This window comes from Vibrio sp. 2033 (genome assembly GCF_033339735.1).
The window spans coordinates 57,672-115,342 of sequence record NZ_JAWOVC010000005.1 but is presented as its reverse complement, the minus strand read 5'-3'; the positions used below and the strand labels follow the sequence as shown (position 1 = coordinate 115,342).

53 protein-coding genes, 1 tRNA gene and 1 pseudogene (2 of these 55 cut by a window edge) are annotated in these 57,671 nt (G+C 45.0%); 24 read left to right on the top strand and 31 right to left on the bottom strand.

Annotation, left to right across the window (positions count from 1 at the left end; all coding sequences use genetic code 11):
• Positions 1-78, top strand: a tRNA-Ser gene (locus tag R7P74_RS09435); it begins 13 nt to the left of the window's first position.
• A gap of 194 nt (positions 79-272) precedes the next feature.
• Here the strand turns inward: R7P74_RS09435 and R7P74_RS09430 are convergent.
• Positions 273-1,196, bottom strand: a complete 924-nt coding sequence (locus R7P74_RS09430) for a histone deacetylase family protein (protein ID WP_225473376.1) — start codon at positions 1,194-1,196, stop codon at positions 273-275.
• Between the two features lie 271 nt (positions 1,197-1,467).
• Between R7P74_RS09430 and R7P74_RS09425 the strand changes: the two genes are divergently transcribed.
• Both R7P74_RS09425 and R7P74_RS09420 read left to right on the top strand, forming a co-directional pair.
• Positions 1,468-2,157, top strand: a complete 690-nt coding sequence (locus R7P74_RS09425; RefSeq protein ID WP_017635826.1) for an SDR family oxidoreductase — start codon at positions 1,468-1,470, stop codon at positions 2,155-2,157.
• A gap of 183 nt (positions 2,158-2,340) precedes the next feature.
• Positions 2,341-2,547, top strand: a complete 207-nt coding sequence (locus tag R7P74_RS09420) for a hypothetical protein (RefSeq protein WP_005380717.1) — start codon at positions 2,341-2,343, stop codon at positions 2,545-2,547.
• 47 nt (positions 2,548-2,594) lie between these two features.
• Here R7P74_RS09420 and R7P74_RS09415 read toward each other — a convergent pair.
• Both R7P74_RS09415 and R7P74_RS09410 read right to left on the bottom strand, forming a co-directional pair.
• Positions 2,595-4,559: pseudogene (locus R7P74_RS09415) on the bottom strand (DNA topoisomerase III); the annotation flags it as partial.
• A gap of 103 nt (positions 4,560-4,662) precedes the next feature.
• The gene (locus tag R7P74_RS09410) at positions 4,663-5,211 is read right to left on the bottom strand and encodes an NAD(P)H nitroreductase (protein WP_225473377.1); all 549 of its coding nucleotides are present in this window, start codon (positions 5,209-5,211) and stop codon (positions 4,663-4,665) included.
• A gap of 173 nt (positions 5,212-5,384) precedes the next feature.
• On the opposite strand from R7P74_RS09410, the gene R7P74_RS09405 reads away from it, so the two are divergent.
• A complete protein-coding gene (locus R7P74_RS09405; protein WP_025767195.1) occupies positions 5,385-6,701 on the top strand; it encodes an MFS transporter in 1,317 nt (438 codons plus the stop codon).
• Between the two features lie 59 nt (positions 6,702-6,760).
• Here the strand turns inward: R7P74_RS09405 and R7P74_RS09400 are convergent, their stop codons facing one another.
• The gene (locus R7P74_RS09400) at positions 6,761-8,773 is read right to left on the bottom strand and encodes an NADPH-dependent 2,4-dienoyl-CoA reductase (RefSeq protein WP_005380708.1); all 2,013 of its coding nucleotides are present in this window, start codon (positions 8,771-8,773) and stop codon (positions 6,761-6,763) included.
• Between the two features lie 224 nt (positions 8,774-8,997).
• Between R7P74_RS09400 and sppA the strand changes: the two genes are divergently transcribed.
• Positions 8,998-10,848 (top strand): signal peptide peptidase SppA, encoded by a 1,851-nt coding sequence (gene sppA / locus R7P74_RS09395; protein WP_225473379.1) that lies wholly within the window; start codon positions 8,998-9,000, stop codon positions 10,846-10,848.
• 164 nt (positions 10,849-11,012) lie between these two features.
• Complete coding sequence (gene ansA / locus R7P74_RS09390) at positions 11,013-12,026, top strand: asparaginase (RefSeq protein ID WP_017635822.1); 1,014 nt, start codon at positions 11,013-11,015, stop codon at positions 12,024-12,026.
• Between the two features lie 95 nt (positions 12,027-12,121).
• Here the strand turns inward: ansA and R7P74_RS09385 are convergent, their stop codons facing one another.
• Positions 12,122-12,406 carry a YeaC family protein gene (locus R7P74_RS09385; RefSeq protein WP_005380700.1) on the bottom strand — a complete coding sequence of 95 codons (285 nt, stop codon included), beginning with the start codon at positions 12,404-12,406 and terminating at the stop codon, positions 12,122-12,124.
• A gap of 101 nt (positions 12,407-12,507) precedes the next feature.
• Here R7P74_RS09385 and R7P74_RS09380 point away from each other — a divergent pair, with 101 nt between their 5' ends.
• Positions 12,508-13,329: a DUF2989 domain-containing protein gene (locus tag R7P74_RS09380; RefSeq protein ID WP_005384926.1), complete on the top strand. Its 822-nt coding sequence runs from the start codon at positions 12,508-12,510 to the stop codon at positions 13,327-13,329.
• Positions 13,330-13,446: 117 nt separating this feature from the next.
• Here R7P74_RS09380 and msrB read toward each other — a convergent pair whose 3' ends face one another.
• Entirely contained in the window at positions 13,447-13,854 is a 408-nt protein-coding gene (gene msrB / locus R7P74_RS09375; protein WP_005380698.1) for a peptide-methionine (R)-S-oxide reductase MsrB, read from the bottom strand.
• A 337-nt stretch (positions 13,855-14,191) separates the two neighbouring features.
• On the opposite strand from msrB, the gene gap reads away from it, so the two are divergent.
• From gap to R7P74_RS09325, 10 genes are all read left to right on the top strand, one after another.
• Entirely contained in the window at positions 14,192-15,187 is a 996-nt protein-coding gene (gap, locus tag R7P74_RS09370; RefSeq protein WP_005380697.1) for a type I glyceraldehyde-3-phosphate dehydrogenase, read from the top strand.
• Positions 15,188-15,342: 155 nt separating this feature from the next.
• Positions 15,343-16,227, top strand: coding sequence for a D-hexose-6-phosphate mutarotase (locus tag R7P74_RS09365; RefSeq protein ID WP_033907352.1), 885 nt, complete (start codon positions 15,343-15,345; stop codon positions 16,225-16,227).
• Between the two features lie 198 nt (positions 16,228-16,425).
• A complete protein-coding gene (locus tag R7P74_RS09360) occupies positions 16,426-18,462 on the top strand; it encodes a methyl-accepting chemotaxis protein (protein ID WP_225473380.1) in 2,037 nt (678 codons plus the stop codon).
• 96 nt (positions 18,463-18,558) lie between these two features.
• On the top strand, positions 18,559-19,386 hold the full coding sequence (gene rlmA / locus R7P74_RS09355) for a 23S rRNA (guanine(745)-N(1))-methyltransferase (RefSeq protein ID WP_005380691.1): 828 nt from the start codon (positions 18,559-18,561) through the stop codon (positions 19,384-19,386).
• Between the two features lie 98 nt (positions 19,387-19,484).
• Entirely contained in the window at positions 19,485-20,432 is a 948-nt protein-coding gene (locus R7P74_RS09350; protein ID WP_213871948.1) for a ChaN family lipoprotein, read from the top strand.
• Positions 20,433-20,683: 251 nt separating this feature from the next.
• Positions 20,684-21,043 (top strand): hypothetical protein, encoded by a 360-nt coding sequence (locus R7P74_RS09345; protein WP_005380688.1) that lies wholly within the window; start codon positions 20,684-20,686, stop codon positions 21,041-21,043.
• Positions 21,044-21,441: 398 nt separating this feature from the next.
• On the top strand, positions 21,442-23,019 hold the full coding sequence (locus tag R7P74_RS09340) for an alkaline phosphatase (protein WP_005380687.1): 1,578 nt from the start codon (positions 21,442-21,444) through the stop codon (positions 23,017-23,019).
• Positions 23,020-23,155: 136 nt separating this feature from the next.
• On the top strand, positions 23,156-23,455 hold the full coding sequence (locus R7P74_RS09335) for a ribbon-helix-helix domain-containing protein (RefSeq protein WP_005384938.1): 300 nt from the start codon (positions 23,156-23,158) through the stop codon (positions 23,453-23,455).
• Positions 23,456-23,595: 140 nt separating this feature from the next.
• Complete coding sequence (locus R7P74_RS09330; RefSeq protein WP_005380685.1) at positions 23,596-23,991, top strand: VOC family protein; 396 nt, start codon at positions 23,596-23,598, stop codon at positions 23,989-23,991.
• Positions 23,992-24,008: 17 nt separating this feature from the next.
• Entirely contained in the window at positions 24,009-24,293 is a 285-nt protein-coding gene (locus tag R7P74_RS09325) for a putative quinol monooxygenase (protein ID WP_005384942.1), read from the top strand.
• Between the two features lie 69 nt (positions 24,294-24,362).
• On the opposite strand, the gene R7P74_RS09320 is transcribed toward R7P74_RS09325, so the two are convergent.
• Both R7P74_RS09320 and R7P74_RS09315 read right to left on the bottom strand, forming a co-directional pair.
• Positions 24,363-26,042 (bottom strand): mechanosensitive ion channel family protein, encoded by a 1,680-nt coding sequence (locus R7P74_RS09320; RefSeq protein ID WP_005380681.1) that lies wholly within the window; start codon positions 26,040-26,042, stop codon positions 24,363-24,365.
• 191 nt (positions 26,043-26,233) lie between these two features.
• Positions 26,234-26,674, bottom strand: a complete 441-nt coding sequence (locus R7P74_RS09315) for a YcgN family cysteine cluster protein (RefSeq protein WP_005384948.1) — start codon at positions 26,672-26,674, stop codon at positions 26,234-26,236.
• A 188-nt stretch (positions 26,675-26,862) separates the two neighbouring features.
• On the opposite strand from R7P74_RS09315, the gene R7P74_RS09310 reads away from it, so the two are divergent.
• The 3 genes from R7P74_RS09310 to aqpZ all read left to right on the top strand — a co-directional run bounded on the left by R7P74_RS09310 (position 26,863) and on the right by aqpZ (position 28,427).
• Positions 26,863-27,111 carry a GlsB/YeaQ/YmgE family stress response membrane protein gene (locus R7P74_RS09310; protein WP_005380625.1) on the top strand — a complete coding sequence of 83 codons (249 nt, stop codon included), beginning with the start codon at positions 26,863-26,865 and terminating at the stop codon, positions 27,109-27,111.
• 138 nt (positions 27,112-27,249) lie between these two features.
• Positions 27,250-27,498, top strand: a complete 249-nt coding sequence (locus R7P74_RS09305; RefSeq protein WP_017820793.1) for a YkgJ family cysteine cluster protein — start codon at positions 27,250-27,252, stop codon at positions 27,496-27,498.
• A gap of 230 nt (positions 27,499-27,728) precedes the next feature.
• Positions 27,729-28,427: an aquaporin Z gene (gene aqpZ / locus R7P74_RS09300; protein WP_238855503.1), complete on the top strand. Its 699-nt coding sequence runs from the start codon at positions 27,729-27,731 to the stop codon at positions 28,425-28,427.
• 51 nt (positions 28,428-28,478) lie between these two features.
• Here aqpZ and recR read toward each other — a convergent pair whose 3' ends face one another.
• From recR to R7P74_RS09265, 7 genes are all read right to left on the bottom strand, one after another.
• Positions 28,479-29,078, bottom strand: a complete 600-nt coding sequence (gene recR / locus R7P74_RS09295) for a recombination mediator RecR (RefSeq protein ID WP_005380619.1) — start codon at positions 29,076-29,078, stop codon at positions 28,479-28,481.
• A gap of 30 nt (positions 29,079-29,108) precedes the next feature.
• A complete protein-coding gene (locus R7P74_RS09290; RefSeq protein ID WP_005380618.1) occupies positions 29,109-29,438 on the bottom strand; it encodes a YbaB/EbfC family nucleoid-associated protein in 330 nt (109 codons plus the stop codon).
• An 82-nt stretch (positions 29,439-29,520) separates the two neighbouring features.
• A complete protein-coding gene (dnaX, locus tag R7P74_RS09285; RefSeq protein ID WP_213987472.1) occupies positions 29,521-31,626 on the bottom strand; it encodes a DNA polymerase III subunit gamma/tau in 2,106 nt (701 codons plus the stop codon).
• 8 nt (positions 31,627-31,634) lie between these two features.
• Entirely contained in the window at positions 31,635-32,180 is a 546-nt protein-coding gene (apt, locus tag R7P74_RS09280) for an adenine phosphoribosyltransferase (RefSeq protein ID WP_005380615.1), read from the bottom strand.
• 162 nt (positions 32,181-32,342) lie between these two features.
• The gene (locus R7P74_RS09275) at positions 32,343-32,783 is read right to left on the bottom strand and encodes a YbaN family protein (RefSeq protein WP_044129468.1); all 441 of its coding nucleotides are present in this window, start codon (positions 32,781-32,783) and stop codon (positions 32,343-32,345) included.
• Positions 32,764-32,895: a hypothetical protein gene (locus R7P74_RS09270; protein WP_005380608.1), complete on the bottom strand. Its 132-nt coding sequence runs from the start codon at positions 32,893-32,895 to the stop codon at positions 32,764-32,766. The genes R7P74_RS09275 and R7P74_RS09270 overlap by 20 nt, the downstream gene beginning before the upstream one ends.
• 223 nt (positions 32,896-33,118) lie before the next feature.
• Positions 33,119-34,225, bottom strand: coding sequence for a response regulator (locus tag R7P74_RS09265; protein WP_005380606.1), 1,107 nt, complete (start codon positions 34,223-34,225; stop codon positions 33,119-33,121).
• Positions 34,226-34,514: 289 nt separating this feature from the next.
• On the opposite strand from R7P74_RS09265, the gene R7P74_RS09260 reads away from it, so the two are divergent.
• Positions 34,515-35,390 carry a LysR family transcriptional regulator gene (locus R7P74_RS09260; protein WP_005384959.1) on the top strand — a complete coding sequence of 292 codons (876 nt, stop codon included), beginning with the start codon at positions 34,515-34,517 and terminating at the stop codon, positions 35,388-35,390.
• Positions 35,391-35,456: 66 nt separating this feature from the next.
• Here the strand turns inward: R7P74_RS09260 and purF are convergent, their stop codons facing one another.
• From purF to fabB, 10 genes are all read right to left on the bottom strand, one after another.
• Positions 35,457-36,971, bottom strand: a complete 1,515-nt coding sequence (gene purF, locus R7P74_RS09255; RefSeq protein ID WP_005380592.1) for an amidophosphoribosyltransferase — start codon at positions 36,969-36,971, stop codon at positions 35,457-35,459.
• A 36-nt stretch (positions 36,972-37,007) separates the two neighbouring features.
• Complete coding sequence (locus R7P74_RS09250) at positions 37,008-37,499, bottom strand: CvpA family protein (protein WP_005380590.1); 492 nt, start codon at positions 37,497-37,499, stop codon at positions 37,008-37,010.
• Positions 37,500-37,560: 61 nt separating this feature from the next.
• Positions 37,561-38,154 (bottom strand): SPOR domain-containing protein, encoded by a 594-nt coding sequence (locus R7P74_RS09245; protein WP_042522511.1) that lies wholly within the window; start codon positions 38,152-38,154, stop codon positions 37,561-37,563.
• A 14-nt stretch (positions 38,155-38,168) separates the two neighbouring features.
• Positions 38,169-39,431 carry a bifunctional tetrahydrofolate synthase/dihydrofolate synthase gene (gene folC / locus R7P74_RS09240; protein WP_005380586.1) on the bottom strand — a complete coding sequence of 421 codons (1,263 nt, stop codon included), beginning with the start codon at positions 39,429-39,431 and terminating at the stop codon, positions 38,169-38,171.
• A gap of 46 nt (positions 39,432-39,477) precedes the next feature.
• Positions 39,478-40,404: an acetyl-CoA carboxylase, carboxyltransferase subunit beta gene (accD, locus tag R7P74_RS09235; RefSeq protein WP_005380583.1), complete on the bottom strand. Its 927-nt coding sequence runs from the start codon at positions 40,402-40,404 to the stop codon at positions 39,478-39,480.
• Positions 40,405-40,601: 197 nt separating this feature from the next.
• Entirely contained in the window at positions 40,602-41,396 is a 795-nt protein-coding gene (gene truA, locus R7P74_RS09230; RefSeq protein WP_005380566.1) for a tRNA pseudouridine(38-40) synthase TruA, read from the bottom strand.
• Between the two features lie 142 nt (positions 41,397-41,538).
• Positions 41,539-45,978, bottom strand: coding sequence for a FimV/HubP family polar landmark protein (locus R7P74_RS09225; RefSeq protein ID WP_262634231.1), 4,440 nt, complete (start codon positions 45,976-45,978; stop codon positions 41,539-41,541).
• Positions 45,979-46,175: 197 nt separating this feature from the next.
• Complete coding sequence (locus R7P74_RS09220) at positions 46,176-47,189, bottom strand: aspartate-semialdehyde dehydrogenase (protein WP_005380562.1); 1,014 nt, start codon at positions 47,187-47,189, stop codon at positions 46,176-46,178.
• On the bottom strand, positions 47,186-48,319 hold the full coding sequence (locus tag R7P74_RS09215; protein WP_262634230.1) for a 4-phosphoerythronate dehydrogenase: 1,134 nt from the start codon (positions 48,317-48,319) through the stop codon (positions 47,186-47,188). The genes R7P74_RS09220 and R7P74_RS09215 overlap by 4 nt, the downstream gene beginning before the upstream one ends.
• Positions 48,320-48,659: 340 nt before the next feature.
• Positions 48,660-49,871 (bottom strand): beta-ketoacyl-ACP synthase I, encoded by a 1,212-nt coding sequence (fabB, locus tag R7P74_RS09210; RefSeq protein WP_005389435.1) that lies wholly within the window; start codon positions 49,869-49,871, stop codon positions 48,660-48,662.
• 128 nt (positions 49,872-49,999) lie between these two features.
• On the opposite strand from fabB, the gene mnmC reads away from it, so the two are divergent.
• A complete protein-coding gene (gene mnmC / locus R7P74_RS09205; RefSeq protein WP_262662841.1) occupies positions 50,000-52,018 on the top strand; it encodes a bifunctional tRNA (5-methylaminomethyl-2-thiouridine)(34)-methyltransferase MnmD/FAD-dependent 5-carboxymethylaminomethyl-2-thiouridine(34) oxidoreductase MnmC in 2,019 nt (672 codons plus the stop codon).
• 76 nt (positions 52,019-52,094) lie between these two features.
• Here the strand turns inward: mnmC and R7P74_RS09200 are convergent, their stop codons facing one another.
• From R7P74_RS09200 to R7P74_RS09190, 3 genes are all read right to left on the bottom strand, one after another.
• Positions 52,095-52,619 (bottom strand): NADPH-dependent FMN reductase, encoded by a 525-nt coding sequence (locus tag R7P74_RS09200; protein ID WP_053349557.1) that lies wholly within the window; start codon positions 52,617-52,619, stop codon positions 52,095-52,097.
• A gap of 146 nt (positions 52,620-52,765) precedes the next feature.
• Positions 52,766-53,029 carry a YfcL family protein gene (locus R7P74_RS09195; RefSeq protein ID WP_005380548.1) on the bottom strand — a complete coding sequence of 88 codons (264 nt, stop codon included), beginning with the start codon at positions 53,027-53,029 and terminating at the stop codon, positions 52,766-52,768.
• 25 nt (positions 53,030-53,054) lie between these two features.
• Positions 53,055-53,585, bottom strand: a complete 531-nt coding sequence (locus R7P74_RS09190; RefSeq protein WP_005380546.1) for an elongation factor P hydroxylase — start codon at positions 53,583-53,585, stop codon at positions 53,055-53,057.
• 332 nt (positions 53,586-53,917) lie between these two features.
• Here R7P74_RS09190 and R7P74_RS09185 point away from each other — a divergent pair, with 332 nt between their 5' ends.
• Complete coding sequence (locus R7P74_RS09185; RefSeq protein ID WP_005380544.1) at positions 53,918-54,541, top strand: trimeric intracellular cation channel family protein; 624 nt, start codon at positions 53,918-53,920, stop codon at positions 54,539-54,541.
• A gap of 223 nt (positions 54,542-54,764) precedes the next feature.
• On the opposite strand, the gene aroC is transcribed toward R7P74_RS09185, so the two are convergent.
• Together aroC and prmB are read right to left on the bottom strand one after the other, a co-directional pair.
• Positions 54,765-55,850 carry a chorismate synthase gene (aroC, locus tag R7P74_RS09180; protein WP_033907375.1) on the bottom strand — a complete coding sequence of 362 codons (1,086 nt, stop codon included), beginning with the start codon at positions 55,848-55,850 and terminating at the stop codon, positions 54,765-54,767.
• A 180-nt stretch (positions 55,851-56,030) separates the two neighbouring features.
• A complete protein-coding gene (prmB, locus tag R7P74_RS09175; RefSeq protein ID WP_005380541.1) occupies positions 56,031-56,963 on the bottom strand; it encodes a 50S ribosomal protein L3 N(5)-glutamine methyltransferase in 933 nt (310 codons plus the stop codon).
• A gap of 62 nt (positions 56,964-57,025) precedes the next feature.
• Between prmB and smrB the strand changes: the two genes are divergently transcribed.
• Positions 57,026-57,556, top strand: a complete 531-nt coding sequence (smrB, locus tag R7P74_RS09170) for an endonuclease SmrB (protein ID WP_005380539.1) — start codon at positions 57,026-57,028, stop codon at positions 57,554-57,556.
• 96 nt (positions 57,557-57,652) lie between these two features.
• Here smrB and sixA read toward each other — a convergent pair whose 3' ends face one another.
• Positions 57,653-57,671: the 3' end of a phosphohistidine phosphatase SixA gene (gene sixA, locus R7P74_RS09165; RefSeq protein ID WP_005380537.1), read on the bottom strand. It continues 446 nt past the right edge of the window; 19 of the gene's 465 nt are visible here — the last part of the coding sequence; its start codon lies off the right edge, out of view; it ends in the stop codon at positions 57,653-57,655.

The following is a 57,671-nucleotide window of genomic DNA, read 5'->3' as shown; positions in this document are numbered from 1 at the left end:
AGTGGTTGAAAGCACCGGTCTTGAAAACCGGCATACGTTAATAGCGTATCTAGGGTTCAAATCCCTATCTCTCCGCCACTTTTAGAAAAAGCCCGCTAAGAAATTAGCGGGCTTTTTCGCATCTCCAGACTTAAAAAGATTTGTACAAATCACTTACCACTTCTTGAACGCAACTAAGCACTCCGCCACACTCCGAAAGAACCCACAAAAAATTAATGCCCTTTTCGTTCGTTCCAGTGTTGAATCAATTTGATATTTACATCTAGTTGTATCTACTCATCAATAAAGACTTCTTTAGCGGCATTGATAAGCTGCAAATGGATTGGGACGAGGTCAGCATGATTCGTTCGATATCCACCTCCAACGACAGCTGCGACAGGGATACCTCGAGATTTCACTGTTTGCATTAAAAATCTATCACGTTCTAAAATCCCTTGAGTCGACACATCAAAATATCCAAGCTCATCGTCTTGATGTATATCGACACCAGCATCGTAGATAACTAAATCAGGGCGATGAAGATTAAGTGCCATATCGACCACTTCTTTAAACGCCATTAAAAAATCCTCATCACCTGTTCCTCGCACCAAAGGCACATCGAGGTCAGACTGAGGCTTCCTCGCTGGGAAGTTTTTATCACAGTGGAAAGAAAGCGTGATGATATCTGGCTCATCGTCACATAAAGTTGCTGTTCCATCCCCATGATGAACATCACTGTCAATGATCAATACTTTATCGACATGCTCAACTTCGAGTGCTTGCCTAGCCGCGATCACTAAGTCATTAAATAAACAAAAACCACTGCCAAACCCTTTGTGTGCGTGATGATACCCACCACTCAAATGAATGGCCACACCGTACTCAAGTGCCTTTTTTGCGGTCAGAGCCGTGCCCGCTGCTGAAGTTAGCGTTCTGGTAATGAGAGACTCACTCCAAGGAAAACCTATTCGGCGCATCTTCGCAGCTGGCATGTTTCCACTAACAAGTAGCTCGACGTATTCCTCGTCATGAACACGTTTTACTTCCCCAACAGTTAATGCTTCGGGCTGGAAAAACTGCGCGTGCTCTTTCCAGTTATCTTTCTCTATATGCACCAATACCGATTCATAGAGGTACTGGTATTTCATAATTGGGTAACGATGCCCCTCTGGCAACTCAAGTTGAGAATAAATCGGGTGGTAGATAAATGGCAGCATGAGAAATTCTTAATAACAATGGTAACGAAATAGTATCAACTTCAAGGGTTGAATAAAACGCAATTTAATTGATAATGATTTTCAATATCAATTAAATTTAATATACATATGAATTCTACTTTCTTTGCTATTCTCGGCGCACTGTTTGGCTCTCTTTGTGCTCTGTCCCTATTTTCATCTCTTGTTGTTGGTGCGTGGTGGTTGGTTGATTTTATGGTGCTTAGCTAACACAATGACTTTCAACTGAAATCAAAAAAACATAGGTGTTTGTATGAGTCAAACCGTCTTTATTACCGGAGCAAATCGCGGCATTGGCCTTAGCTTAACTGAGCTGTACCTGAAGCAAGGCCACCAAGTACATGCTACTAGCCGTTCCTTAGAGAACAGTTCAGAACTACAAACTCTAGCCTCACAATTCAGTAATCTGGTTTTGCACGAACTGGATGTCACTCACTACGAACAAGTCGCTAAGCTTGCCGATAAACTCCCTGCCATCGACTTACTCATCAATAATGCAGGATATTACGGCCCCAAGGGATATGGCTTTGGAAACACTGACGTAGAAGAATGGCGTAAAGCCTTCGAAGTAAACACCATTGCACCGTTAAAACTGGTTGAGCACTGTTACCCTCGCTTACAACAAGGCAAGATAAAAAAGATTGCTTGTATCTCATCAAAAGTGGGGAGCATGACCGAAAATACGTCCGGTGGCGGTTATATTTATCGCTCATCGAAAGCGGCGCTTAACTCGGTTGTGAAAAGCTTAAGTAATGATTTAACACCTGAAGGATTTACCGTTTTAGCGCTTCACCCTGGTTGGGTAAAAACGGCGATGGGTGGGCCAAATGCTTTGATAGATACGCAAACCTCCGCGCAAGGCCTAGCGAACGTGATAGAGCTGAGCACACCGCAGCTTTCAGGTCGATTTATTAACTACGATGGTACTGAGTTACCTTGGTAGCAGCATTAAGACACAACCATCACTAAACCAAATACCATCAAAGCCAGGCTTCATAATCGTGACTTGGTTGGCAAACATAATGTTCATCAGTGATCCACCAGCATAATTCACGCAATCTAACTTGAATTTATCTACATCCAATCCAGACTTAGGAAAAAGTAGAACAAATAAGGAGAAAGCACGATGGCAGCAGATAGGGATTTGGTTAATTTTAGCGAAGAGCACGAACTAAATTACTGCTTGAGAAGTGCTGGTAAACGCCAAACTCAAGCGAATCGAGATACATTAGTTGACTTGGGCAACCAGGTGAAAGAGGTACTGGACAAACGCGTGTTAACTCAAGGTGAAGTAAGAGGCGCGATCCAAAACCACGGTGACCTGTTCGAGTAATCTATTTTCAAGCATGCGCGGTGTTTAATTACACCGCGCTTGTCATATGCCTGCTTACCTTTGGTTGCACGAGATTTAGTCGCGCCACCATTCTTTGAATAACTGCGCTTTTTACGTTTAAACGCAGGACGTTCCACCTTGGGTAGATGACGTAATGAATCAGGGATAGGGCCTGCTTTTACTTGTGCCATCAAGCTATCAATGCGTTGTTCCAGTGCTTGCATGAACGGCTGATATGCTTGATTTCTCTCTGCCATACCTTGTAACTGGTGCTCCCAATGAGCCGTCATATCAGGGTATGTTGAATCTTCTGGCAAGGCATGAATGAGACCTCTTCCCGCAGGAGAACTGAGAATTGACTTACCTTGACGCGTAAGCAGTTGGCGTTTGAACAGCGTGTCCAAAATACCAGCGCGAGTCGCTTCCGTGCCTAGCCCATCAGTGTCACGAAGGATTTTTTTCAGTTCTTTATCCGCAACATAACGGGCGATCCCGGTCATCGCTTGCAACAGCGATGCCTCGGTAAAATGCTTTGGTGGCTCGGTTTTTCGGTCTTTTATTTCCCCTTCACGACAAGTTAACACGGTGCCTTCGGGTAGCGGTGGCACGGCATCAATACCTTCATCTTCCTTGTCAGTTTTGCCCATTAGCGCTTTCCAACCCGGCGAAACTAACTGACGACCTTTCGCGACAAACGTACCACCAGCGATATCGAAAACCAATTTCGCTTCTGCGTAAACCGCCGCCGGATAGAACTGCATGAGGTACTGGCGCGCAATCAATTGATACACTTTCATCTCATTGCCGGAAAGCGCATTCACATTAGCTTGCTTCGGTGTAGGGATAATCGCATGGTGCGCATCCACTTTTTTATCGTTCCAGGCTTTGGACTTTAATGTTAAGTCTGCTCCCTGAACGGCAACTTGCAACTCTTTTGCGTTATTCGCAATAGCAGTTGTCACCGTCCCTGCTTGTGAGTAGTGTTCCATTGGTAAATAGCGACAATCTGAACGCGGGTAAGTGATCAGCTTGTGCTTTTCATACAATGCCTGACAAGTATCTAGTACTTGTTGCGCACTCATACCATAGCGCTTCGCGGCATCGATCTGTAAAGCAGATAACGAATAGGGTAATGGTGCTGATTGCTTGGTTTGCTTTTGTTCCGACTCTGTCACTTTTGCGGGTTGATTTGCAATACGGTTTGCAACATTTTCCACCAACTTACGGTTTAACACTCGACCTTCTTCGTCCTGCCAAGGCTTGCATGCCTCACTTGGCTTCCAACGAGCACGAATATCAAAAGTACCATTGGCATCTTGATATGGGATCAGAGCATGTAGGGTAAAATAGTCCTTCGGGACAAAGTTTTCGATTTCTTCATCACGACGCACCACTAAGCCAAGAACTGGCGTTTGCACTCGCCCTACCGAGAGAACACCTTGATACCCTGCTTTTTGACCAAGCAAGGTATAAGCACGAGACATGTTCATACCATACAGCCAATCAGCCCGAGAGCGGGCCAATGCTGAAACTGAAAGTGGGATAAACTCGCGATTACTGCGCATAGAACTGAGAGCACGTTTAACCGCAGGTAAGTTCAAGTCGGAAATCAGCAAACGCTGTGTGGATTCCTTCTTGGTTTTAGATAACTTGCAATAGTCGAGAACTTCATCAACTAACAGCTGACCCTCTCGATCTGGGTCTCCTGCATGAATGACTTCATTAGCTTCTTTGAGCAATTTACGAATCACGGTTAATTGCTTACTTGCACTTTTCCTCGGTCTGAGCTGCCATTGCTGCGGAACAATTGGTAAATCTGCCATATTCCACTTTTTATAACGCTCATCGTAAGCGTCGGGTTCGACTTGTTCGAGTAAGTGGCCGATACACCAAGTAACGATATCCCCGTTCCCACAGCGGATGAATCCTTGATCTTTCTTTTGAGGGTTTGGCAGTGCAGCGGCAATCGCACGGCCTAAACTTGGTTTTTCAGCAATAAACAGACGAGACATAACGTTTTGGAAATAAATATAATTAGGGCCACATTATCGAATGTAGCCCTAATAAATCAAGAAAAACTGTATAAATAAACAGTCAATTTATTTAAGTTTTCAGTTATAGGAATTCAACAAACTGAGAAAGGTCACGCTCAGGAACTTTCATCGGTGTACAACCAGGCGTGCCTAAGTACAAGAAACCAACAATCTCATCGTCACCCTCTAAACCAAATGCTTGATGAACTTCTGGATGGAACATCCACTTACCTGAGCGCCAAAACCCTTGAAAGCCTTGCGCTACGGCTGCCATTTGCATCGCTTGTACAGCGCATCCCGCAGATAAGTGTTGCTCTAGTGCTGGTACTTTCTCATGTTCTGTTACTTTAGCAATCACCGTGATCACCATTGGTGCGCGAAATGGGGCATTCTTTACCTTTTCGACCACCGCTTCATCACTATTTTCAGCTTCTGCCGCTTTTACCAATATATCTGACAGTTTTTTCAAACCATCGCCCTGTGCGATAACGAAACGCCAAGGGGTTAATCCCGCATGGTCAGGCGCACGAAGGCCAGCACGAATGATGTTCTCAAGTGCTTTACCTTCTGGAGCAGGCACGGATAACTTCGCGATAGATCGGCGATTGAGCAAAAGATCGAGAGCGTCCATGAAAGAATCCTTATTGAATATCGTTGTTATTTTGTTTACGCCACTTTAGCACAATCTGCTCCTGCGAATAACAACCGGTTTTCTGTGGGCTTGATAACGTGCTTCACTTAACATCAATCTGGGTTTAATGTTAATTTATTCGCGAAATGAATAAGTTGAACATAGGCAGGTTGATGAACAAGGACAAACAAAACAGCATTTACGAAAAGATCGTTAATGACGAAGATGCCCGTGCCTGTAAGGCGATTCCTGAATCAGCTTGTCATCAAGTTCCCGGCAACTTTCTTAAAATCATTCTCGCTCAGTTTTTAACGAAGGTCGGCGATGCGTTAATCAACCCTAAAGTCACGTTGCCGTGGATACTACAAAGTCTCGGGGCTCCGGTTTACTTAATTGGTTGGCTGGTTCCTATTCGTGAGTCAGGATCCCTTATCCCACAACTTAGCATCGCGCACTACATCCGACGCATTCCAGTAAGAAAATGGGTCTGGGTAATTGGCAGCATCTTGCAGGCTCTTTCCATATTTGCAATCGGATTGGTCGCATTAACTCTAACAGGAGCAGCTGCGGGTTATGGTGTGATTGCATGTCTTGTGATCTTCAGCCTCTCACGCGGTTTAAATTCCGTCGCATCAAAAGATGTATTGGGCAAAACCATCCCTAAAAACCAACGAGGTCAAGTCAACGGCTGGTCTTCAAGCGCTGCTGGCCTAGTTACGCTGCTTTTCGCTAGCCTTCTGGCACTAGCCTGGTTATGGGACGTAGAGCCGACAGAGCGCTTTTACGGTCTGAGTTTAGGCTTAGCGGGCGTCATATGGCTCATCGCGGCATTCGTCTATGCGCGAATTAATGAGTATGCCGGTGAGGTAGACGGTGGTCGAAATGGCGTCCTCGAAGCATTTAAACAACTCGCGTTACTTAAGACAGACGTGACCTTTCGTCGATTCGTTATCACGCGGACACTATTTTTATGTTCTGCGCTGAGTGCACCGTACTACGTTGTGCTGGCACAGCAATCTCTGGGTGGACAGCTCTGGGTGCTAGCTCTCTTTATGTTTGCGAGTGGCTTAGCCTCCTTTGTGTCAGGTCCTTTCTGGGGAAGAATGTCAGATCGCTCTAGCCGCAGTGTGATGGTCATAGGCGCAATGATGAGCGCGCTACTTGGTGTTGTGTTATTTGTTTACGATACATGGGTCACCGCTAGCCAAAGCTTCCTATTCGTGATTCCTCTGCTTTACTTTTGTGTTTGTATTGCCCACGACGGAATACGAGTCGGACGAAAAACCTATTTAGTTGATATCGCAGAAGGTGACAAACGGACGAGCTATGTAGCCGTGAGTAACACAGTGGTTGGGATAATGCTGCTTCTAATGAGCTCTCTTGGTGTTATGTCGAACTTCTTGAGCCTTTCAGCTGTGGTGTTAGTGTTCTCTTTTATTACTTTTGCTGGCGTGGTAATGGCCAAACAACTGCCAGATATCAGTGACTAGTTCTATACAAAAAAGCTGCGCTCAAAGCGCAGCTTTTATGGTAAACACACATTAAAAGGCTAGAGTTTTACCGCCAATTTAACACCTTGACGAATCGCACGCACAGCATCAAGTTCACCCGCATGGTCAGCTCCGCCAATGATATGAATCTTCTCTCCAAGTTCAGACCATTTATCTTCAAACGGACGTACAGACTCTTGCCCAGCACAAATGATAACTTTGTCTGCATTAAGAACCTGCGCGCTTCCGTCTACATGAATGTGCAAACCTTGATCATCAATTTTATCGTAAGACACGCCGCCGACTAAATGTACGCCCCGTTTTTCAAGGGTACGTTTATGGATCCAACCTGTCGTTTTACCCGGACCTTTACCTACACGACCTTTACGACGCTGAAGTACCCAGACTTCTTTATCGCTGACCGCATCAGGGTAAGGGTATAAACCGCCCGGCTGAGACATCTCCTTGTCGATTCCCCATTCATGCAACCAGTCATCCAACGTTTGTCCAACTGGCTCTGTGAGCATGGTCGCGACATCTACGCCAATGCCACCAGCACCTACGATAGCCACTTTCTCACCGACTGGCGTTTTGTCTCGAATGAGAGTTTGATAGTCGACGACTTTCTCTGGGTTATCAATTCCATCAATATTGACTTTACGTGGCTCAACACCCGATGCCATCACTATCTCATCATATTCTGTGAGTAAGTCATAGTTCGCTTCCGTCGATAAGTGCAGATTCACGCCTGTTTCATCAATACGGTTAGCGAAATATCGTATCGTCTCTCGAAACTCTTCCTTACCAGGGATCTGCATCGCAAGACGGAACTGACCACCGATGCGGTCGTTCTTTTCGAACAAATCAACCTTATGGCCACGTTCAGCCAGTGTGGTCGCACAAGCCAAGCCCGCAGGGCCAGCACCAACAACTGCAATGTTTTTCTTCTTAAAGGCTGGTTCAACAACAATTTCGGTTTCATAGCACGCTAGAGGGTTCACTAAGCAACTGGCGCGCTTACCTTTAAACACGTTATCTAGACACGCCTGATTACAACCAATACACGTATTAATAAGCTGCGCTTTTTCCTGTTCGGCTTTAGCAACAAAGTAAGGATCGGCCAAGAATGGGCGCGCCATCGAAACCATGTCGGCATGACCTGAAGATAAAATGCGTTCTGCTTCATCTGGCGTATTTATACGGTTGCAAGTGATAATAGGAACCGAAACGTGAGGTTTAACTTTTTCCGTAACCCATGTAAACGCACCACGTGGTACTTGAGTCGCAATGGTCGGAATTCGAGCCTCATGCCAACCGATACCCGTATTAATAATCGTGACGCCAGCCTCTTCAAGTGCTTTCGCCAATTCGATAACGTCTTCAAAAGTGCTGCCCTGCTCGACAAGATCCAGCATAGAAAGACGGAAGATGATGATGAACTTGTCACCCACCGCCTTGCGTACCGCTTTAACAATTTCTAGCGGAAAACGCATACGTTTTTTATAGCTGCCACCCCATTCGTCGTAACGCATATTAGTACGTTTACATAAGAATTGGTTTATCAAGTAACCTTCCGAGCCCATTAACTCGACGCCATCATAACCAGCAAGCTGTGCTAACTCCGCACTATTAGCAAACGCGTCGATGGTTTTCTTTATCTGGCGGTCGCTCATTTCACTCGGAGCAAACTTTGCAATTGGCGCTTTAATGCCAGATGCACTTTGCGAGAATGGATGCATTGCATAACGCCCAGCATGGAGAATTTGCAACGCAATTTTACCACCGTGCTTGTGCACCGCTTCTGTCACAACTTTATGGGCTTTAGCATGTTTTGGCTTGCTGAATTCAGCACTCAACGGGTGTAAACGACCGCGTAAGTTAGGAGAAAAACCTCCGGTTACAATCAGTCCGACACCGCCTTTCGCGCGTTCTTCATAAAAAGCAGCGAGCTTCTGTAATCCTTCTTTGTGCTCTTCTAAGCCCGTGTGCATTGATCCCATCAGAACTCGGTTTCGTAATTGTGTGAAACCGAGATCCAGTGGCTTTAATAGGTTTGGGTACATGGCAGACATCACTTAACATCCATTGTTATTATCATGGTCTGACCAGATTAAGCCTGCTCAACCAAAAAATCAAACAAGCGTTTACATTTTTGTAACACCGATCAATCTCGTGTGAAAATATGCCAATTGTTGAGTGGTCGTGATAAGCTAAAAAAATGTTATCTTTTGAGATCTTAGAGATAAGAACCCATACTTTGTTAGACTCGGCGTAACTATCTCGTTATGGAGACAAGATGAAAAAACTCTTCAAATTTATTGGTTTGATATTTAAAGGGATATGGAAAAGTATCACTTTCATCAGACTCGCACTGGCAAACCTAATTTTCTTGCTGATGATTGCCGTTTTCTACTTTGCCTTTACTTATACCGGAGACGGTCAACCTGTCGTCGAAAAAGAATCGGCATTGGTGATGAACCTTTCAGGCCCAATTGTCGAACAAAGACGTTATGTAAACCCAATGGACTCTTTTGCTGGTTCCCTTTTGGGTAATGAGTTACCGAAAGAAAACGTCCTTTTCGATATCGTTGATACCATTCGCTACGCGAAAGACGATCCTAAAGTGTCTGGATTAGTGCTAGCACTGCGAGACATGCCAGAAACAAATCTCACGAAACTACGTTACATCGCGAAAGCGTTGAACGAATTTAAAGCGTCAGGCAAACCCGTTTACGCCGTAGGTGATTTCTACAACCAAAGCCAATATTACTTGGCAAGTTACGCTGACAAAGTTTATCTGGCACCTGATGGTGGTGTATTGATTAAAGGTTACAGCGCTTACTCAATGTACTACAAAACGTTACTTGAAAAGCTTGACGTTTCTACTCATGTTTTTCGCGTAGGTACTTATAAATCCGCTATCGAACCTTTTATTCGTGATGACATGTCCGATGCGGCGAAAGAGTCAGCAACACGCTGGGTTACTCAATTGTGGAGTGCTTTTGTTGATGACGTAACAACAAACCGAAACATTGATGCGAAAGTGCTTAATCCAACCATGGATGAACTGATTAACGAGATGAAGTCTGTAAATGGCGATATTGCTCAGCTCGCAGTCAAATTGGGGCTAGTGGATGAACTTGCTACACGCCAAGACATTCGCACTCTATTCGCAAAACAGTTTGGTAGCGACGGCAAAGACAGCTACAACGCGATTGGTTACTACGACTACCTTGCAACGATTCGTCCCGATTACACACTACCTCAGCACGACATCGCCGTTGTTCTAGCAAGTGGCGCGATTATGGACGGTCAACAACCTCGCGGAACTGTTGGTGGTGACACAGTCGCAAGCTTGCTGCGTCAAGCACGCAATGATGAAAAAGTGAAAGCGGTCGTATTACGAGTAGATAGTCCAGGAGGCAGTGCCTTTGCTTCTGAAGTGATTCGTAACGAAGTAGAAGCTCTGAAGCAAGCAGGTAAGCCGGTTGTTGTATCCATGTCGAGTTTGGCCGCTTCTGGTGGTTATTGGATTTCAATGAGCGCAGACAAAATCGTTGCTCAGCCAACAACCCTGACGGGCTCCATTGGTATATTTAGTGTCATCACCACGTTTGAAAAAGGCTTTAGCAAGTTAGGTATTAATACTGATGGCGTTGGCACATCGCCGTTCTCAGGTGACGGTATTACCACTGGCCTTTCTGAGGGCGCGTCTCAAGTGTTCCAATTAGGTATCGAACACGGTTACAAGCGCTTTATTTCTCTAGTTGGCGAGAATCGCGATATGTCTCTAGAGGAAGTTGACAAAGTTGCTCAAGGTCGAGTTTGGACTGGCCAAGATGCACTATCCTTTGGTCTTGTCGATCAAATGGGTGACTTTGATGATGCTGTAGAGCTAGCGGCGAAACTAGCGAACGTAACCGATTACGGCATTTACTTGGTAGAAGAGCCTCTTTCACCTACTGAACTATTTCTACAAGAGTTTATGAAACAGGTGAAAGTCTCTCTAGGTATTGATGCAACAAGCTTGCTACCAAAAAGTCTTCAACCCGTAGCTCAACAATTCGAACAAGACGCAAGCTTGCTCCAAAGCTTCAACGATCCTAAAGGTCAATACGCATTTTGTTTGAACTGCCAAGTGCAGTAGTTTTTCCATCAATATTACAAAGGGCACTTCTACTTGAAGTGCCCTTTTTATTAGGCTTTGCATCTCCTCAGATGACTTTCTGATACTGTGCGTATAGCCTCGCATCTCAAGGTTATTTAGGTATATAATCCCCGCCTCTGTTCCCCTACACGAAAGAAAAAACGATGACTAGAAAACACATCTACATCGCTTACACCGGTGGTACCATCGGAATGCAAAAATCCGACCACGGCTATGTGCCTGTTGCTGGCTTTATGGAAAAGCAATTAGCAAGCATGCCCGAATTCCATCGTCCTGAAATGCCGGATTACACCATCCACGAATACGACCCTCTGATTGACTCATCAGATATGACACCTGCTGACTGGCAGCAGATTGCGAATGATATTCGTGACAACTATGACAAATACGATGGTTTCGTTATCCTACATGGTACTGACACCATGGCGTACACAGCGTCAGCATTGTCTTTCATGCTTGAAAACCTTGGTAAGCCAGTGATTGTAACGGGTTCACAAATCCCTCTCGCAGAGCTGCGTTCTGACGGCCAAGCAAACCTATTAAACGCGCTACATATTGCGGCAAACTACCCGATCAACGAAGTAACTTTGTTCTTCAATAATCAATTGATGCGTGGTAACCGCAGCACAAAATCTCATGCAGACGGTTTTAATGCCTTTACTTCACCAAACCTTCCTCCACTATTGGAAGCTGGGATCAATATTCAAGTTAGCAACAGCGTAACCGTTGGTGCACAACCAGAAGGTGAGTTTAAGGTTCACAACATCACGCCACAACCAATCGGTGTGATCACCATGTACCCTGGTATTTCACACGAAGTTATCCGCAACACGCTCCGTCAGCCCGTGAATGCGATGATTCTTCTGACTTTTGGTGTCGGTAATGCTCCTCAGAACCCTGAGCTGCTTGGTCACCTGAAAGAAGCCTCTGAGCGCGGCGTTATTGTCGTAAACCTAACTCAGTGTTTGGCAGGTAAAGTGAATATGGGCGGATATGCCACAGGTTGTGCTCTCGCAGACTCTGGTGTTATCAGTGGCTTTGACATGACGCCCGAAGCGGCGCTGGCAAAACTACACTACCTTCTAAGCCAAAACCTTTCTTACGAAGAAGTAAAAGAGAGAATGCAACAAGTACTGCGTGGTGAAATGAGCCTGTAAGTTCAAGCTTTCTACGATCTAAAAAGCCCAATACAATTTGGGCTTTTTTCTTTCAAAATCAAAATAATAAAATTTTGAGAAATAAGGCGTAAGGATTAATCAATGTTCGGATTAACACGAACAATATCGCTCTCTTCTCCGCTGAATTGTTTTTTAAGCTCTTGTTTTGATTTAAAACTGATTTCACCACCGGCTGCAACCGTCATATGCTGCGCATCAGTATTATGTTTTGATTGATACAACATCACAGCTTGCATACACGAATCTCGCTGCTCTTTAGAAAGTGTTGTACCCTCAGGCCATCTTCCCGTTTCTACTGCATAGACTAAGCGATCATAAACTTCTGGAGTCATCGCTTGTAATAGTTGTTCTGCGTCCATAGTGTACCTTCTTATTACATTCTATTTACAGAACATAACGGGTTAAGAAACTGAGTCAAGAATACGAAAATGAATTGGTGTAACGGATCACAAGCAAAGCCATGAAAAGAACAAACTGGTTACTTCTCAGCCTCGCATGTTTTGTGCTGTCGGGCTGTTTTGAAGGTAACGTGACAACCGAAGAGTTGTGCCAAAAAACACCAGAGCTGCGTTGCGAGCAGCTCAATATGGATGACGGCCAATGTCGAATTCCAAGAACAAATTTGGTTTGGCATCGGTTTGAGCAATTGAAAAACCCATCAGAGGCCAACCAAATCATCGAATACGGTCTGGTAGCTGAATATAGGAAATGCTTAGAACTCGCCTCCCAGATCACCCCTATTGATCAAAGTGCTCTCAAAAGACAACGCTTTAATGCATTGGTACACAGTATTGATGAGCTAGAGCGCATCGTAAACGAGTTAAAAGGCTCAGAAGACCCGGCTACTTTGTATTTCTTATGGTCTCAAACGGGAGATACTCAAGCTCGGCGCGCATTTTTACAAATGGAAGGGTCTCCCCAATTAAATAATGCTGAGATGCAATATGCATTAGCCACTTTTTATACCAACCGAGATACCAAGAAAACCCTGGAGCTTCTTAATAACGCGTTGTCTTTATCTGATGAAGACAACATCAATCCGGTCATTCTCAAGTCAATGGCAAGTATTCATCAGGGGCTTGGAGACAAAGAGCAAGCGTATCTATGGGCAATGGTCGCGAAGAGATTCGACGTACCGCTTGCTGATGAAAAGCAGCTCCAACGTATGTTCAATTTCAGTCATCCAGAGCGATATAAGCAGTTGGATGAATTAGCCGAATCGGTGGCGAAAGCCATAGAGAAAGGTATCTATTCCCCAGCAATGATACCCAGTGAGATATAAACGAAAAACTCCCGCAATGAGCGGGAGTTTTTATTTAAGTCGAGCGACACTCAGATCACTGTTGAGCATGAATCATCCTGAAAGGATAAAACAATCTCGAGCACAATTTTGTCGTTATTATTCTGATTTGTTGAAAATTAACGACACAGAATTAACACAAAAACGCTCTCCTGTGGTCTGTGGGCCATCTTCAAAAACGTGCCCTAGATGGCTATCACACGTTGCACAACGAATCTCTGTACGTACCATTCCGTGACTTAGATCTTCTAAATAACGCACCGCTTGGTCGTTGATAGGCGCATCAAAACTTGGCCATCCGCAGCCAGAGTCATACTTGTTATCAGAGACAAAGAGAGGGGCATTACAACAAGTACAAGCATAAACACCAGTTTCCTTATTATGCAGTAGCTTACCGCTGAAAGGAGGCTCTGTACCTTGCTCTCGGCAAACACGGAACTCTTCATCAGACAGTTGCTCACGCCACTGTTCATCTGACTTCGTCACTTTTTTCCCGCTTTGTTCCACGACTTTCGGCTCCTTATTTACTGTTCTTGGTATTGACTTTTTTAGCAAAAAACTTGCTTCTCTTAACAGTTGTAGCACATACTTTCTCACCAGGACACCATGCGTAATTAATTTGATAAGAGCACTTATCTCACCAGTTATATTACGCCAACTGGGCTACAGAAGAATCAGTGAAAAGTTTAAAAAACGTACATTTGCAAAGAATTGTTAAAAAAAGCGTCGCTTTTTTTTGACTTTAAACAAGTTAAGTCCGATTATCACTTGCAGATGTTTACTGGATTCTGTAATTTTACTACCAGTTATCTTTAATCAGAAATTAAGTTGTGGAGCAACTATAATGACTATCAAAGTAGGTATTAACGGTTTTGGCCGTATCGGTCGTTTCGTATTCCGTGCAGCGCAAGAGCGCAACGACATCGAAGTAGTAGGTATTAACGACCTTATCGATGTAGATTACATGGCATACATGCTTAAGTATGACTCAACTCACGGCCGTTTCAACGGTACTGTTGAAGTTGAAGGCGGTAACCTAATCGTTAACGGTAAAACTGTACGTGTTACTGCAGAGCGCAACCCTGAAGACCTAAAATGGGACGAAATCGGTGTTGACGTTGTAGCTGAAGCAACTGGTCTTTTCCTAACTGACGAGACTGCACGTAAGCACATCACTGCTGGCGCGAAAAAAGTTGTACTAACTGGTCCTTCTAAAGACGCTACTCCAATGTTCGTTAACGGCGTAAACTTCGACACTTACGCTGGTCAAGACATCGTTTCTAACGCTTCTTGTACTACTAACTGTCTAGCGCCTATCGCTAAAGTTCTTAACGACAAGTTCGGTATCGAATCTGGTCTTATGACTACAGTTCACGCAACTACAGCAACTCAAAAAACTGTAGATGGTCCTTCTGCTAAAGACTGGCGCGGTGGTCGTGGTGCTTCTCAAAACATCATCCCATCTTCAACTGGTGCCGCTAAAGCTGTAGGCGTTGTACTTCCAGAAGTAAACGGCAAACTAACAGGTATGGCTTTCCGCGTACCAACTGCTAACGTTTCTGTAGTTGACCTAACTGTTAACCTAGTTAACGGTGCTTCTTACGAAGACATCTGTAAAGCGATGAAAGAAGCTTCTGAAGGCGAACTAAAAGGCGTTCTAGGCTACACTGAAGATGCAGTTGTATCTCAAGACTTCATCGGCGAAGTTTGCACTTCAGTATTCGATGCTAAAGCTGGTATCGCGCTAACTGACAAATTCGTTAAAGTTGTATCTTGGTACGACAACGAAATCGGTTACTCAAACAAAGTTCTAGACCTAATCGCTCACATCTCTAAGTAATTAGAAAGTTAGCAATTAGCGAATAACTTCGTTAAAGAAAAGGCGGCTCTAGAGTCGCCTTTTTTGTATCTGGAATTTGAGAGAATGCAGGCTCGATGTTGCATTTAATGTGCGAAGCGCGTCTAAAAGCTCTCCCCAGCGATAGGAAACTACACATGGATTTAAAAACTCTCCCAGCCCTAACGGTGCTATCTGATAACGTCACTATCGTTGAAGTTGATCAGATAAAAATCGTCCGCGTGATTCATGACAAAGCAACGGCAGGCATCTCGCTACACGGTGGTCATGTCGTGTCGTTCACGCCTGAAGGTCAAGAAGATCTGATCTGGATGAGCGAAAAAGCTGTCTTCGATGGTAAAGCTGCTCTTCGCGGTGGTATTCCGGTTTGTTGGCCTTGGTTTGGGCGTATTGCTGCTCCAGCTCACGGCTTTGCCCGCACCGCAGAATGGGAGTTGGTTGAACATCGTGAGAACCATAACGGTGTGATTGTTGAACTTGCTCTGTTCCCGACAGAAGAAATCCACGATATTTGGCCCCATATGTTTGACGCTCGTTTGGTGATTGAAGTGGGCGATGAGCTAAAAGTGACGCTCAAAGTCATGAACATTGATGACGAGGCTTGGACCTTCTCTGGCGCATTACATACTTACCTAAACGTTGGAGACATTAAGCAAGCACAAACGACAGGCATGGGTGCCGAGTACATTGATAGCTTGAAAGCTGATGCGGTATGCCAAGGTGGTAATGTTCTACAACTAACTGACACCATTGATCGCGTTTACACGCAACCAGAAGCGAAAATTTTGGTAAAAGACCCGGTATTGGATCGTACGCTAAGCGTACACAACCAAGGCCACAACTCAGCAGTATTATGGAACCCTTGGGCAGAAGGTGCGCAAAGCATGGGTGACATGGCTGACGATGGTTATCAAACCATGTTGTGTGTGGAGTCTGCTGTTCATGCACCAAGTATTGAGCAAGGTCAAACGCTCCAACCAGGTGAGACACATGAACTTGTCACTGTCATTTCAGCGCAGTAAGAATCACCATGTAAAGGCCGGGGATACCCGGCTTTTTTTGTAATAATAGCTCTGCTTAGATGGTCCTATCTTTACTAACTTATTGGTTACTGGTCACTTTTGACGGTTTCATTAATAAATATCAAAAAAATTGATCATATAAACCGATAGCATACCGATACAAAACTCATAAATAATAAAAATATCAGGAATTAGTCTATGTTAGAGAGATACCGAAATCAAAGTGTCGGATTCCAGTTGAAACTGGTGATTACTTTGTGTCTATTCATTGCTTTCAGCAGTATTGCAGCGCTTGTTTACCGCAACGCTTCCGATGTTCTATTGGAAAGCACACTGAAAGAACACCAATCTAAAGTAGAATCAATGGCAAAAACCATTGCTGGCCAATTCGATGCTTACCTGCACACCGCTAAAGTCCTCGAATCTACTTTTCGCAATGGCTACCTTGCCGGTGTCTATGTCGAAAATTACACGGTTGACTTCATGGGACATGAAGTACCAAACATCACTCAATACAGTGAAAGCTTAATTAATGACACCAAGTTGGTCGACAGTTTCACACGTGATACCGGCGCTATAGCAACGCTATTCGCACCGTTGGGTGACGACTTTATTCGGGTGTCCACCTCCCTAAAAGATCCACAAGGTCAACGAGCGATCGGAACCACGCTAGGCATCAACCATCCTGGTTATCAGCAACTTAAAGCAGGACAACCGTATTACGCTCAAATTAAATTGTATGGCGAGCGCTACATTACCTACTATGCCCCAATCAAAGATGCGACAGGAAAGGTAGTAGGCCTATCGTTTATTGGCTTACCAGTAGACCAAGCGACACAAACCTTATTCGATGCACTCGAAGAGATAAAATGGGGCGACACTGGTTACACCATTATCGTTGATAACGACGACAACAATCTTGGTAAATACCTACTTCATCCGGCAAAAAGCGGCTCAGATTCGTCAATACTAGAAGTCGCCGACTACAATGGTCACAAGCCTTTTGGCCAGATTTTCGAACAATCTAGTGGATTAATTCGCTACCCTTTCGAGTACCAAGGTAACGTAGGCGAAAAGTATCTTGTCTACACAGAGGTTCCAGGTTGGAACTGGAAACTGCTAGGTGGTACGTTTATCAAAGAAGTAACAAAAGGTAGCGACACGCTTCTCACACTCATTGCCATCATTTCTTCGGTAGCGGCAATCATTACTTTTGTTGTACTGACGCTTTTCTTGAATCGCAGCTTACAACCTCTCACGACTCTAAACTCATACATGACTCGCTTAGCTGGCGGCGAAGTCAGCTTGAGCATCCCAGCGTCTCGTAAAGCATCAAAGAATGAAATTACGAACCTGAGCTCGGGTGTCGCCAGTATGGCAAGTCAGCTCAATGAACTTGTTGGTAAGATCCGTTCAACAAGCGACTTAGTGGAGAGCAACTCCACCAGCGTTGCCAACGATGCACATAGCAATTTGACCCAAGCCGACCGACAACAACAAGAAGTCGAGCAAGTTGTGACAGCGATTGAAGAAATGGCCTCTTCCGCTCAATCTGTCGCACAACAAGTCGAAAGCATTGCGGAAAACGTACGCTCAGCAAATACCGATAGCCAGTCTGGTCTCGCGATTGTTGAAGGCGTATGTATCGACGTTGCTCAACTTAACGATCAATTGGATCAATCAGCAACGGCTATCGAGCAAGTAAATCGCGATAGCGAGAGTATTCAAACCGTCACGAAAATGATTGATGAAATTGCTGAGCAAACCAATTTACTTGCCTTGAATGCCGCCATTGAAGCAGCACGAGCAGGTGAACAAGGTCGTGGCTTCGCAGTTGTAGCAGATGAAGTGCGCACACTTGCGCACCGAACCCAAAGCTCAGTTCAGGATGTCGTGGAAATTATCGAGAAACTAAAAGGGTCGACTCATAATGCAGTTAATATGATGACAGACAGCCAACGCAGTGCAAACCAGGTCTTGGACAAAGCACAAGACGCGGGCACAGCATTAGAAGCCATCGCAGTACAAGTGCAGTCGATAGCCTCTCAAGCCGACGCCATTGCAGCGACTTCAGAAGAACAAGCTCAAGTTTCACAAGAAATTGCAGCAAATGCCCATTCTATCAGTGAACTTAACCGAGAAAGCCGCAACACGAGCGCAAAAACCTCGCAAAGTGCCATTGAACTTCAACAACAAGCACGAAACTTGAAAGAGCAAGTCGACTTCTTCCACTAATACTTAATAAGAGCCGACCCAGTCGGCTCTTTTTGTTTCACTTGAGACCATGCTTTTTGATAGAATTTGCCGCCCTACTTTCTGTTCGAGATCGTCATGAACTATCAATGCCCTCTATGCCACCAAGCTCTAGCGTTAAATGAAAAAACGTTTAAGTGCGAAAACAATCATCAGTTTGACTTAGCAAAAGAAGGCTACGTTAACTTGATGCCAGCGCACCACAAACGTTCTAAAGATCCTGGTGACAACAAAGAGATGATGCAAGCTCGTCGTCGATTCCTCGAAGGAGATTACTACAACCCAATGCGCCAAGAAGTGGCGCAGCTGTGTGCAACATACACTGAGGGGAGCACCCATCAATTATTAGATATTGGTTGTGGTGAAGGTTACTACACAGATCAAGTACAAAAGACGATAGAAACACAAGCGAACCATGCCACGATTTATGGCTTAGACATTTCCAAAGTTGCCATTCGTTACGCGGCGAAGCGTTACACGCACTGCAACTTTAGTGTGGCTTCTAGTCACCGACTTCCCTTCGCAAATGAATCCTTAGATGCCATTTTGCGCATTTATGCCCCGTGTAAAGCTGAGGAGCTGCAGCGCGTTGTAAAAAACGACGGCGTTGTTGTCACGGTTACTCCTGCTAGCCGCCACTTATACCAACTGCGTGAGCGCATTTATCAAGAAGTTCGTCTTCACAATGAAGAACCAGAACATATTGAAGGGTTTGAATTAGAGCACCAGCAGCATCTTAACTATGTTATGGACTTGAAAAACGGAGCCGCAATCGATTTATTGCAAATGACGCCATTCGCATGGAAAGCAACCGATGCTCTTCGTGAAGAGTTGAAATCCGCTACACTTTTCCAATGTGAGGCTGATTTTATGTTGCGTGTATATCGCAAAAAAACACTCAATTAATAAGTCAAAAAAAACAACAAACGCAAATAGTTATCATTTATATTGATTCATTGCTCAGCCTCCATTAATATCATCCGGACATTTTTGGAGGCTTTTCAATGCGCTTTTCTACTTTGAGCTTGCTCTTTGCAGGCTTACTTACTGGTTGCTCTTCATATACGCACACCAACTCTCACGCAACCTCAGCGGAAGTCACTAGTTTTTACGACTACCAACTATACACCCCTTCTGGCGAGCATATCGCTCTAAGCAAACTGCCAATTGAGCTGCAACAAGCAGATGTCATTCTTATTGGTGAATGGCACACACACGCCGGCGTTCATCGCTTTCAAACCGATATGCTCAAACAACTTACGTCCTACGACCGCTCACTCGCGTTATCTATGGAACAATTTACCCGCGACAAACAACCTGTTGTTGACGCTTACCTACGTGGGGAGATCGGCGAACAGTACTTAATGAAACAAGCCAACGCTTGGCCCAATTATGAAAGCGACTATCGCCCTCTCGTGGAGTTTGCTAAGCAGAAAAATCTCCCGGTCATTGCAGCAAATGCACCAAAGAGCATTGTTCGATGCATTGGTCGACAAGGGCTAGATTACATTAACAAGCTCGATGATGATCAGCGGATGTTCATTGCACAAGCCATCAACACTGGTAGTAGTCCGTACAAAGAAAAGTTCATGGCATCCATGCATCACGGTAAGCCAGAGCAGACGGAAAAACAGTTTGCAGCTCAAGTTACTTGGGATGAAACTATGGCGGAATCTATCGTTAGCTACCTAGACGACAACCCAGGCGCTCAGGTTGTCCATGTTGCAGGCAAGTTTCACACCGAGCAAGGGTTGGGTACGGCAGCATCAATCTTAAGCCGCAACCCGAGCTTAAAAGTGGTTGTAATTAGCCCAACAGATAACGTGCTTTCCGATAATACTGACTATCAGTTAGAGGTTCTCGCACCACCAGTACGGTATGTACAAGATGCTCACCGCATGGCGGCATATCAACATCTAACTAAACGCAATAACGATCTTCAATGTAAGTAGCTGGTCTTCAATTTAAGTTACTACCTTGTCGTTGCGTTGCATCATCACACCGCTCCGAGTTCATCGAGTGACAAGGGTCTGCTTCCTGCTGGTCTATTTTTTGCTAATGATCACCAATAGAAACTAGAAGCGGCAAAAGCAGACCTGTTTTTATCCAAATAGCTTCAGAAATAAACTTTGCCGCCGATAAAAATATAACTGCTTTTTACCCGCACTCAGTGACCGAGTGTCGATGTTCCAAGGAGTATTCGATGAATCCAGTAGGAAGCACTTCTGTTAATAGCTATGCCAAACAATCTGTCGCCTCTAAACAAGCAAGTATTGCACAAGAAGAAACTAGTGCTTCGCCGCTGAAAGTCGAACACAATAAGGTGACGCTTTCGACCGAAGGCAAAGCGCTACTTGCCGCTCTGCAACAAATCGAGCACGACAGCAAGAAAATAGAAGCAGAAGATAAATCTGTTGGTGAAAAGGTCGAATCTTTCACGCATGGTGCGCTTGGCATGGATCACCCCGATAAAATCGAGAAAGAAGAGGATGGCTCATATTCTGCGGGTCAATACCTTTCTGCGGCACTTACCGTTGGTGGCATCATACTGGCATTAGTCTGATAACCAGTCTGATAATCGTCACGACAACAAATCCTATTTGAACCAAACACTTACTGCAGCCCATAATTTAATAAGCCAAAGAACGATATGATGCAAACGTAAGTGAATTCGACCGCTCTTGTGGCCCGATAATACATGCTCGTTTATTGCTCCCTAAACTAGGTTTCTTGTGAAGGCACTGAATGGATAACTTTAGTCCATGCTTTCAACTCCTAAGCGTAATCCAAGCCCACGTTTGTGGGCTTTCTTCTTTCCAAACTAACGAACGTTAGAGAGCGACTCATTTTTTCTGCAAAACCAAACAAAAACGACAATTTGGTTAAACTTTTATTACCGACACAAAACCTTCATAAATCATTGCTTTAATGCCTGCGCTTTCAATAAACAAGGAAAATATAATGAAGCGCTTAGTATCTCCAATCGTTACGGCAGTGGCTGCATCTACCCTCTCTTTCAACGCACTCTCAGCTGAAATCAAAAACGTCATTTTGATGATCGGCGACGGCATGGGTCCTCAACAAGTTGGTTTACTCGAGACCTACGCAAAACACGCACCTAACTCGGTTTACAAAGGCGAAAGCACAGCGTTATACAAACTCGCTCAAGAAGGTGTGATTGGATCATCACTGACCAATCCAGAAGACGCAATTGTCGTCGACTCTGCGTGCTCAGCTACGATGCTAGCGACAGGAATCCCTACCGCTTCTGAAGTCATTGGCATTGATAGCCAAGGCAACCATGTCGAAACTATTTTGGAAAAAGCCAAAAGTAAAGGTAAAGCGACAGGGCTCGTCTCTGATACGCGTATGACCCACGCAACGCCAGCAGCATTTGCCGCTCATCAACCACATCGCTCCCTAGAAAACAATATTGCGGCGGATATGCTCGAAACAGGCGTAGACGTGATGATGTCTGGTGGACTTCGTCATTGGATTCCAAAGTCGACAAACGACAAGGGAGAGACATACGAGCAACTTGAAAAGCTCACTCAAGGTAATGTCTACCTAAAATCGAAACGCAAAGACGAACGCAACTTGCTTGCCGAAGCGCAAGACCAAGGCTATAGCTTAGCTTTCAGCCGCGATATGCTCACACAAGCTAAAGGTGACAAATTACTTGGACTTTTTGCTTACTCGGGCATGAACGATGGTATTGCCTACAGTCAAAGCAAAAACGATCCAAAACGCACGCAGCCATCGCTGAAAGAAATGACCACCAAAGCAATCGACATTCTTTCAAAAGACAAAGACGGTTTTTTCTTGATGGTTGAAGGCGGCCAAATTGACTGGGCTGGCCACAGTAACGATGCAGGTACGATGCTGCATGAAATGCTTAAATTCGATGAAGCGGTAAACTCAGTTTATGAGTGGGCAAAAGGCCGTGATGACACCCTGATCATTGTTACTGCTGACCACGAAACCGGCTCTTTTGGCTTTAGCTACTCATCAGCAAACTTGCCTAAACCACAAAAACGCGACGGCGAAGCATTCAAAAATCAGGATTACGCGCCAAACTTCAACTTTGGTCAGTTCGAGATCCTCGATGGTTTATACAACCAAAAGAAAAGTTACTACGGCATGATCAGTGAATTCCAAGCGCTTGATAAGAAAGAGCAAACTCCAGAGAAGTTTGCGGAAGTCGTGAACGCAAATAGCGATTTTTCGATTACGCCTGAGCAAGCAGAACGCGTATTAGCAAGTAAACCAAATCCATACCGACTCGCTGGACACAAATACTTAAGCGAAGAGAACGTACCGACAATCAATGACTTTGATGCTTTCTTTCCTTACAACGACCGTGGCAACTTGCTAGCGCGTGAGCATGCAACAAAGCAAAACACAGTATGGGGGACGGGTACTCATACGCATACTCCTGTCAACGTATTTGCTTGGGGACCTGCAGAAACTATCCTTCCGGTATCAAAAATCATGCACCACTCGCAACTAGGCGAGTACTTGAAGCAACAAATTAAATAATCAACTTGCACTTACTTCACAACTCGTGATGTTTCAACGCTCTCGCAAGGGAGCGTTTTTTTATGCATGAAAACAGTTGACGTTTTAAATCGTACATCACAATAATTATGGGTCTTTAATTATATGAATAAAGAAAATGTGCGAAATCTTTGCTAAGCAACCCCAAGACAACTATCAGTTCATCACCCGCTCTATCCGTATTGATGGTCACGCGACCAGTGTAAAACTTGAAGCGAGCTTTTGGACAATTCTTGAGGAAATCGCTAGTGCTCAAAACATGACGGTTCCTAAATTCATAAGCACTGTTTATCAAGAAGCACTCGAATACAATGGTGAAGTGAACAACTTTGCCTCCTTACTTCGATGCGCTTGCCTCACTTACGCCCGCCAACCTCAAGAGACCACTCGTCAAGCACTTGCGCAACTTAACAGTTAATAGCAACCAACCGAGCAATAACCATCCTAGGCTATGCATCCGTATTATAAACCCTTGAGCATCTTCTAATTTGTCGTACTAGAGTACTACCCAGACTCCTTTTGAAATCGCTAACCTGTGCGGACTATCAAGGAGTACCTATGACAAAAATGATTCACACCATGATCCGAGTAAGTGATCTGGACCGCTCTCTACAATTTTACTGTGACGTACTTGAACTAGAAGTCGCTGATCAATACATCTTTGATGGCTTTTCTCTAACCTATCTAGCCAACCAAGAAACTGGCTTTGAATTGGAACTGACGCACAATCACGACCAAAGTGAGCCCTACACTCACGGCTCAGGTTACGGCCACCTTGCCGTCAGCGTGGAGGACATTGAACAAGCCCACAAACGCATTAAATCTCTCGGCATTGAAACTGGTGACATCAAAGCCTTTGACCATCAACAAAAGCATTTAGCAACGTTCTTTTTTGTAACCGACCCTGATGGTTACAAAATTGAGTTCCTGCAACGCCAAGGGCGTTACCTATAACAAAAAGAGTAAACATTATGATTCACTTGACGGCTACCTTTCATGCACAACCGGGAAAAGAACAAGAGTTGAAAGAGGTACTTACCCGAGCGCTTGAACCTACTCGCAATGAAGAAGGTTGCGTTCGTTATCAATTGTTCCAAGATAAAGACAATACATGCCACTTCGTTTTTCAGGAGCAATTTAAAAACCAACAAGCATTTGAGCTTCATGGTAAAACAGAACACTTTGCTCTTTTGATTAGCCAGATCGACAACTTGTTAGAATGCGAGCCTAAACTGGTGTTCTTTAACGAACTGTAACTATAGCGCTAACCGAAGATCAAAAAAGGCACTCTATCTAGAGTGCCTTTCACTAGTTGGGACCTGTGATTAAGCGTCTTGCTTCTCCACCATATGCAAATGCACATCTTGTTGTGGGAAAGGAATCGAAATACCTTCTCGGTCGAAGCGTAGTTTCACCTCTTTTGTCACATCCCAGTATACATCCCAGTAATCATCCGTTTTTACCCAAGGACGCACAATAAAATCTACAGAAGACGTATTTAATGTATGAACTTTGATCATTGGCTCTGGAGTGCGAAGTACCGAAGGGTGAGAGGTAATGATATCAGACAATACTGACTCCGCTTTTAAGAGGTCATCCGCATAGCCAATGCCAAACACCATATCCACGCGGCGAATGCGTTCATGCGTGACGTTCTTAATAACATCTCCCCAGATTTTGCTGTTAGGCACAATAATAATTTGGTTATCAAACGTACGGATTGTGGTGTTCACCAAACTCATATGGCTTACCTTGCCATCCACACCGCCAGCATACACAAAATCACCAACATCAAATGGGCGATAAATAAGCAGCATCATACCCGCCGCGAAGTTGGATAACGTGTCTTGCAACGCGAAACCAATAATCACACCAGCAATACCGAAACCGGTTAGGATTGGCGCTAGGTTCAAACCAAGCTGAGATAAGCCCACCATGATACCGATCACCCACACGAATTTGCCGGACATCGAGATAAAGAAGTCCTGCATCAAGTGGGAAAGTTTTAAGTTTTTCGATGCAACTGCTTTACGGACGACTTTGCGAGTTAACTTAGCCAGTCCGCGAGCGATCAATAAAATCAGCGCAAAAACAAACAACTGGAAGATATGCTGCGGTGCATTCTCGGCAAACCAATCCAGTGCCGAGTTGGACCAGTGACTCAGTATTGACCACACAACTTTGGTATTCAGTAAATCATGGGTGATATTACCCGTCACTTCAAAAATTTGGCGTTTGTATTCAGACGTTTCTAAACCGACTTTATCACCAATTGAAATCAGGTTGCGTAAGCTTTCTGTCGCAATATTTAGCCTTTGTTTAGTAATGAGCTGACTAAGTTGCAACGACGCTTTTTCCGACTCTGGGCTAGACGAAAGTTGGGAGCCAATGATCTCACTTTGCTGACTCAAGTACTCAATTGAAGCAGACAGTAAGCGCATACGTTTATCAATTTTATCTTTTAGTTCCGCTTCTGCGCGCTCGTTTTGGGCCCCTAGCTCCTTCAACCAAGCGAGATTTTGCCAGCTCGAATCGAAGCTAACATCAAGATAACGCTGTAGCTCTCGATAATCGTTAACAAGAGCAAGCTTCTCTTCATCCTTAGCCTTATTTAAATCCTCGACGACTTTCTTTATTTTTTCCGATAGATAGTTCGTCGCGTCCTCAGAGTATTGTTCTTGTTTTTTAACTAGCAAGATCAGCTTGTCGCGAGAGATAGTTTCACGTTCAATCGCTGACGCTAACTGGCTTCTTAATTCTTCATTCTTTTGGAATAGTTGCAGTTGAAGGGCGTCACGCTCGTCGCCACTCGCTTGCGAGAGGCTTTGGGATAAATCCACAATCTCTCGGTTCAAGTTGTCAATCGAGATTTCGGCAGCAGAAGGCTCTTGGATATCGTCAGTAGCAGTCGCATGAACAGCCATTGGGGAGAACATAATGACGGCAAGTGCGAATAATGTCACCCAAGATGTCAGGCGCAGTTTCTGGGGGAAATGAAACGTCATGTTTACCTCATAGGGAACAATCCTGATCAAAACAATCAGGAATAGAAGTGTAAAGCGTTGAAATCATACTCCTAAGTTTACAACACTAAATAATAAACTGAGCAGCATTTCGTTAGCGAGACGTCAAAGTTGGGAGCCCCAATAGCAAACAAGCCTTTCATTTAATCAATGAAAGGCTTGTTTTTATTCGACTAAGGACGGTTGGGATGATTTAAAATATGGTCTTCCCAATCCACCACATCAATCTCGTAAACAACTTTGTTACGGACACTTTCCCCAGCCGCATGCATTGCGGACTTAGAGCCTGTAATCAACGGATGCCATTCTGGTAAAGGCTGCTTTTCAGCCAACAGACGGTAAGCGCACGTGTGTGGCAGCCAAGTAAAATCGTCGATGTCTTCTCGGGTCAGCTTGGTGCACTCTTCACCCGAAGTGAAACGGTTTGGGTAATCCTTACATGAACACGTTTTACTGTTCAGCCAGCTACAAGCCACATTGGTATAGTAGATTTCATCGGTATCTTCATCCATCAGCTTATGCAAACAACATTTGCCACAACCATCACAGAGAGATTCCCATTCCTCTTCTGTCATCTGCTCTAACGATTTACTTTGCCAAAATGGAGTGCTCATACTTCAGGTCTCACCAAGGGAATTTAGGGGGCGATTTATACTCTTCTCAACGCAAAAGTTCAAGTTTTGAGAAGATCTTGCATCCTTCCCACATAACGGTGGAGATATTCAACTACTTTCGTTTTACTGTTCTATCCTTAAACAAGTTTCCATTACTCAATTGATCAAGAAGGCATTAAGGAGTTTTCATGGGTATTATTTCTTGGATTATTTTGGGCTTAATCGCCGGCGCACTTGCTAAATGGCTCATGCCAGGAAAAGATGGGGGCGGTTGGATTGCAACAATGTTACTTGGTATTGCAGGGGCATTTGTAGGTGGCTTCCTTGGCGGCATTCTCGGTTTCGGCGGAGCAACTGGCGTCAACATTGGTAGTATCATTACCGCAACACTAGGCGCATTTATTCTGTTGTTTGTTTATAACCGTTTCTTAAAATAATCACGATGATTTAAAAGCAAAAAACCAAAAAGGGAGCGTAATGTTAAGCGCGCCCTTTTGTTTTTTTCTTTATTCACTCTTCCAATCCACGTCAAAATGACCATAATTGCCCCCTTAATTTTTTAAGAGGTTTACATTATGGATTGTCGATTAGGATGTGGAGCGTGCTGTATTGCGCCAAGTATCTCTTCACCAATACCTGGAATGCCCAAGGGCAAACCTGCAGGTGTTCGTTGTGTGCAACTCAACGACGACAATTTGTGCAAGCTATTTGGTAAGCCTGAACGCCCTAAAGTCTGTCACGATTTTAAACCGTGTCCGATTGTATGCGGCAACACCAATCAAGAAGCACTCGACAACATCACTGAATTAGAACAATTGACGTAATGCGACTCTAGACCACACGTTTAAAGTTAGTACCTCGGTTGTTTCTCTCCGAGGCAGTAATCAAAGCAAACTCAAGATTTAGCACTCCCCCCCCTCAGCCTTTTATCTCACCCTTGAGAACTCTTGCCACATAGCGTTCCATTTGCGGTTTTTGCGCGATCTCCCTCACAATTTATTGACAATTCTCGACTATGTTCAGCGGGTCATTTAATTAAAGATCAGGAAAGAACATGAATAAGTATTTGGCTGAGGCTTTTGGCACGTTCTGGCTAGTGTTAGGCGGCTGTGGTAGCGCGGTGTTGGCTGCGAGTTTCCCTGAAGTGGGTATTGGTCTGTTGGGCGTTTCTTTGGCATTCGGTTTAACCGTTCTGACGATGGCATTTGCTATCGGTCATATTTCAGGTTGTCACTTGAACCCTGCAGTGACAGTTGGCCTTTGGACTGGCGGTCGTTTTGAGACAAAAGACGTTGCTCCCTACATCATCTCACAGGTGATCGGCGGGCTTATCGCAGGTGGCGTGCTTTACGTTATTGCATCTGGACAAGCAGGATTCGATGTTGTGGGTTCTGGCTTTGCCGCCAATGGTTATGGGGAACACTCTCCAGGCCAATACTCGATGATCGCTGCACTTGTGACTGAAGCTGTCATGACGATGATGTTCCTGATTGTCATTATGGGTGCAACAGACAAACGTGCGCCACAAGGCTTTGCACCTATCGCAATTGGCCTGTGTTTGACTCTCATTCACCTGATCAGCATTCCTGTCACCAATACGTCAGTAAACCCTGCTCGTAGCACGGCAGTCGCAGTATATGTGGGTGACTGGGCGGTTTCTCAGCTATGGCTGTTCTGGGTTGCGCCTATTGTGGGTGGCGTGCTTGGTGCGGTTATCTACAAAAACCTTCTTGGTGAAGAATCGAACGATTAATCGTTCCCAACTCCCAAGATCAAAAAAGCCGCTGAGTTCAGCGGCTTTTTATTAAATTCTGTGTCGACCTAATAGCGAATGTGACAACGTCGTGCCATCAACAAGCTCTAGCTCCCCACCGACAGGCACACCATGCGCGATGCGGCTGGCATCAACTTGGTGCTCTTTACATAGCTCTGCGATGTAATGGGCAGTGGCTTCACCTTCAACTGTTGGGTTTGTCGCCAAAATCACTTCGGTAATATCACCGCGACGTAAGCGGTAATCAAGGACATCTAATCCAATATCACTTGGACCAATACCATCTAATGGCGACAAATGCCCCATAAGAACAAAGTACCGACCAGAATATTGGCCTGTTGCTTCAACGGCTGCGATGTCTGCCGGGCTTTCTACCACACAAATTTGACCATTTTCTTGGCGTTTTGGGTTGGTACAAATGTGACAGACTTCTTCTTCGGTGAAGGTTCGACACTCAGTACAATGACCTATTTCTGTCATTGCCTGACTAAGCGCATCTGCAAGCTGCAAACCGCCTTTTCTATCGCGCTGTAACAAATGAAAGGCCATACGCTGCGCTGACTTGGGGCCAACCCCAGGTAGACAACGTAAGGCCTCCATCAATTGCTCCAGCATATGACTGGTACGCATTAAAAGTCCGCTTAATTAAATATCAGCAGATTAGAATGGCATTTTCATGCCTGGTGGTAGTTGCATACCGCCAGTTACAGAAGCCATTTTTTCTTTTTGAGTTTCTTCAACACGACGGGCTGCATCGTTGAACGCCGCAGCGATCAGATCTTCAAGCATTTCTTTGTCGTCTTCCATCAAACTTTCATCGATGTCAACACGACGTACGCTGTGACTACCAGTGATAGTAACTTTAACTAGGCCAGCACCAGACTCGCCAGTTACTTCCATATTCGCGATTTCTTCTTGAAGCTTTTGCATGCGATCTTGCATTTGCTGGGCTTGCTTCATTAGGTTGCCCATACCGCCTTTACCAAACATGTTTATCTCTCTGGTTTAATGAGGTGTTGCATCAATTAATGGGGTTATACCTTTGGGTTTTCAACCCCATTCCATTCGATTATTAGATAGGGCGCACACTATCTTTATCAAGCTCTGCAGCAAAACGACGTTCAATAAATTGAACATTTGGATCGTTTTCTAAACTGTTCAGCGCTTGCTGTAATTTCTCTTGGTAGAGCCTATCTCTCAGTTCAAGTGGTGTTTCTCCACTCTCCCCTATTTCGATGCTCATGTGGCACTCTTCACCTAACACGGTATTAAGTGCTTTGAGCAATTCGGCTTGAGCTCTATCAGTATTCAAATGAGCTTGGCTGCTTCTCAATAGTAACGAAACGGTTGTTCCTTCCTTACTATAATGAGAGTTTAGCGCAAGTTGCTCTACCAGCTTAGGGATCTCCATTAAGCTGATTAGCTTCGCCCATTCATTATGTTCTAATGACTCATCGATGAGCTTTTGTGCCATTTCAGGCGTTTTCTCATGCTCAAGTGCCTGCTTGAGCTGCGTAGGTGTCAGTTTTGTATTTACTTTTGTCTCAACAGGCTTGCTTGGACGCCAGCGATACGCTTCCTCAACTTGTGGCTCCGTCGACTTCGGAGCTGAGTTTGGCGACACCTGCGCGGAATTGCCATGCAATTGCGCTACTCGGTCGATAACCGATTCTGGTTGTGCAGATGCCGCTTTAGGCTTTTTTGAGCCACCATTTTGAGGAGTGTTCTGTTGTAGGCCTTGACGCTGAGAACGTAATTGGTGACGTAAACCGCTTAGACCACCGCGCGCCGGTGTTGAAACGCTCTCTTGCACTTGTTGAGGTGGCGTTTCATGCTGCGGTGCAGGGTTTTCGCTCATCGGCGGCGCCATATCATACTGTGGCGGAACCCTCTCATATCCACTCGCGTGATATTCAGGTTGTGAATTGGATGAAGGTTGAGGCGCCACTTGTGGTGAGCTTTGTGCTGGACTCGGCTGCTGAGCTCGAGGAGCTGCTACTGTCTGAGCTGGTACAGTCTTTGATTGACTGGCACTTTGAACTGGGGCTGAAGCTGATTCGCAGTTACTGGAAACAACATTTGCCCCACTGTTACTTGATGGGCGGAACGCCATCATACGCAGCACAATCATTTCCAGACCGACTCGCCCATTTGGCGAGAGGGTCAAATCTTCACGACCTTTCAATGCAATTTGATAGTAAAGCTGAACGTCTTGCGGGCTTAGAGCTTTACTCAACAACTCGATTTTTTCTGCATCTGGCTGCGCTCGGTCTAGCGACGCTGGCAGCGCTTGATACATCGCAATTCGATGAAGCTGTGTTGCGACTTGCTGCAACAAACCATCCCACTCAACACCATTTGCTGCTAATTGCTGGATTTTATCCATGGCTGGTTGAGGTTGCTTGCTGCTGATTGACTCTAGTAAGTGAATCGCTTGGTCGGTATCAATCGTCCCCAACATGTGGCTGACAATATCGGTTTGCACCGCACCGTTACCTAAAGCAATTGCTTGATCGGTCAAGCTGAGAGCATCACGCATACTGCCATCTGCAGCATGTGAAATCATACCCAGTGCTTTTGGTTCTGCCGATACTTGCTCTTGACCCAAAATGTAGTCAAGTTGCTGATGAATATCATCAACGCTGATCGGTTTGAGATGGAACTGTAGACAACGCGACAATATAGTAACAGGCAGCTTTTGTGGATCGGTTGTCGCGAGTAAGAACTTCACATACTCTGGCGGCTCTTCCAGGGTTTTCAACAACGCATTGAAAGAGTGACGCGATAGCATGTGCACCTCATCGATGAGGTACACTTTAAAACGTCCACGAGCAGGTTTGTATTGAACGTTGTCTAACAGTTCACGAGTGTCTTCAACTTTAGTACGTGATGCTGCGTCGATTTCAAGAAGATCGACAAAGCGACCTTCATCAATTTCACGACAAGTATCACACTTACCACAAGGTGTCGCGGTAATGCCGGTTTCGCAGTTCAAGCCTTTGGCAAACAGCCTACCGATACTCGTTTTACCCACACCACGAGTCCCGCTGAACAGATAAGCATGGTGTAAACGGTTTTGCGCCAGTGCGTTTTCCAACGCCGTCAGGACATGTTTTTGTCCGACAACTTGGTCAAACTGATTAGGACGCCATTTTCGCGCTAAAGCTAAATAACTCATTGAATGTATTAATGTCCTTCAAAATCGCAGATGCTGTACACGTTTAGACCTAGTGCTTCTAAACGTTTATCGCCACCGATTTCTGGTAGGTTGATAACGAACGCAGCGTGCTCAACTTCACCACCCAGTTGGCGAATCAGCTTAGTCGTCGCTTCAATAGTACCGCCCGTTGCCAATAAATCGTCGACAACCAGTACTTTGTCGCCTTCAACGATGGCATCTGTATGGATTTCTAGTGTATCAACGCCGTATTCAAGCTCATAAGATTGAGCAACAGTAGGGCGTGGTAGCTTGCCTGGTTTACGCACTGGTACAAAACCAACACCTAGCTCAAGCGCTAAAGGCGCGCCAAATAGAAAGCCACGAGCTTCCGTACCCACAACCTTGGTAAAGCCCATATCTTTGTAACGTTCAACAAGTAAGTTGATCGTTGCTTGGTATGCTTTCGCGTCTTCAAGAAGGCTCGTCACATCACGAAATAGAATGCCTGGCTTTGGGTAGTCTTGGATGCTTTTGATGCTAGATTTGATCAGTGAAATTGTTTCTGTAGTCATAATACCGATTTACTTAGATTGGCTCATCGCCCTCTCTAATCGCAGTATCACGAGGGCAACGAACAATAGGTTTTCACCACTATGTGCTTATTTTCGTAAAAGTCACAGGCGCTGAAAATACAAACGCCCACTCGAAGAGCGGGCACACTATTCTCTACAATCTTAGTGATTTTCTTCTCGGTCAGCAACCAACTCAATCACAGGCAGACGCATAAACCAGCTGAGTAAAACGATTAGCATCACTAAAAGACCAATTTTTACCCAAACGAGGGGGACAACAACGATTGAAACCATGAAACTAAGCGCAATAAAAATCGCACCACGCTTTTTTACTTTTGAAGTAACAGCCCGATGCTTATGCCAATTGTCGAGAATGGGTCCAAACGTTTTGTGGTTATGTAACCATTGATGAAATGCGGGGCTACCACGCATAAAACATGCGCTAGCAAGCAAAATAAAAGGTGTGGTGGGTAAAAGTGGAAGGGCTATGCCGGCTATGCCGAGCACAATACAGAGTCCACCAACAGTATTGAAAAAGTAACGCTTAATACGAATGGTGAACTCCGGTACAAAATAGCTAGGATTAAAAGCCTGCGTAACCATTCATTACACGAAGCCAGGTTAGCGTTGCAGGAAGTGTTGGGATCAAAAGAACTGCAATAAAACCTAAAAAGTAAAAAATATTATAAGGCTCTTTAAAATCTTTGTCTGCCATGATGTGTCTTCTCACTAGTTGACTTTGCTTCTCCCAAGGCACAGCGTTAAATTATCGTTGCACAAATGGGTCATTATTGTTTTAAGCGCTGACTATACATTAAACAGCCAAATCTAAACACCAGTAAAAAGTAAGGTTATTGAACTAAACGTATGTTGTTTTGGTGGTTCTAAAAAGATAATAAGCAGCGTAAGGACGCTGCTTATTGGTTTGCAAGTCATAATTATACTAGTCGGGATTTCCGGGTAATACTTAAACTAAAACTTGAAGAACCTAAACACCCGATAGACAACTGTCCTGCAACACTAAGCGGTAAATCGCGGGTGATGAAGTTTTTCATACTTCCTCCCCCTAAACGGTTACCTGCTGCGATGTGTTGATTCGTATTTCCGTCAGACCAATGGCTATCTAAACCCGCAGGCAATATAGAGACCGAGGATGAAGCGAGGTCGGCGACACCAAACACAGCATTGACTGCACCCGCACACTCCGAACACTCAATTCCTTTTTCAATGATCCCTACCATGTCCTTGAGATCAGCACTGAAACTTTTCAAGTTACGGAGATAATCGTCAAACAATGCCCTAACGAGCAATGTCGTCGCAACTCCATCATTAGCTTGGGAAGCAGAATCAACGAGATAAAACGCAAATTGACCATTCATTAACCAACGATAATCGAAAACCAAGGGCATCACATCCGTCGATTGCAATAAACGGTACGAGCAGCGCCAATCTCCCTGAGCAGCATCCTTCTCTGGCAATAGAGCTTGCAGTAAATCTCTTGCCGCACTCGGATTCTGTTGCAAATATTCCAGATGCCAATACAGCTCTTGTTCATCCGGGATTTCACCACCATCATCAACCCTGAACCACTGACTTGAAAAGTCACGTTGTTCTGAGAAGTGGCTATCGGTATCTTCTAGCGTATTCTCTATCGCCTGAGATAGGTGCTCATAATTACCTATCGGTTTAGGAAGAAAATCTTTAATACCAAATCGCAACGCTTTCGCGACATCGGACATTTCATCCGTGCCTGATACCACGATAAGCGGCATATATGGATATTCGAGACTAACTTCTTCGACGAACTCGATACCATCTAAGACCGGCATCGATAAATCACATAAGATAAGATCGGGTTGGCATTCCCTGAGTTGTTGAAGCGCTTCTAGGCCGTTTTCTGCTTCTACTACTTTAAAACCCTGACTTTCTAAATAGGCATTGGTTACTTTACGAAATATTGGATCATCGTCCACCAACATTATTAGTTTTTGATTAATCACTTCCTGTGCCGAGACCATTGCCGTTTGACTGTGAGTCTTAAACATACCTTTATCCCTCACAAAGCTCAGTCAAAAAAACAGATTTATTATTAAGTCATTATTTTTGTTGTGTTTACTTCCAGCAAAACGTGTCACAGCAAGACCTGAGGCCGCTTCGCCTTGTTATAAAACTTAGCTCGGAAACTGCATTAATACAAATATTACGGCGTATAACAGTATTTACTCAAACAGGGTTGCTGTGTTCAAATGATGCAACATGTTGACTTAAAGCAAGCTTTGATCACAAAGTTAATTATAAATTAACCGTAATCGGTAATTTAATGTGTCTGGAAATATGAAATTAGATGACTTAAACCTGTTTCGACTGGTTGTCGAAAATGGGAGCTACACCGCAACTTCGCGAAAAACCATGATCCCGGTTGCGACCATCACCCGACGCATTCAAGCGCTAGAAGACTCTGTCAATCTTCGACTATTGAACCGTCATGCTCGCAAACTCTCGCTCACTGAAGCAGGGGAACGTTTTTACCATGAGTGCTCTCCTTTACTACAAAGGCTAACAACCGCAGCAGAGGAAATCACTGACGACTGCCGAGGAGCATCCGGCAAGATTAAGATATCCGCGCCTTACAACTTAACTAAACGAATGATGATGCCGATGTTCAACAGCTTTATGAAGCAGTACCCGGACATCAACATTGAGCTAACGACAGAGAATAATGCGGACAAGCTTGACCCTACTGAATGGGATGTAATTTTTCGAGTGGGACCGCAACGCGACTCTAGCCTCATCGCGCGTAAGATTGGCGAAGTGAAGGATATTCTCGTTGCAAGCCCTGACTATCTAACCTCGAATCCTGCGCCACACCATGCAGAAGAGCTATCTAACCATTCATTGCTAAAAGGGTACCCACTTATTAAGTGGACCTTGATTAATAGCAAAGGCGAGTCTGTGGTGAATGTTGATCGTGGTCGTTTTCAAGCAAACGCGCTCAATGTGGTGCGCAGCGCTTGTTCCGAAGGTTTAGGCATCACACTAATGCCAGATGTCATGATCAAAGAGTACATCGAGAGCGGCGATTTGGTACGCGTACTGCCAGATTGGAGTGCAAACCCGCGCGACATTTATATGCTTTACAACCACAAAGACCACCTGCCAGAGAAAGTTCGCCTCTTTATTGACTTTGTGATCGCTTATAACATTCACTAACTAGATAGCGAAAACAAAAAACCAGAGCCGAAGCTCTGGTTTTTTTACGACTTAAGAAAGCGCATCCTATGCGCCTTCGTTATGAAGCTCTAGGTTTGCTAAATCCTGTTGGATTTCAAGTTGTGTTTTCGCATCATCATTACGAAGACCATCTAAGAAATCTAGGTATTGTTGGTCGATATCACCCGTTACGTATTCGCCGTTAAACACGGAAGTATCGAACTGAGTAATGTCTTGGTTTCCAAGACCTACCGCCTCTACCAAATCTTCTAGACGTTGATAAATAAGCGCATCGGCACCAATCTGCTTACAAATTGTATCGTTGTCACGGCCATGGGCAATAAGCTCTGTAGCACTTGGCATATCAATGCCGTATACGTTCGGGAAACGAACTTCAGGAGCCGCTGAGACCATGTACACTTTCTTGGCACCAGAATCACGAGCCATCTCAATAATCTGCTCTGACGTTGTACCTCGAACAATAGAGTCATCCACCAGCAACACATTCTTACCTTTGAATTCCGAACGAATAGCATTCAACTTGCGACGTACTGATTTCTTACGTTGTTGCTGGCCAGGCATGATAAACGTACGTCCAACATAACGGTTTTTCACGAAACCCTGGCGATAAGGGATATCGATCGCTTGAGCGATTTGCAGTGCAATGTCGCAAGACGTTTCAGGGATAGGAATGACAACATCGATATCAAGGTTTGCGTAATCTTCACGAATACGTTCGCCCAGCTTTTTACCCATTTCAACGCGAGCGCTGTATACCGAAATTTTATCGATGAACGAATCTGGACGAGCAAAGTACACGAACTCGAAAATACAAGGGTTCAGCTTAGGATTGTCTGCACACTGCTTCGTGTAAAGCTCACCGTCAAACGTTGCGTAAATCGCTTCACCAGGTGCAACATCACGGACGAAATCAAAACCGACCGCATCCAATGCCACCGATTCAGACGCAACCATGTACTCTGCTCTGCCGTTAACTTCACGCTTACCTAAACACAGCGGGCGAATACCGTGTGGGTCACGAAATGCAATCATACCATGACCAATGATCATGGCGGTCACAGCATAAGCACCGCGAATTGTGCGATGAACATTGGTGACTGCGCGGAATACGTCTTCGGTCGTGACATTTCCTTTTACTGAGTCAATTTCGTGCGCCAGTACATTTAGTAATACTTCAGAGTCTGAAGTGGTATTGATATGACGGCGATCTTTTTCAAACAGCTTCTGACGAACTTCGTTAGCGTTGGTCAAGTTACCGTTGTGGGCAAGTGTAATACCGAAAGGAGAGTTTACGTAGAAAGGTTGAGCTTCTGAAGCACTTGAACTGCCTGCTGTAGGGTAACGAACATGACCAATTCCGACCTCGCCTTGCAGGCGCTGCATGTGTCTTGCTTCAAATACATCCTTGACTAAACCGTTCGCCTTACGCAGACGAAAACGATTGCTTTCTATGGTACAAATACCAGCGGCATCTTGGCCACGATGCTGTAACACCGTTAACGCGTCATAAATAGACTGGTTTACAGGCGTTGTGCCCACGATTCCAACAATACCACACATGTCCTAATCCTCGATTTGCGACAGTAGCTGGCACTACTAGATAGTGCCAGACAGAAAACTTGATGTTGCTTGTAAATGCTCGAAGAATGGGGCGATGATACGGCTGAACTCAGGGATCAACTGTGAATCTTTCCACCAATCCGAGCTTGGGAATGCAGTAAACGCATCCATAAAAAACAGCACCGCAGAAACAATTAAGACTCCGCGTAGACCACCAAATACAATCCCGAGAATTCGGTCCGTACCTGATAGCCCTGTTTTTTGTACCAGTTGACCAATGACGTAATTCACCACTGCACCAACTACCAAGGTTGCGACAAATAACGCCGCAATCGCCGCTCCGTTACGAAACATATCATCTTCGATGTTGGTGAAGTACACCGCCAATTTGGCATAGTAATTACTGGAGATAAAAAACGCTCCGAACCAAATCACCAAAGACAAAGCTTCTTTAGCAAAACCGCGAACTAAACTGATCAGAGCTGAAAATCCGATCACACCTAAAATGATAAAATCTATCCAATTCATCTTTTCTTCATCTTAAGTTGGCGCGCATTTTAACAGAAAAAATGCTGACGCAAACGTTTTCTTATGGATTTAATGGCTTAAATTTAAGCAATTGACCTTTTGAACCTGTAATTTTTTGTAATTCTTGAACTTGTCGTTCAAGTTTACTTTTTGACACATCAGGGCCAACAATCACTCTCGTAAACTCGTTTTCTTTCTTTGTGTGAGCTTGATAACCACGCTTTTGCAAATCCGCGACAAGCGCGACAGCATTTTCGTGATTCTTAAGTGCCATCAACTGAATGATCCAAGCTGAATCTTCATATTGATTTTTCTCTTGAACAGGACGAGTGACGACCTCAACTTGCTCTGGTTGTTTGATGACCTCAGGTTTAGATGTTGGCGCTGGCTCGGGCTCAGAAACGGCTACTTGAGCATCCTCACTTTCTTGCACTACAGCTTCAACCGGAGAATCCGGTAACGTAATGTCGTCTTCCACTGGCTCTAATATTTCGAAGTTTTCCACATCACTATCAAGTTCTGGTTTGATAGGAATACTGGCAAATTCTTCTTTGTAGTGCAGTTTCTTACCATCTAGCACATCGGGAAGAACAATGACTCCGACTGCGACTAGAATGATGGTGCCGACTAAACGACTTTGGAATTTACTTGCCATCAAAATACCTTTACTTATTTATTATTTGATTGCCAATGTTCCAATACCTCTCCGACGGTATGGAATGAGCCAACCACCAGAATAACGTCTCCTGCCTTTGCGTGGCTTCTCGCACTCTCGAAGGCGTCAACAGGGTTTTCAAAATGAACTTGCCCATCAGGTAAGTATTGGCACAATTCATCAGCGGTCGCCGCTCTCGGTCCAGTAAGCGACGCTGGATACCATTGTGTTGCAACTGGAGTTAGCGCTTCAATGGTTGCTTTAATGTCCTTGTCATGCAGCATTGCAACCACAATATGGATATTCTTACCCAGATATTGTTGCTTCACTCTTTCTACCAAATACTCAGCAGAGTGCGGGTTATGAGCGACATCAAGGACTATTTCAGGTTCGTGATGCAGTACTTGCATACGCCCCGCCAAACGCGCATTATTCAAGCCATTGACAATATTTATGTCAGTGATTTGCAATTCCGAAGCCCCTAGTGCCATCAGTGCAGTGGCTGCATTTTGTAATGGTAGCGATGGGATTGGTAAATCCTCTAACTCAAATGCCCCACTGCTCCATTTCCAACCATTATCAGTTAGTTGGTAATCGTACTGAATACCTACTTGGAAGAACTCAGAACCAATATCGTCAGCATGAGCCGCCACGGTCGCTGGTGGCGTCGGTTGACCACAAATTGCTGGCTTCCCTGAACGGTAAATGCCCGCTTTTTCAAAACCAATAACATTGATGTCATCACCAAGCCAATCCACATGATCGATCGCTAAGCTCGTAATAACAGAAACATCATGGTCAACAACATTAGTGGCGTCTAGACGGCCGCCAAGTCCTACTTCAAGTAAGACAACGTCAACTTTCTCTACTTGGAAAATACGTAGCGCAGCAAGCGTACCGAATTCAAAGAGGCTAAGGCTAACATCACCACGCTGCTTTTCTACATAATCGAATGCTTCACAGTGCTTGGCATCTACAACGTCAACGCCATTAATGCGTACACGCTCGTTGTAACGAATCAGGTGCGGAGAACTATAAACACCGACTGAATAGCCAGCATCAAGTAAAATGGCTTCCATTAACGCACACGTTGAGCCTTTGCCATTGGTTCCGGCAACGGTGATTACGGTTGGAGCTGGTTTGGTAAGATTGGCTTTGTTTGCTACCGCTTGGACACGGTCTAAGCCTAGATCAATTGCTGAGGAATGAATATTTGCTAAATAATCAAGCCACATCTCTAATGAAGATGTGGCTTGAGGAATTGGGTTTTGGGTCATCTAACTTTAACCATTAAATTCTTTGGTTTTTATGTTAGTTGATACTTTACCCTTTTTCGTCCGCTTCTGGTACAGAATATGGCTCTTCATTTGGAGATTCGTTAACCGAAACCACCAAAGGAGACTTGTGGTTAGTCATCTTAGCGATAAGACCACCCACACGCTGACGCATTTCACGACGGTCAACGATCATATCAATAGCACCGTGATCAAGCAGGAACTCACTACGCTGGAAACCTTCAGGAAGATCTTCACGTACAGTTTGCTCGATTACACGACGACCAGCAAAGCCAATGAGGGCCTTAGGTTCACCGATGTTGATATCACCCAACATAGCCAAACTTGCTGATACACCACCCATTGTAGGGTCAGTTAGAACAGAAATAAACGGCAGACCTTTTTCTGATAAACGCTCAAGCGCAGCACTGGTTTTTGCCATTTGCATAAGAGACATTAAAGCCTCTTGCATACGAGCACCACCACTTGCTGAGAAACAAACAAGCGCACAGTTATTTTCAATGGCTGCATCTACGGCTTTCACAAAGCGAGCACCAACGACTGAACCCATTGAACCACCCATAAAGGAGAATTCAAACGCACACGCCACAAGCGGCAGACCAAGCAATTCACCCTGCATCACAACTAGCGCATCTTTCTCACCGCTATTTTTTTGTGCAGCAGAGATACGCTCTTTGTATCGCTTAGAATCTTTAAATTTCAGTTTATCCTGTGGCTCAAGTTCAGAACCTAATTCAACTCGATTACCTTCATCTAAAAATGTTTCCAAACGACGACGCGCTTTCATACGCATGTGATGGTTACACTTTGGACAAACTTCTAAGTTACGCTCTAGTTCAGCATGGTATAAAACCTGTTCACAAGAGGTACATTTAGTCCACACACCTTCTGGGATAGAAGCTTTGCGTGAACTTACTAGATTGCTTTTCTCTAAAATCTTTTCAAGCCAACTCATGGAAGACCTTTTCTCTCAACTCTTCCGCTTCATTGCGAAAGATATAAATTCGACATAATACCGACGGATTAAACCATATCTTGCAGCTACTGTAGATAAAAAACTGGTTGTACCTATTTTTGATATCGTAAATAGCGTATGTTTTCCGTTCACATTCAATGTAAACACTACCGATATTTTGAAATAAGTTTGTAAAATTAGTTCAAATTATCTGGTAAAAACAGTGGACCGATCGGCACTTCAGGTAACCCAAACTCTTCTGGGTAGTCTACATCTACCAGGTACAGACCTTCCGCTTTCGCTGTCGCACCCGCTAGTTTGCGATCTTTGGCTTCTAATAACCACTTGATCCATTCAGGACTCTCTTCGCCACGTCCAACTTTTATCAAGCTACCCGTGATATTACGAACCATATGATGCACGAACGCATTAGCTTTAATATCAATAACCACATAGTTCCCATGGCGCGTAACGTTCAGATGCATCAAGTTTCGAAATGGGCTGCGAGACTGACAATGCGCCGCGCGAAACGACGTAAAATCATTTTCGCCAAGTAGGAACTGCCCTGCTTCATGCATTTTTTTCTCGTCGAGCTCACCATGATAGTGACTAACCCCCGAGTTTAAGATGCCTGGACGTAAAGCATGATTGAAAATAATGTAACGATAACGGCGCGCTGTCGCTGAGAATCTTGCATGGAAATCATCTGAAACTTCCTTAGCCCAACGAACCGCTATATCGCTTGGCATGTTCGCGTTTGCGCCCATGGTCCAAGCTACCATTTTTCGAGTAACGTTGGTATCAAAGTGCACAACTTGTCCCGTGCCATGCACGCCTGCGTCTGTCCGACCAGCACACTGAACTTCAACTGGGTGATTAGCGACGACGGACAATGCTTTCTCTAGCTCTTCTTGGACACTTTTCACTTCTCTTTGGCGCTGCCAACCAAAGTAGTTTGTACCGTTGTACTCGATACCTAATGCGATTCTCATCTTAACCTTCGAACTCTAAAATGGGGCGGGAAGTATATACTCAAGTCACCTCAAGTTGCCAGTTTCACCAAGGGTGACATAAAGGTAGCATCCTACTAACGGGACACAAAAAGGGTAGCAAACGCTACCCTTTTGTTTCGGTTTATCGGCCATTAATGGCGTCAATCAGGCTTTTTGCTTCGCGGCGAATATCATCCTCACCGTAAACAATCGCCTCTTCTAGTAGTTTAATCGCCCCTTGAGAATCGTTCATCTCGAGATAGATTTTAGCCAAATCCAGTTTCCCAGCCGCTTCAGCATTGTTATCTACGTCAATATCGCCGATCTCGCCGATAACATCTGGAAACTCGTTCAATCCGACATCGAGCTTAAGGTCTTCTTCTTCGAACTCACCACCTTCTCTGTCGACCTGAGCCATCAATTCATCAATCGTCATAAATTGATTTTTCTTCGGGTCGAAGTCATCCAAGTCGCTTTGCTCTGCCCAGTTTTCTTGCGCGATCTCTGGCTGACTTAGTGCATCACTCGAATTCCAAACATCACGCTGGTCCTCAGGCACTTCTTCAGTAGAACTTACGTTATCAGCAGCGGGTTTAAAGCCATCCCAATCATCTCCAACATCAAGCATGGTTTCAAAATCCATACCTGCACTTGCGATGGTGTCACTGTCTAGTTTACCTTCAAATACTTCTGAGTTTGCGTCTTCCGCAAGAAGGTTAGCCATTGATGATTCATCATCCAAATTACTGAGCGGCTCACCCTCTGTCGCTGTTGGCTGCACTTCTGGGTCAGTATCAAAGCCGTTTTGCTGCGCAAATACTTCAAACAAAGCATCATGATCGTTATCGGCTTGAATAGCTGGTCTCGATGTCTCTGCTTCAACCTTAGGGTTCTCTGGCGCACCCTCGTTCATTGATGCGAGAACATCTTCCTCATTGAACTCTGGAAGATCTTGGTCGTCAAAACTTAACTCTTCATCCTCACCGGAGATTGGTTCTATATCTGCAGTCTCAGAGCTCGGTAATTCTGGCTCTTCTTCCATCGACGCCAAGGCATCTTCTTCGCTGAACTCTGGCAAATCGAGCTCATCAAAATTGAACTCTTCTTCGGACTCAGCTGGCAAGTCGGCTTCAACCTGTTCTGGCTCAACGGACTCGGACGTTTCTAACGCAGGTTCGCCAGCCATAGACGCCAATGCGTCTTCTTCACTAAACTCAGGAAGATCCAGCTCATCAAAATTGAATTCATCTTCTGATTCAGCTGGCAAGTCTGCTTCAACCTGTTCTGGCTCAACGGACTCGGACGTTTCTAACTCCGGCTCATCCGCCATAGACGCCAATGCGTCTTCTTCACTAAACTCAGGAAGATCTAGCTCATCAAAATTGAATTCATCTTCTGATTCAGTTGGCAAGTCGGCTTCAACTTGTTCTGGTTCAACGGACTCGGACGTTTCTAACGTAGGCTCGCCAGCCATAGACGCCAGTGCATCTTCTTCACTGAACTCTGGCAAATCGAGCTCATCAAAATTGAACTCTTCTTCGGACTCAGTTGGCAAATCGGCTTCAACCTGTTCTGGCTCAACGGACTCGGACGTTTCTAACTCCGGCTCATCCGTCATAGACGCCAATGCGTCTTCTTCACTGAATTCTGGAAGATCCAGCTCATCAAAATTGAACTCTTCTTCGGACTCAGCTGGTAAGTCAGCTTCGACTTGCTCTGGTTTAACAGACTCGGACGTTTCTAACTCCGGCTCATCCGACATAGACGCCAATGCGTCTTCTTCACTAAACTCAGGAAGATCCAGCTCGTCAAAATTGAACTCTTCTTCGGACTCAGCTGGCAAGTCGGCTTCAATTTGTTCTGGTTCAACGGACTCGGACGTTTCTAACGCAGGTTCGCCAGCCATAGATGCTAGAGCATCTTCTTCGCTGAATTCTGGAAGATCTAGCTCATCAAAATTGAATTCTTCTTCTGAATCGTTGGTCGACTCAGTTTCCGGCTCCAATTCAGGTTCATCCAGTAGCCAATCTTCTTCTTGTGGAACACCGAATTCATTTTCTATTGTATTTGGTGTCGGTGTGAAGGCTGGAATGTCTTCCTCTTGCTCAACGTGAGGCTGTACCTCAGCATCGGACTCCACGGATGGTTCTTGTGTTGAATCAGTATCGGTAGCCTCTTGTTGTAGTGATGAAGCTTCCTCTATCTCCGTTTGTGTTTTTTCAACTTGCTGCGGTAAATCGTCTTCACTATCAAATAGAGCGTCAAGTTCAGCAGAAAAATCCGCTTTTTCTTGTTCTGTTGGCAGAAGTTCTTCACTGTCTGACTCAAATAGGTCGTCTAGCTCGCTCATTAAAGGATCATTCTCTGGTGAGAGGTCCTCTAAATCACCAAGAAATTCATCGCTGCTAAATGGCTCTGAAGCAGCCTCTGGCTCGGTTAATGGTTGCTCTTTTGCAGCTTGTTGCGTGTCTGGTTGGCTTTCACTTAATAAAGCGTCGATGTCCAATCCAGACTCAATGTCCTGATCTTCATGAGTTTGTTCTGACTCAACTACGGAAGATGGCTTTTCGTCGGCGTCTGGCTCACCAAAACCAAGTGATTTCAGTAACTCTTCCTCTTCCGATTTATTCTGCTCTGGGCTCTCGTCCTCTCGAATCAGATCATCAAACGGATCTAAATCAGCTTCCGTCTCTTCATCAAGTTCAGAGGTAACATCATCAATGAGTTCATCCAGTAAGTCTGTGCTATCTGCGTCTAACTCTTCGATCGAGTCATCACCTTCAAAACCAGAGATTGCTTCTAGCTCGTTTAGTGGATCAAACTCGTCTGTGTCATCTTCATCAAAATCAATGAGTTCATCGAGTAGCTCTGTACTGTTTTCATCTAGAACAGGACCTTCATTGGCGTCAGCTTCTCGAACTTCCGATTCGCTAGCCGGTTGTTCATACTGGGCCAATAGCTTATCGATATCGTCGTCAGATGCCTCTCCTACACTAAAGTCATCATCCGACACAGGCTGTTTTAACTCAGGCTCATCAGTATCTAAATCGAAGTCATCGTTGCCAAGTTCAGCAAACAAGTCATCAAGCATATCCTGGTCGACAGTGTCACTTGGTAACTCTTCTGACGGCTCATCGGCTGCAAGTAACTCGGCAAATGCGTCGTCTGAAAGCGAGTCTGATTTCTCATTCGTATCATCCGAAAGATCGAAGCCAGACTCATCGTCATCGAGCACTTCTAGTTCTGGAGCAACCTCATCTAAGGCTCGCTCCATTTCTTCTAAACCAAGCGCTTTTTCTTCGCCGTTGACTTGGATACCATTGTTCGATGATTCAAACTCATCCAGACCAACATCTAGGTCGCCGTCATCGCCAATATCTGCAAATGGGTCATCGTCCCCTTCCAGATTGAAATCAAGTTCTTCATCGTCGAGGTTAGCAAAGACGTCTTCTTCTAAATCTGACTTCTCTTCTTGTAAAGACTGTGTGTTGATATCTTCATCTGCAAACAATTCATCATCAAGCGTGAGCTCTTCATCAAGCTCATCCGCCGCCGCTAAACCGATTGGCGCTGCAAGAGGATCAACGTTTTGCTGTTCCTGTGCAGCCGCATCTTCCTCTTTCGCTTTAGAGCGTCGACCAAGAAGCATAACAACTAGCAACGCAATCAAAGCACCAGGAATTAATGCCGCAAGACCAACAAGCCAACCATTCGACAAAATTTTGTCCATGGTGCTTGGTTGCATGCGTTGTTGTTCAGCAAGGCGCTGGCGTTCTTCAGCAAGCAGCTTCTCGACTTCTGAGCGAATGCGTTCTTCGTCATTCAGCTCGCTTTTCAAAGTTTCGACTTCGCTTTGCACTTCTGACAGCATCAATCGAAGACGATGGTTCTTCTCTTCTAATGAGTCTAATTCACTTTGTGAGCCTTGAAGTTTGTCCTTTAGCGCACTGACCTGCTTTTCACCCTGCGGAGAGGTAGTTACTGGTGGCGCAGGGATGACGGGTATTGTTTTCGGAGTTGGTTTTGGCTCCGTTGCTGCCACTGTCTCTGGCTTAGCCGCAGGCTTGGGTTCTACTTTAATTTGTGGCTTTGGTTGCTCGGTGACTCGTTGTGCTGGCGTCGCTCTATTTGTCGGCTTCGGCTGTTTTAACTTAGCTTCATGCGCCTTCATAATCGCAACAGCTTGCGCTGTGGTCGCGCTTTGCACTTGCTCTAGAGAAGGTACTCGTAGCCGACTACCTGGGATCAATTCATGAATGTTTTGGTTCTCAAACGCTTGAGGGTTAATTCGGTAAATGGCAAGAAGCGTTTGTTGAACGGTAACACCGCGTGAAGGTCGTAATTCTGAAGCGATCGACCATAGTGTTTGATTTTCACCAGTCGGACCAAAGAAACGTGACGGTTGAGTATTCGCAGGAGGAGCAGGTAATGCTCGCTCAATATCTTCAGCATAGCTCGGAGATGATTGCACTTCACCAGACGGTCCAACAAGACGAATTCCTTCGGCTTGAACCACTGATGATGTCTGAGTCGCGCTCATCAACACAAGGGCTGCTAACAAACGCTTATAATTTTGACGCATAGAAGGCTCAGTTTTGTGCTAAATACAATTTGAAATGGTGATCGGTTAAATATATCGGATATCGCATGCAAAACTATAGCGTTGAGAATAAAAAATGTGTGGCTCTCGCCATATTCGTACTAATCTCACACTATTTTGTTTCGTTCGTACAAAAAAGCCTCGCACTGTGCGAGGCTTTGAAATGAACTGTAAGCGACTTAGTAGTAATCGCGGATCAGAACTTCTGCGATTTGCACCGCGTTAGTTGCCGCGCCTTTACGCACGTTATCAGCAACAACCCACAGGTTTACGCCGCTATGATGGCTGATATCGTTACGGATACGGCCAACCATTACATGGTCTTTACCGCCCGCATCGCGAACTTGTGTAGGGAAGTCTTCACCGTGGAACACTTCGATACCGTCAGTTTGTTCAAGCAAGTTAACGACTTCTTGTGCATCGATAGGTGAACGAGTCTCAATGTGAAGTGCTTCTGCGTGACCGTAGAATACAGGAACACGTACACACGTTGGATTGACTGTGATTGATGGATCGTTAAAGATCTTCTGTGTTTCCCACACCATTTTCATTTCTTCTTTGGTGTAGCCGTTTTCCATCATTTGATCGATTTGTGGAATACAGTTAAACGCGATCTGTTGAGAGAATTGCTTCTTGTCTGCAGGCAGACCGTTTAGCAGCTTCGCCGTTTGACCTGCTAGCTCATCGATACCCGCTTTGCCTGCACCAGACACCGATTGGTAAGTTGATACGTTAATACGCTCAATGCCCACCGCGTCGTGAATTGGTTTTAGTGCCACCAGCATTTGGATGGTTGAACAGTTCGGGTTCGCAATGATGTTACGGTTACGAAACTCTGCAATCGCTTCTGGGTTTACTTCAGGCACGACAAGAGGAATGTCGTACTCGTAACGGAAGTGTGATGTATTGTCGATAACAATCACGCCTTCATCAGCGGCAATTGGAGCCCACTTGGCTGATAGCTCACCACCAGCAGAAAACAGTGCGATATGCGCTTGAGACCAATCGAACTCTTCTACGTTTTGAACGCGTACCGTTTTACCATTGAAGCGGTAAGTCTTGCCTTCGCTGCGCTCACTCGCGAGTAGGAAGATTTCGCCTACTGGGAATTTGCGCTCTTGAAGCACATCCAAAATTGTTTCACCGACCGCACCGGTCGCACCTAAAATGGCAACATTATATTGCTGGCTCATTGACTTACCTCAATCTGAAAACCTAGTTCTGCTAATGGAGCAAGGTTACATGTTTTGTTACCCACTAGCGTGACAGCGCTGTATTCACGGCGATCCCAGTAGTTTTTACGCATCAGGTCAAAAGCGCCTGGCTTACTGATTTCACGGCGGAAAAGAGCGTCATCTCTACGCACATCATAGATTAACTGCGTGATGTTATGCAGTGTTGCTTCGTCCCAAGCTCTGTCCAATACCATAGTAGGAACAGGCGCGGTTGGCAGTAAATCGCTGGCATGCGCACGTAATTCGTTATTTAAGAACTCACAATAGCTGTTGAAAATCATCGTCGTACCGCGAGCTTTCCCTTCCAGACCATAGCCTGCAACGTGAGGGGTTGCGAATGCTAGCAGAGGCAGAAGCTCCATATCAACCTCTGGTTCAAATTCAAATACGTCAAGTGCCGCTATAAAGCCATCGTTTTTCAAAAGACGTTGCTTCAAAGCAGCGTTGTCAACGATGGGACCTCGAGCCGCGTTAATCAAAATTTGATCGCTGCGGAGACCATTTAACACCTTCTCATCAATCAAATGATGCGTTGGGTATGGGCCATCTTTGGTGATTGGCGTATGTAGTGTAATGATGTCTGAGCTTTCAATCAGTTCTGTCAACGGAGTAAAGCTACGAGGATCACCAGCCTCTTGTTTGAATGGGTCATTGATGAGAACTTTAATACCCATGCCTTTCAAACATTTCTCTAGGTAGCTACCTACTTGGCCTGCACCAATAATACCTACCGTCTTGTCAAATACCGAGAAACCTTGTTGCTGAGCGAGTACCATCATCACGCTGAACGCGTATTCCGCTACACCCACTTTGTTACACCCTGGCGCAGCAGTGAAGAAAATGCCTTTCTCTTTTAAGAGTGCTTGGTCAACATGATCCATGCCTGCCGTGGCCGTACCAACAAACTTCAGCTTGTTTGCTTTGCTGATCAGGTCAGCATTCACTTTGGTGACAGAGCGAATCATTAGGGCATCAACATCCACTAAATCATCGGCGGTCAGTGTACGACCTGGTTTTAGAATTACGTTACCGAGTTGGCTGAATAGCTCTTCAGCATACGGCATATTTTCATCAACAATAATTTTCATAGCGCCAGCGTTCTAACATCCATTTGTAAGAGTTCGTTTATTCGCAAGATGCGAAACTAAAGCGATTGTGCCCTTTTCCCGAAAAATCTCAAGATATAACACCAATAAACCTCAAGGAGGTAACTCCTATAGAATCGATTGCCGGGAAGCCTAGAGAAAAGCAGAAACAGAGAAAAGAAAAAGCCCGGCTAAATAGCCGGGCAAAGTTCCAGAACAAAAGGATCCTATCCCGCTCTCCATGGGATAGAGTCTGCGTCTGTTCGATCAGTGTGACTGATCAAGCTCTGGAAACTGGATTGTTGGCGTTTACAGTACTCTCGCAAGGCGCCAACAAATTCAGTTAACCTTGGTACTTTTTAATAACCAAAGTTGCGTTTGTGCCGCCAAAGCCAAAGCTGTTTGACATTACGGTCGTTAACTCTGCATCACGTGCTTCTGTCACTATGTCCAGACCTTGTGCTGCTTCGTCCAAGTTTGAAATATTGATGCTTGGAGCAATGAAGTTTTTGTCTAGCATAAGTGTTGAGTAAATTGCTTCGTGCACGCCCGCTGCGCCGAGTGCGTGGCCAGTCATTGCTTTTGTTGCAGAGATTGCAGGGCTGTTCTCACCAAACAATTGTTGGATAGCACCAAGCTCTTTCACGTCACCAACTGGTGTCGATGTACCGTGCGTGTTGATGTAATCCACACCATCAACGTTTTGCATCGCCATCTTCATACAACGAATTGCGCCTTCACCTGATGGCGCTACCATGTCGTAGCCATCTGATGTCGCACCGTAACCTACGATTTCACCGTAGATTTTCGCACCACGTGCCAGTGCGTGCTCTAGTTCTTCAATAACCAGCATGCCGCCGCCGCCCGAGATAACAAAACCGTCACGGTCTGCATCGTATGTACGAGATGCTTTGTCTGGCGTGTCATTGTATTTGGTTGACAGTGCGCCCATCGCATCAAACATCATAGTTTGAGACCAATCTAGCTCTTCGCCGCCACCAGCAAAAACAATATCTTGTTTGCCTAGTTGAATAAGCTCCATAGCATGGCCGATACAGTGTGCAGATGTTGCACATGCAGAGCTCATTGAGTAGTTCACGCCACGAATCTTAAATGGCGTAGCAAGACAAGCAGAAACAGTAGAAGACATAGTACGAGGAACCATGTAAGGACCAACTCGCTTTACGCCTTTTGCGCGCATCGTGTCTGTCGCTACCGTTTGGTTGTATGCAGAAGCACCGCCAGAACCTGCAACGATACCGGTACGATCGTTTGAAACCTGCTCTTCTGTAAGACCAGCGTCTGCGATTGCTTGCTCCATTGATAGGTATGCATAAGCAGCCGCATCACCCATAAAGCGCATCTGCTTACGGTCGATGTGTTCCGCCGGGTTGATTTTTAGGTCACCCCATACTTGCGAACGAAGACCGTGTTCTTTGAACTGCTCAGATGCAGTGATGCCAGATTTGCCCGCTTTAAGAGACGCTAGAACTTCTTCGACGTTGTTACCGATACTTGAAACAATACCCATACCGGTGATTACGACTCGTTTCATTATGACATTCCTATAATTCAAAAATCCGCTAGATGATAACTAAGATAGTCAACAAAAGTGGTCAGCTTTCCCATAAATTCGTACAATCGCCCCATTCTTACCGCGCCAAATCACAAATTTGCACCATTATGACTTCAATAAAAAACGCAGAACTTGGTTGGAACGAAGCTGGTACTCCGGTTTCAGACCAATTTGATGATGTTTACTTCTCTAACGTAAACGGTCTTGAAGAGACACGCTACGTTTTCTTAAAACAAAATCATCTCCCAGAAAGATGGCAGGAATTTGACCAAAGACGTTTTGTCATTGGTGAAACAGGATTTGGCACGGGATTAAACTTCTTAGCAGTATGCCAGTGGTTTAGTGAGTTTCGTCGTCAGCATCCGGACGCAACATTGAAAGAGCTGCATTTTATTAGCTTTGAAAAATACCCATTAAGCAAAGCCGATTTAAAGAAGGCGCATGAAGCTTGGCCTGAGCTAGCTGAATACGCGGAAAAGTTACAAAAGCACTACCCTGCTGCTGTGCCGGAGTGTCATCGCATTGTTTTAGAAGACGGCGCAATCACACTCGACCTTTGGTTTGGTGACATTAAAGACTGCATGCCGCAAGTCCCATACAACGAACAAGGTTTGATTGATGCTTGGTTCTTAGATGGATTCGCGCCAAGCAAAAACCCTGAGATGTGGAACCAAGGCCTGTTCAACAACATGGCAAAGCTAGCCAAGCAAGATTGTACAGTTGCCACGTTTACCGCAGCAGGCTTTGTACGTCGTGGTTTGAACGAAGCTGGCTTTACAATGAAAAAGGTGAAAGGTTTCGGCACTAAGCGAGAAATGATCGCCGGCTCTATGGAGCAACGTGAAAAGCAGTCGAACCATCTCCCTTGGTTCAATCGCTCAGCATCTAGCAATCTTGATTCGATTGCCATCATTGGTGGTGGTATAGCTAGCGCGGCGTTAGCGAAAACGTTAGTTCGTCGTGGCCAAAACGTCACCCTTTACTGTAAAGACAAACAACCAGCCAAAGGAGCTTCAGGCAATCGACAAGGAGCCGTTTATCCACTGCTTAATGGCCCGCACACGGGTGTTTCACGAGTGTTTGCTCCTGCATTTTTGTTCGCACGTCAGTTTGTTGAACAAGCAGCACAAGAGATCGATTTTGATCATGACTGGTGTGGCGTAACTCAGTTGATGTGGGATGACAAATCCACAGACAAACTGGAGAAAATACTTGCGGGTAACTTCACACCAGAGCTCATTCACAAGCTGTCCGCCGAGGAGACTGCGAACACTATCGGGTTACCTATTGATATGGCATCTGTGCACTACCCAATGGGAGGGTGGCTGTGCCCTGCCGAGTTAACTCGTGGGTTAATTAAACAATTGGAGCAGACGTCGTTACTCTCAACAAAGTTTGAACACCATGTTGAGGCATTAGATTGGGATGAAAAGCGTCTGCTCTGGCTACTAACGGCGAGTGGTCAAACATTTGAGCACTCAACGGTTGTGATTGCGAACGGCCATGAGTTCCAGACATTGAGTCAAACCGCTTCCCTCCCAATGGGGCAGGTGAAAGGACAAGTCAGTCATGCGCCAGCAACCGAAACGCTGAGTCAGCTGAAAACGGTGTTGTGTTACGACGGTTACATGACTCCTGTTAACCCAAGTAATCAACACTTGTGTATCGGTGCAAGCTACGACCGCAGTCACCTTGACTACGAATTTGATGAAAACGCCCAAAAAGATAATGCGGAAAAGCTAGTGAAATGTGTACCGAATCAAACATGGGCAAAAGAGGTAGATATCACTGGTAATCAATCTCGCCAAGGTATTCGTTGTGTTAGCCGAGATCACTTACCATTTGTCGGAAATGTGGGTGACTTTGAGACGATCAAAACGCAATACGCCAACTTACAAAATCAAAAAGAAGAAGAGGTAGAAACCATTCATCAGTACCCTAACCTATTCTGCTTCTTAGGTTTAGGATCTCGTGGACTGAGCTCTGCACCATTATTAGCTGAAGTGTTGGCCTCCCAGATCTGTGGGGACCCGCTGCCATTACCTGTTGATATATTGACCGAACTTCACCCAAGTCGAATGTGGGTTCGTAAACTAAGAAAAGGCAAAGCCATTACCGAGCTGTAAGAGTATTCTCTCGTTTTAATTCCCGACACAGATACGTGTCGGGAATCGCTAACTCATTAAGTCGCTCGTACTGAGATTACTTCAGCAGTGCAACTGCCTGTTTCACTTGCTCTGCCACTTCTGGGTTTACAACCTTACCCGATTCCACGTCAAAATTTTCGTAGAAGCTCGGCACAGATAACGATGCCTTTACATCCGCGCCAAAAAATTGAGCAGAACCTGTCGCCGCCGCAAGAACACTTTGTGCACCACCGGGACCTGGGGAAGTTGCTAAATAAACGACAGGTTTGTTTTGAAATACATTACGCTCAATGCGCGTCGCCCAATCGAACAAGTTTTTATAGGCCGCTGGGTACGAACCGTTATGCTCTGCGAAGGAAACAACGATAGCGTCAGCCTCCGCCAAGTCACGTAAAAACGCGACAGCCCCTTCAGCTTGACCTATTTCTTTCTCTTTGTCCTCGCTAAACATTGGCGCTTGATAATCGTTTAAGTCTAGAACATTCACTTGAGCGCCTTCGACTTGGTTTGCTGCGTATGTAGCAAGTAGTTTGTTGATTGAGGTAGAGCTGGTAGATGCACCAAATGCGACAATTTTCATGGTTGTAATCCTTTGTTCACGTTTTATGCTGATCAGAATAAAAGTTGAACAGTTTCGCTACAACCACAAAAATTTTATGGAGAGGTTCGAATTTTTCGAAGTAGTAAATGACTAGGATTAAATAAAGGGAGAACGCTGCTTAGGGACTAAGCCTGAGCCTGGAGCTCTTGCCACAAATCACTGACAATCACGCGATCGGCCGGGCTTAACTCGGTACGCGCATCTTCTAAGCTGCTCTCAATGCGTGACTTCAGCTCAGTAATATCGCTAATCCCTTCTTCTTCACAAGACGCCGCGGATAAAGAGATGTGACCACGTAAATAACCACCAGCAAACAATTCATCGTCAGATGCTGTTTCAATTCGAGCATCAATCAGTTCCAGTAGTTTTTCTTCAAATTCAATAATCATGGTGTATCTCTGAGGTTATTAGTGGTTATTTAACGCAAAAGTCCGACGCTTCCAATGGCTTAGTTTGATAAAATGCGCGCAGGGCATCAGAAAGCATTTTCACTCGCAAAGGCAAGCCAACGTCCAAAATACCTAGCACTTCTTTATGCACTTTTTTCATAAAGCCGAGCCTATCTGGTTCAAAATCGCCGTGTAGATTGTCACAACTCACCGTAAAAGGGAAGCCAGCGCTTTGTGCCAGAATCCATTCATAAGCTTGAGGTCGCACTTCAACTTTCTCAAACTCCGCTTGAACTTCTGCTGTTCGCCCATCAGGTTCATACCAATAACCAAAATCTTCCAGCAAACGACGCTCTGGACCAGCCACACACCAATGCGAGATCTCGTGTAAAGCAGAGGCGTAAAAACCCCGAGCAAAAATAATCCGATGATGAGGGTGTTCATCATCAGCAGGAAGATAAATAGGCTCATCACCACCTAACTCTAATTTCGTATTAAATTGTTCTAAAAAGGTGTCATTAAAAATGGTGATTAAGTCTTGGTATTCGTGGGTCATCGTCGAGTTTGTACTTCAGTTTGACATGCGCTGCATATTGTCGCTGTTTTTAGCTATGAGGTAAAGGCACCCCCACATTTTTGGTTATTAGTTGAATTTATCTGAAGGTCGCTTTCTCCATACAATTTCTCATTCGTCAGCGTACTTATTTACCACTACACTCTCGCCTTATTTTGATGCCGTTCAAACCGCTATTTTTAAGCCGTTTGATTACAAGCATGTTGCTGGTTTTAATCACTTTTTAAGAGAGATAGAACCGTTTGTAAGTGTTGTTACTTCGCCTACGCTGATTCTCGTAGAACGTAGTGACTTTTTACGTTGAGTGTTTCCCTATGTTGCTAAGTGTGTTGTATATCATTGGTATCACGGCTGAAGCCATGACAGGTGCGTTAAGTGCTGGTAGAAGAAAGATGGACTGGTTTGGTGTTATGTTGGTGGCCAGCGCAACGGCCATTGGTGGTGGCACCGTACGTGACATTCTATTAGGCCACTACCCTCTTGGTTGGGTAAAAAACCCAGAGTTCCTTGCAATTACGTGTGTTGCAGGTGTGCTAACAACAGGTTTAGCGAAATGGGTGATTAAGCTAAAAGGCCTGTTCATTCGCCTCGATGCATTAGGTTTAATCGTGTTTAGTATCATCGGAACAAAAATTGCGATGGGCATGGGCTTGCACCCTGGTATTTGTATGGTTTCAGCGTTAGTAACTGGTGTATTCGGTGGGCTACTTCGCGACTTGATCTGTCGCCAAACACCATTGGTACTGCATGAAGAGCTTTACGCTTCTGTCGCTCTTATCGCATCAGGAATGTACTTAGCGCTATTAGAATTCAATGTTCCCGATGTCACTGCCACTATTATTACACTGGTTACTGGTTACATGTTGCGTATGGCTGCGGTACGCTTTAAGTGGCGTCTGCCTTCTTTTCATTTGGAAACCGAAGGCTCGATTCATTAAGCAAAAACTACTTAAACAAAAAAGGTTGCCTGATAAAATTGTGCCACCCGCGATTCAGTGAGTGGCATAATTTTATATTCAGTCATCCTGAACAGCGACGAAGGAGCATGATTCAGGATCTATTATCCGAGCACTCTGTTGTCAGAGATGTTTCTTTCTCTTTTCATCGCGCTGAAATTAGATTCCTAGTCTCGCTATAGCTCGCTGGAATGACACAAAGCTCTTAAATCTTCGGTGTTTCAGTTGTTACGCCATGGTTTTGACCACGGTGGCGTAGTAAATGATCCATCACCACAATAGCCAGCATCGCTTCTGCGATAGGCACAGCACGAATACCCACACATGGGTCATGACGACCTTTGGTGATCAACTGAGTTGGTTCACCTTCTTTTGTGATGGTCTCACCCGGCACAGTGATACTTGATGTTGGCTTAAGCGCAATGTTTGCGACAATGTCTTGACCAGTCGAGATACCACCAAGAATGCCACCCGCATGATTACTACCAAAACCTTCAGGAGCAAGCGTATCACGGTGCTGACTGCCTTTTTGGTTTACCACCTCGAAACCGTCTCCGATTTCCACGCCTTTCACCGCGTTGATGCTCATTAGTGCGTGCGCGATGTCTGCATCCAAACGGTCAAATACGGGTTCCCCAAGACCAACAGGCACGTTAGTTGCCACAACCTGGATTTTTGCGCCAATAGAGTCGCCTTCTTTTTTCAGGTCACGGATAAGTTGGTCAAATGCTTCTACTTTGTCAGCATCAGGGCAGAAGAATGCATTGTTCTCGATTTCGCTCCAATCTACCTTGTCGATAGATACATCACCCATTTGTGACAAGTAAGCACGAATCTCAACACCAAACTCATCTTTTAAGTATTTCTTCGCGATTGCACCAGCCGCCACACGCATTGCGGTTTCACGAGCTGAAGAACGGCCGCCACCGCGATAGTCGCGGATGCCGTATTTTTGGTGGTAAGTGTAATCAGCATGACCCGGTCTGAACTTATCTTTGATGTCAGAGTAGTCTTTTGAGCGCTGATCGGTGTTTTCAATTAGCAAACCGATCGATGTGCCCGTGGTTTTGCCTTCAAAAACGCCAGAAAGAATTTTAACTTCATCCGGTTCACGACGTTGTGTGGTGTAACGTGATGTGCCTGGACGACGGCGGTCGAGATCGATTTGTAGATCTGCTTCTGTAATTTCCAACCCCGGAGGACATCCGTCTACGATACATCCCAGTGCGATACCGTGACTTTCCCCGAATGTCGTCACTCGGAAATGTTGTCCGATACTGTTTCCTGCCATTACTTCCTCAAGTTTTTATCGCCACGCTCTCTCAAAACAGAGCATAGCTGCTTTCCAATTCTTCGTGGATTCATAGTGGCTTTATTACGTTTTGATGTAAAGAGTTAATATCGGCGAGGTATGCATAAAAAAAACACCGAGCATAAAGCTCGGTGTTTTGATGTTTAGTGCAAGACTCTATTAGTCTTTGTACAGTTTAAACTCTTCTGCACACTCAACCAGCTGGTCACGCGTTAGCATAAATACGCCATGACCGCCGTTCTCGAACTCAATCCAAGTAAATGGAATCTCTGGATACTGTTCCATCATATGAATCATTGAGTTTCCGACTTCACAAATAAGAATGCCGTTATCTGTTAGATAATCTGGCGCGTTAGCAAGAATACGACGCACTAGTTTTAGACCATCCGTACCCGCGGCTAAACCAAGCTCAGGCTCATGCGTGAACTCATCTGGCAGGCTGTTCATGTCTTCTTCATCCACATATGGTGGGTTGGACACGATTAGATTGTATTTCTCTTTTGGAAGATCACGGAACAAATCAGAGCGAATTGGGAACACTTGCTGCTCCATACCGTGATCTTGTACGTTTTGCTCAGCCACTTGTAGAGCATCTGTAGAGATGTCGATCGCATCCACTTCTGCTTCAGGGAAAGCGTGCGCACAAGCAATCGCAATACAACCAGAACCCGTACATAGGTCCATGATGCGCGTAGGTTCTTCCACCAACCAAGGTTGGAATTCCGCTTGAATCAATTCGCCGATAGGAGAGCGTGGCACAAGTACACGCTCATCAACGAAGAACTCAAGACCGCAGAACCATGCTTTGTTTGTTAGGTATGCTGTTGGCGTACGCTCGTTGATGCGTTTTACTACGCGCTCAACAATACGCAGACGCTCGCTTGTCGTTAGGCGAGAGTTCAATACGTGCGGAGGCACATCAATCGGCAAGTATAAGGTTGGCAGGATAAGCTGAACAGCTTCATCCCACGCATTATCAGTACCATGACCGTAAAACAGGTTCGCTGCATTAAAGCGGCTTACCGTCCAACGAATCATATCTTGAAGGGTATGCAGTTCCGATACCGCTTCTTCTACAAAAATCTTATCCAAAATTGCCTCCGAAAAGCGCTACAATACTGCCAATAAAGTTTATTAATGAAATTGTTTACCTAATGAGCAAAAAAGACACCGAGAACGATGACGATTTCGCCTTGTTTCAGGAAGCAGTACAGGGCGTAAAAAAGTTGCGACAGGATACCATAATCCAGCAACCAAAAAAAAATACTAAGCAAAAAGAAATCAAGCGCTCCAACCGTGAAGCGAGTGACTCTGAATTTTACTTTTCAGATGAGTTTGTCCCTCTATTAAACGATGAAGGTCCAACTCGTTATGCACGTGACGACGTCTCCACTTATGAAGTCAAACGTCTACGTCGTGGCGTGTATGTACCGGACGTGTTCCTCGATATGCACGGCATGACACAGCAAGAAGCAAAACGCGAGCTTGGTGCGATGATAGCCTATTGCATCAAAAACGAGATTCATTGTGCGTGTGTGCAACATGGTATTGGGAAACACATCCTGAAACAGAAAGCCCCACTTTGGTTAGCACAGCATCCTGACGTTATGGCTTTTCACCAAGCGCCACTAGAATTTGGTGGTGATGGTGCGTTGTTAGTGTTGCTTTCAATTCCTGAAAAGTAACAGGCTTACCGTAGACACGATGAAACGAAAAGGCAGGGATCTCCTGCCTTTCTTATTCTGTCTCTAATTTGCAAACGCTTATTTTGGTTTAGACACTTATGGCGTAATATGCCAT

Coding starts and splice junctions, on each gene's coding strand:
- apt (WP_005380615.1), bottom strand. CDS start 32,180: ATGACTACAGAAACAATTTCACTGATCAAATCTAGCATCAAAAGCATC.
- R7P74_RS09315 (WP_005384948.1), bottom strand. CDS start 26,674: ATGAGCACTCCATTTTGGCAAAGTAAATCGTTAGAGCAGATGACAGAA.
- R7P74_RS09220 (WP_005380562.1), bottom strand. CDS start 47,189: ATGAGCCAGCAATATAATGTTGCCATTTTAGGTGCGACCGGTGCGGTC.
- fabB (WP_005389435.1), bottom strand. CDS start 49,871: ATGAAACGAGTCGTAATCACCGGTATGGGTATTGTTTCAAGTATCGGT.
- R7P74_RS09410 (WP_225473377.1), bottom strand. CDS start 5,211: ATGGACGCTCTCGATCTTTTGCTCAATCGCCGATCTATCGCGAAGTTA.
- R7P74_RS09250 (WP_005380590.1), bottom strand. CDS start 37,499: ATGAATTGGATAGATTTTATCATTTTAGGTGTGATCGGATTTTCAGCT.
- R7P74_RS09335 (WP_005384938.1), top strand. CDS start 23,156: ATGTGCGAAATCTTTGCTAAGCAACCCCAAGACAACTATCAGTTCATC.
- R7P74_RS09225 (WP_262634231.1), bottom strand. CDS start 45,978: ATGCGTCAAAATTATAAGCGTTTGTTAGCAGCCCTTGTGTTGATGAGC.
- ansA (WP_017635822.1), top strand. CDS start 11,013: ATGACTAGAAAACACATCTACATCGCTTACACCGGTGGTACCATCGGA.
- R7P74_RS09260 (WP_005384959.1), top strand. CDS start 34,515: ATGAAATTAGATGACTTAAACCTGTTTCGACTGGTTGTCGAAAATGGG.
- R7P74_RS09195 (WP_005380548.1), bottom strand. CDS start 53,029: ATGATTATTGAATTTGAAGAAAAACTACTGGAACTGATTGATGCTCGA.
- R7P74_RS09190 (WP_005380546.1), bottom strand. CDS start 53,585: ATGACCCACGAATACCAAGACTTAATCACCATTTTTAATGACACCTTT.
- truA (WP_005380566.1), bottom strand. CDS start 41,396: ATGAGAATCGCATTAGGTATCGAGTACAACGGTACAAACTACTTTGGT.
- sppA (WP_225473379.1), top strand. CDS start 8,998: ATGAAAAAACTCTTCAAATTTATTGGTTTGATATTTAAAGGGATATGG.
- folC (WP_005380586.1), bottom strand. CDS start 39,431: ATGACCCAAAACCCAATTCCTCAAGCCACATCTTCATTAGAGATGTGG.
- R7P74_RS09360 (WP_225473380.1), top strand. CDS start 16,426: ATGTTAGAGAGATACCGAAATCAAAGTGTCGGATTCCAGTTGAAACTG.
- R7P74_RS09380 (WP_005384926.1), top strand. CDS start 12,508: ATGAAAAGAACAAACTGGTTACTTCTCAGCCTCGCATGTTTTGTGCTG.
- R7P74_RS09215 (WP_262634230.1), bottom strand. CDS start 48,319: ATGAAAATTATTGTTGATGAAAATATGCCGTATGCTGAAGAGCTATTC.
- R7P74_RS09425 (WP_017635826.1), top strand. CDS start 1,468: ATGAGTCAAACCGTCTTTATTACCGGAGCAAATCGCGGCATTGGCCTT.
- R7P74_RS09330 (WP_005380685.1), top strand. CDS start 23,596: ATGACAAAAATGATTCACACCATGATCCGAGTAAGTGATCTGGACCGC.
- R7P74_RS09405 (WP_025767195.1), top strand. CDS start 5,385: ATGAACAAGGACAAACAAAACAGCATTTACGAAAAGATCGTTAATGAC.
- R7P74_RS09340 (WP_005380687.1), top strand. CDS start 21,442: ATGAAGCGCTTAGTATCTCCAATCGTTACGGCAGTGGCTGCATCTACC.
- accD (WP_005380583.1), bottom strand. CDS start 40,404: ATGAGTTGGCTTGAAAAGATTTTAGAGAAAAGCAATCTAGTAAGTTCA.
- R7P74_RS09275 (WP_044129468.1), bottom strand. CDS start 32,783: ATGGTTACGCAGGCTTTTAATCCTAGCTATTTTGTACCGGAGTTCACC.
- mnmC (WP_262662841.1), top strand. CDS start 50,000: ATGACTTCAATAAAAAACGCAGAACTTGGTTGGAACGAAGCTGGTACT.
- R7P74_RS09200 (WP_053349557.1), bottom strand. CDS start 52,619: ATGAAAATTGTCGCATTTGGTGCATCTACCAGCTCTACCTCAATCAAC.
- R7P74_RS09345 (WP_005380688.1), top strand. CDS start 20,684: ATGAATCCAGTAGGAAGCACTTCTGTTAATAGCTATGCCAAACAATCT.
- R7P74_RS09420 (WP_005380717.1), top strand. CDS start 2,341: ATGGCAGCAGATAGGGATTTGGTTAATTTTAGCGAAGAGCACGAACTA.
- aqpZ (WP_238855503.1), top strand. CDS start 27,729: ATGAATAAGTATTTGGCTGAGGCTTTTGGCACGTTCTGGCTAGTGTTA.
- R7P74_RS09305 (WP_017820793.1), top strand. CDS start 27,250: ATGGATTGTCGATTAGGATGTGGAGCGTGCTGTATTGCGCCAAGTATC.
- R7P74_RS09245 (WP_042522511.1), bottom strand. CDS start 38,154: ATGGCAAGTAAATTCCAAAGTCGTTTAGTCGGCACCATCATTCTAGTC.
- R7P74_RS09320 (WP_005380681.1), bottom strand. CDS start 26,042: ATGACGTTTCATTTCCCCCAGAAACTGCGCCTGACATCTTGGGTGACA.
- R7P74_RS09185 (WP_005380544.1), top strand. CDS start 53,918: ATGTTGCTAAGTGTGTTGTATATCATTGGTATCACGGCTGAAGCCATG.
- R7P74_RS09350 (WP_213871948.1), top strand. CDS start 19,485: ATGCGCTTTTCTACTTTGAGCTTGCTCTTTGCAGGCTTACTTACTGGT.
- R7P74_RS09385 (WP_005380700.1), bottom strand. CDS start 12,406: ATGGACGCAGAACAACTATTACAAGCGATGACTCCAGAAGTTTATGAT.
- dnaX (WP_213987472.1), bottom strand. CDS start 31,626: ATGAGTTATTTAGCTTTAGCGCGAAAATGGCGTCCTAATCAGTTTGAC.
- R7P74_RS09310 (WP_005380625.1), top strand. CDS start 26,863: ATGGGTATTATTTCTTGGATTATTTTGGGCTTAATCGCCGGCGCACTT.
- R7P74_RS09265 (WP_005380606.1), bottom strand. CDS start 34,225: ATGTTTAAGACTCACAGTCAAACGGCAATGGTCTCGGCACAGGAAGTG.
- R7P74_RS09325 (WP_005384942.1), top strand. CDS start 24,009: ATGATTCACTTGACGGCTACCTTTCATGCACAACCGGGAAAAGAACAA.
- R7P74_RS09365 (WP_033907352.1), top strand. CDS start 15,343: ATGGATTTAAAAACTCTCCCAGCCCTAACGGTGCTATCTGATAACGTC.
- R7P74_RS09270 (WP_005380608.1), bottom strand. CDS start 32,895: ATGGCAGACAAAGATTTTAAAGAGCCTTATAATATTTTTTACTTTTTA.
- smrB (WP_005380539.1), top strand. CDS start 57,026: ATGAGCAAAAAAGACACCGAGAACGATGACGATTTCGCCTTGTTTCAG.
- R7P74_RS09430 (WP_225473376.1), bottom strand. CDS start 1,196: ATGCTGCCATTTATCTACCACCCGATTTATTCTCAACTTGAGTTGCCA.
- R7P74_RS09290 (WP_005380618.1), bottom strand. CDS start 29,438: ATGTTTGGTAAAGGCGGTATGGGCAACCTAATGAAGCAAGCCCAGCAA.
- aroC (WP_033907375.1), bottom strand. CDS start 55,850: ATGGCAGGAAACAGTATCGGACAACATTTCCGAGTGACGACATTCGGG.
- recR (WP_005380619.1), bottom strand. CDS start 29,078: ATGCGTACCAGTCATATGCTGGAGCAATTGATGGAGGCCTTACGTTGT.
- gap (WP_005380697.1), top strand. CDS start 14,192: ATGACTATCAAAGTAGGTATTAACGGTTTTGGCCGTATCGGTCGTTTC.
- R7P74_RS09400 (WP_005380708.1), bottom strand. CDS start 8,773: ATGTCTGCCATGTACCCAAACCTATTAAAGCCACTGGATCTCGGTTTC.
- purF (WP_005380592.1), bottom strand. CDS start 36,971: ATGTGTGGTATTGTTGGAATCGTGGGCACAACGCCTGTAAACCAGTCT.
- rlmA (WP_005380691.1), top strand. CDS start 18,559: ATGAACTATCAATGCCCTCTATGCCACCAAGCTCTAGCGTTAAATGAA.